Below are 56935 nucleotides of genomic sequence, written 5' to 3'. Positions count from 1 at the left end.
TGCCGTGTGGAACGTGGTGGCGGCGGGCCCCTATTCGCTCACGCTGCACCGCTGGTGCTTTCCGATCACCGGCTGCATCGGCTACCGCGGCTACTTCGACGAGCCCGGCGCACGGGCCGAGGCCGCGCGCCTGGCGGCCACCGGACTGGAGGTCAGCGTGTACGGCGTACCCGCGTATTCCACGCTGGGCTACAGCAACTGGATGGGAGGCGACCCGCTGCTGTCCACCTTCATCGGCTGGCCCGAGGGCGACTTCGTGCGGCTGCTGCTGCACGAATTGGCGCACCAGGTGGCGTATGCCGAGGGCGATACCGCGTTCAACGAATCCTACGCCACGGCAGTGGAGCGGCTGGGCGTGCAGCGCTGGCTGCAGCAGCACGCCACCCCGGCCACCCGCGCCCAGTTCGCGGCCAGCGAGGAGCGCCGCGCGCAATGGCGCGCGCTGACCCAGGCAACGCGCCAGCGGCTGGCCGAGATTTATGCATCAAATGGGGCTGCAGCGCCCGACCATCAAGCGCTATCAGCTATTAAAAAAGAAGCAATGCAGGACTTCCGCGCGGCCTATGCCACGCTGCGCGCGCGCTGGCTGGCCGCACACGTCCCCGAGGCACAGCTGGCGGCGCTGGACCGTTGGGTGCGCGATGCCAACAACGCCAGCTTCGCCGCGCAGGCGGCTTATGACGAAGGGGTGCCCGCGTTCATGGCGCTGTTCGAGCGCGAGGGGCGCGACTGGCCGCGCTTTCATGCAGCCGTGCGGGCGCTGGCCCAGGCGCCGCAGGCCGAGCGCACCGCCGCGCTGCAGGCGCTGGCGCCACAGCCGCCCCGGGTGGCCCACGGCGGAGGCTGACGCCGCGTTGCCCGCCCCCGCGTGCCTGCTGCGGCTTCGCGGCCTGGGGGACGGTTGGCCCGCACGCTGGCGGGCCCACAGCGCTCAGCCGCGCAGGGATTCGATCAAGTCGATGTACTGCTGCTTGGCCGCGTCGCCGGACGTTCCCTTGAGCTTTTCCCAGGCGTCCCACTTGGCGCGGCCCACGATGTCAGAGAAGCTCGGCTTCTTCTCGGCGTTGTCGCCGGCGGTGGCCTGCTTGTACAACGCATAGATCTTCAGCAGCGTCGGGTTGTCGGGGCGCTCGCTGAGGTTCTTGGAATTGGCCACGGCGGCCTCGAAGGTGGCGTTCAGATCGGACATGGAGTGTCTCCGGTTCAGGGTTGGTATCGCCGCACAGTGTAGTCAAAACACGAACGACCGTTCTTTTTTAAAGCCTCCCCAGGATCACGCCATGCACAGCCCATCCACGGCCTGGAACAGCACCTGCCGCGCCTGGCTGATCACCTGGCCCTTCCAGGCGTCGGTGTCGGTGTAGAAGGCCTCGCGCATCTGGGCATGGACCCGCGCGGCCAGGGCGGGCGATGCCTCGGGATGCCGGTGCAGCCAATGGTCCGCCCGCAGCGCCTGCAGCACGGCGGGCGCGGGCTGCGTGCCGAACTCCAGCGTGAGGGCCGTGACCTCCGCCTGCGGGCACTCGTCATAGGCGCTGTGGCACATCAGCCCCGTGAGCGGAGCAGAGGTGGAGGAGCCGTCTTCGGTGGACGTGACCGGCGTGGCGCCACCCCCGTCCCACCAGCGGCGCGCACGCGCCAGGGCCTGCGCCTCGTCGCGCCCCGCATGGATGCGCTCGCCATGGCCGCTCGGCCCCAGGCCCGTGTGCAGGTCCACCCAGGCGATGCGTTCGGCGCGCGCGCCCTCGCGGCGCAGCACGGCGCGCAACGTGCGGTTGCTCCAGGTGGGCGCCGTGCCGCCGAAGTACAGGCCGTCCGGGTGCTGGTACTGCCCGCGGGTGATCGCCGCCTGCAGCGCCTGCAAGCCGCGCGCATTCAGCAGATCGAGCAAGGCCTGCGTATTGGCCTCGCCGGGCGGCCATTCGGGCGGCAACAAAACGGGGTGCAGCGCACTGTAGGCGGGGTTGGCCGGCAACGGCTGGCTGAAGTCCACGAAGTTGCGATTCAGGTCCACGTTTTCGTGTGTCACGCGGCGCAGGTGGGCAAAGCCGTAAGGGTTGAGCGCATGCAGGTAGAGCACGGCCACACGCTGCGCCCGTGCCTTGGCGCGCCACTCGCCATCCTGCAGCGCGAACACCTGCACGCCACTGCCGCACAAGCCCTCCACGCCGTGGCAGCCGCTGCTCACGATGAGCAGGCGGTGCGCGTCAAGCGGCCCATCCCGCAGCACGTCCAGCGCCAGCGTCTCGCCGTTGGGGCCGCACAGCGGATGCACCTGCGGCTGCAGCGCCAGGCCGGCCACTGCCGCGGCGCCAACAAATTGGGCCCGCGCCTGTGCGTAACTTGCGGCGAACGCCTGCGGGATACCGATCATCGAAACCCCCTTTGGACATGTAAAAAAGGCCCCACCGCGCAACGGTGGAGCCTGGGCATGTCAGCCGTGTGAATGCCGCCTCACGGGGACCCGGAGCCTCTCAGGCCGTGGGCTGTGCCAGCCATTGGCGCGCCAGTTCCACCCAATAGGTGCCGCCCAGCGGAATCAGCGCGTCGTTGAAGTCGTAGCTGGGGTTGTGCAGCGTGCAGGGACCGCCGCCGTGGCCCATGGCGCGGTGGTCGCCGTCGCCGTTGGCGATGAACACATAGGCGCCCGGCTTGGCCTGCAGCATGAAGGAAAAATCCTCCGCGCCGCCGGTGGGCTCCTGCGCCAGCACCTTGTCTTCACCCACGATGCCCACCATCACCTGGCGCGCGAACTCGGCCTCGGCCGGCGAGTTGATGGTGGGGGGGTAATTGCGCACGAACTCGAATTCGCAGCGCGCCTCGAACGCGGCGCAGGTGTGCTCGGCCACCTGCCGCATGCGGCGCTCGATCATGCCCAGCAGCTCGGTGGAGAAGGTGCGCACCGTGCCCTGCAGCTCGCAGCTGTCGGGCACTACGTTGGTGGCCTCGCCGGCGTGGATCATCGTCACCGAGATCACGCCCGCCTCGATGGGCTTCTTGTTGCGGCTGATGATGTTCTGGAACGCCTGCACCATCTGGCAGGCCACGGGCACGGGGTCGATGCCCATGTGCGGCATGGCGCCGTGGCTGCCCTTGCCGCGGATGGTGATCTTGAACTCATTGCTTGACGCCATCACCGGGCCGGGGCTCACGGCAAAGCTGCCGGCCGGCATGCCCGGCCAGTTGTGCATGCCGAACACCGCCTGCATGGGGAACCGCTCAAACAGGCCGTCCTTGATCATCTCGCGTGCGCCGCCGCCGCCCTCTTCCGCCGGCTGGAAGATCAAATACACGGTGCCGTCGAAGTCGCGGTGCTTGGAGAAATACTGCGCCGCCGCCAACAGCATGGCGGTGTGGCCGTCGTGGCCGCAGGCGTGCATCCGACCCTGGTGCTTGCTCGCATGGGCGAAGGTGTTGAACTCCTGCATGGGCAGGGCGTCGATGTCTGCGCGCAGGCCCACGGCGCGGCCGCAGGCACCGCCGTCACGGCCGTGCACGATGCCCACCACACCGGTGGTGCCCAGGCCGCGGTGGATGGGGATGCCCCATTCGGTGAGCTTGGCCGCGATCACGTCGGCCGTGCGTACCTCCTGAAAGCACAGTTCGGGATGGGCATGGATGTCGCGCCGCACCTCGGCGATGGCGGCCGCTTCGCGGGCGATGGAGTCGATGATGTTCATGGGGATCGGGCCTGTCGTCCTGGGAATGCCACAGTCTAGCCGTGCTCCCCGATCCGCGCCGAAGCGGGCCCGAAGCCCCTGCGACCCGCCGATGGCGCCGGCGGGCGAGGAGCGCTCAGGTGCGCACGCGGCCGTCGCCGGTGAGCATGGACATCTCCACGAAGCGCGAGCCCTCATGGTCGGACGGGCTGAAGTTGACCGTAAAACCGCCCACCGAACCGCGCAGGGATTCCAGCCCCGCCACCAGGCTCTCGCGCGTGAGCTTGCCGCTGGCGTGCGCCTGCGCGTTGCGCAACCCCTCGATGAAGACGCGCGCGGCCAGGTAGCCCTCCATGCTGGAGTAGTTGGCCTGCACGTTGCCGCCCTTCTTGATGGCCTCTTGGAATTCACGCGTGATCTGGCGCGACTGTTGGTAGGGCGAAGGCACCACCTGCGACACCACCACGCCCGCGCCGTTGGCGCCCAGCGCATCCGCCAGCGCCTGCGTGCCCACGAAGGACACGTTGTAGAACTTGCCGCCGTATCCCGCCTTGCGCGCGGCCAGCACGAACGCCGCACTGGCGGCATAGGCACCGATCTGCACGATGGCCACGGGCTGCGCCGCCACCAGCGGCGCCACGGCAGCCGTCACGTTGGCGGAGTTGCGCGCCACCGTGCCGGTCGCCACGGGCGCCAGCTTGCGCGTGGCCAGTGCGCGGGTCACGGCGTCCAGGCCAGCCTTGCCATAGGCGTCGTCCTGGTAGAAGACGCCGATGCGGTCCAGCCCCAGGTTGGTGAGCTGGCGCACGATGAGCTCGGCCTCGTCCGCGTAGGAGGCGCGCACGTGGAAGGCCAGGCGGTTGAGCGGCTGGCGCAGGGATTCCGCGCCGGTGACGGGCGCGAAGAATGGCACCTTGGCCTGCGTGAACAGTGGTTGCGCAGCCAGGCTGGTGGGCGTGCCCACGTAGCCAAAGAGGGCCAGCACGTCCTCATTGATCAGGCGGCGCGTGTTCTCGGCGCAGCGGTCGGGTTCATAGCCGTCGTCCAGCGAACGCAGCTCGATGGTGCGCCGCCCGATGCCACCCTGGGCGTTGACCTGGTCGAACGCCAGCTTGGCACCCGCCTGGAACTGCAGGCCCAATTGGCTGGCAGCCCCGGTCAGGGCCGCGGATTGGCCCAGCACAATGCGCGTCTCGCTCTGCGCGCGCGTCAGGGATGCGCCGGTCAGCAGGGCCGCGCCCATTCCTGCCGAGAATTGCCGGCGGCTCAACCGCGATGAATGCATAGAAAACCCTCAGAGTAAACCATTATTGAAATAAATAAGGCACTGCGTTAAACGGAGTGCCCGGCGCGAAGTTTACCGAAGCCCGTTTCCCCCGGCCCACCCCTCACCAAAGTCCCCACACATGCTTCCGACACCCGTTCCTGGCGCCTCCCCCACCTTCCAGGTGCGCGGCGCCTGCCCCCACGACTGTCCCGACACCTGCGCCCTGCTCACCGCCGTGGAGAACGGCCGCGCCGTGCGCGTGCAGGGCAACCCCGCCCATGCACAGACGGGCGGCGTGCTGTGCGCCAAGGTGTCGAAGTACGCCGAGCGCACCCACCATGCCGAGCGCATCCTCACGCCCCTCAGGCGCTCGGGCCCCAAGGGCAGCGGGCAGTTCACGCCGGTGAGCTGGGACGAAGCGCTGGGGGACATCGCGGCGCGCCTTGCGCACATCGCCGCGCGCGCCCCCCAGGCCATCCAGCCTTACAGCTACGCGGGCACCATGGGACTGGTGCAGGGCGAGAGCATGGACCGGCGCTTCTTCCACCGCCTGGGCGCGTCGCTGCTGGCGCGCACCATCTGCGCCACGGCCGGCGGCGAAGGCCTGGTGCACACGCTGGGTGCCAAGGTGGGAATGAAGGTGGAGTTCTTCGCCGGGGCCCAGCTCATCCTGATCTGGGGCAGCAACTCCATCGGCAGCAACCTGCATTTCTGGCGCATCGCGCAGCAGGCCAAGCGCGACGGCGCGCGCCTGGTCTGCATCGACCCGCGCAAGAGCGAGACGGCCGAGAAATGCCATGAGCACCTGCAGCTGCGCCCGGGGACCGACGCCGCGCTGGCCCTGGCGCTGATGCACGAACTGATCGTGCACGACTGGCTGGACCACGACTACCTCGCCCGGCACACACTGGGCTGGGAGCCACTGCGCGAGCGCGCCCTGCAGTGGCCGCCCGAGCGCGCGGCCGAGGTCTGCGGCCTGCCCGTGGAGCAGATCCGCCGGCTGGCGCACGACTACGGCACCACGCGGCCCGCCGCCATCCGCCTGAACTACGGCGTGCAGCGCGCGCACGGCGGCGCCAACGCGGTGCGCGCCATCGCCAGCCTGCCGGCACTCACGGGCGCCTGGCGCCACCGCGCGGGCGGCGTGCTGCTGTCCAGCTCCGGCAGCTTCCCCGTGGACCGGGCCGCGCTGCAGCGCCCCGACCTGCTGGCGGGCCGCAGCCCGCGCACCATCAACATGGTGACCATCGGCGACGACCTGCTGCGCGACGCCTCGCCCAGCTTCGGGCCGAAGATCGAGGCGCTGGTGGTCTACAACAGCAACCCCGTGGCCGTGGCGCCCGACTCCCGCCAAGTGGTGCGCGGCTTTGCGCGCGAGGACCTGTTCACCGTGGTGCTGGAGCACTTCCAGACCGACACGGCCGACTACGCCGACTACATCCTGCCCGCGACCACGCAGTTGGAGCACTGGGACGTGCACCTGGCCTACGGCCACACCGACGTGCTGCTCAACCGGCCCGCGATTGCGCCCCAGGGCCAGGCGCGCAGCAATGCGCAGATCTTCCGCGACCTGGCAGCGCGCATGGGCTTCACCGAACCCTGCTTTGCCGACAGCGACGAGGCGCTGTGCCGCCAGGCCTATGGCGACAGGGTGGACTTCGATCTGCTGCTGGAACAAGGCTTCGCGCCCCTGCCAGTGCCCGATGCGCCATTCGCCGACGGCGGCTTTCCCACGCCCTCGGGCCAATGCGAGTTCTACAGCCAGCGGCTGGCCGACCAGGGGCTGGACCCGCTGCCCGGCTACGTGCCCAACCACGAGGGCGCGGGCACCTCGGCCGACTACCCGCTGGCCATGATCTCGCCGCCGGCGCGCAACTTCCTCAACTCCACCTTCGTGAACCTGCAGAGCCTGCGCGACATCGAAGGCCGCCCGCTGCTGGAGATCCACCCCGAAGATGCTGCGGCGCGCGGCATTGCCGACGGCGCCCTGGTGCGCGTGTTCAACGACCGCGGCAGCTACGCCTGCCACGCCGCGCTCAACGGGCGCGCCCGTCCCGGTGTGGTGAACGGCCTGGGCGTGTGGTGGCGCAAGCTGGGCCACAACGGCACCAACGTGAACGAACTGACCAGCCAGGCCCTGACCGACCTGGGCGCGGGGCCCACGTTCTACGACTGCCGGGTGCAGGTGGAGCCGCTGGCCTCTTAACTATCAAAAAGTGAGCTGATAGCGCTTGACTGTCAAGCGCTACAGCCACTTTTGGCACCAAACCTCAATCCAGCTTCACGCCCGTGGCGGCAATGACCGGCCCCCAGCGCCGCGCCTCGGCGCGGGCCAGCGCGTGGAACTGCTCGGGCGTGCCGGCCAGCGGTTCCATGCCAAAGGCCCGCATGCGCTCCACCACCTCGGGCGCGGCCAACGCCTGGTTCAGCGCGGCATTCAGCCGTGCGGTGATGGCCGTCGGCAGCCCGGCCGGGCCCAGCAGGCCCTGAAACGCATAGACCTCGGCATCGGCCACGCCCACCTCTGCCAGCGTGGGCACGTGCGGCAGCGCGGCCGCACGCCGGGCGGCGCCGATGGCCAGCGCACGCACCTTGCCCGACTGGATCACCGGCAGGCCGGCCGCAAGGTCCAGGAACATGCAGGGCACCTGGCCACCCATCACGTCCTGCACCGCCGGGGCCGCGCCGCGGTAGGGAATGTGCGTAAGGAAGGTCTGCGTGCGGTGCTTGAACAGCTCCATCGCCAGGTGGTGCGGCGAGCCGTTGCCGGGCGAGGCGTAGTTCACCTGACCGGGGCGGGCCTTCACATGGGCCAGGAAATCCTGGAAGGTCTGCGCCGCGAACGCCGGATTCACCACCAGCACCAGAGGAAAGCGCGACAGCCCGCCGATGTACGTGAAGTCCTTGTCCGGGTGGAAGGGCAGCCGGCGGTACAGGTGCTCGTTGTAGGCCAGCAGCGCGTTGTCCGCCGACATGACGGTGTAGCCGTCCGGCTTGGCGGTGGCGACGATCTGGCTGCCGATGTTGGTGGACGCGCCAGGCCGGTTGTCCACCACGATCTGCTGGCCCAGCCCGCCGCGCATGGCCTCGGCCACGGTGCGCGCCAGCACGTCGGTGCCGCCGCCCGCCGGGTAGGGCACCACCCAGCGGATGGGTTGGCTGGGATAGCCCGTGTCGGCACGCGCCCACGGCGCTGCTGCCGTGGCGGCACAGGCCGCCAGGAAGGTTCTGCGTTCCATCGGTTGTCTCCTTGCTCTTTTATTCATAGCTGCTCGCGCTTGGTGGACGAGCGCTACGGCCCAAAATGACCTCAAACTACTGCGGCGCGGCAATGGTCTGGTCAATGGCGCCGAACAGGCTCTGGCCGGCCTTGTTCTTCATCTCGATGCGGATGGTGTCGCCATAGCGCATGAACTCGGTGCTGGGCTGGCCGTCCTGGATGGTCTCGATGCAGCGCTTTTCGGCAATGCAGCTGTAGCCCTTGGCCCAGTCCTTGTTGCTCACCGTGCCGCTGCCCACGATGGAGCCGGCGCGCACGTTGCGTGTCTTGGCGATGTGCGCGATGAGCTGGCCGAAGTGGAAGGTCATCTCCGGCCCCGCGTCGCACATGCCCACCTTGCGGCCGTTCCAGGTGGACTGCAGCGTGAGGTGCACGCGCCCGCCCTGCCAGGCGTCGCCCAGCTCGTCCAGCGTCACCGCCACGGGGCTAAAGGCGGTCGCCGGCTTGGACTGGAAGAAACCGAAGCCCTTGGCCAGTTCCGCCGGGATCAGGTTGCGCAGGCTGACGTCGTTGGCCAGCATCACCAGGCGGATGCCGTCCAGGGCCTGCTCCGGGCTGGCGCCCATCTTCACGTCGCCGGTGACGACGGCGATCTCCGCCTCGAAGTCGATGCCCATGGCCTCGCTGGGCACCACCACGTCGTCGCAGGGGCCGATGAAGTCGTCGCTGCCGCCCTGGTACATGAGCGGATCGGTGTAGAAGCTGGCGGGCACCTCGGCGTTGCGCGCCTTGCGCACCAGCTCCACGTGGTTGATGTAGGCCGAGCCGTCCGCCCACTGGTAGGCGCGCGGCAGCGGCGCCATGCACTGCTGCGGATCGAAGGGGAACGGATGGCGCGCGCGGCCGGCATTGAGCTGGTCGTACAGGTCCTGCAACTGGGGCGCCATGAAGTTCCAGTCGTCCAGCACCTGCTGCAGGCGGCTGGCAATGCCGGTCGCATAATGGGCCGTGCCCAGATCGCGCGACACCACGACAAGCTGGCCGTCGCGCGATCCGTCTTTGTAGGTAGCAAGTTTCATGGGCCTGGGTCTCCGGGTGAATGCATCGCCTGCGCCGCGCGAGCCCTCTCGCCTGGCACAAATTACGATCCAGTGAATTGATTTAACTAAACAAAACTCCAAAATTCTAGTGCAGATGGACAAGGAACGCGTCGGCATTCAGTCGGTGGAGGTCGGGTTCGCGCTGCTGGACGCGCTGTCGCGCGCCCGCGGGCCGCTGATGCTCAAGGACCTGGCGCAGGAGGCCGGCATGAGCGCCGCCAAGGCCCACCGCTACCTGGTGAGCTTTCAGCGCCTGGGCCTGGTGGTGCAGGACGCCCGCAACGCCCGTTACGACCTGGGCCCTGCGGCACTCAAGTTAGGGCTTGCTTCGCTGACACGCCTTGATGCCATGCGGCTGGCGCGCGAGCGCATGGCACCACTCATGGATGCGCTGGGCCACACGCTGGCGCTGGCCGTCTGGGGCAACCATGGCCCGACCATCGTGCACTGGGAGGAGGCACCACGCGCGCTCACGGCCAACCTGCGCCTGGGCGACGTGATGCCGCTGCTCAGCTCCGCCACGGGCCGCTGCTTTGCGGCCTACCTGCCACGCGAGAAAACGGCCGCGCTGCTGGCCGAGGAACTCGCGCTCGCTACCCGCCAGGGCCGCGCCGACCTGCCGCACGACGAGGCCGGCGTGCAGGCACTGCTGCGCGAAGTGCGCGAGCGCCGCTGCGCGCGGGTGCTGGACACGCTGCTGCCGGGCATCCACGCTTTCTGCGCACCCGTGTTCGACGCCGGCGGCCACCTGGCCCTGGCCATCACCACGCTGGGCCCCGCCGCCACGTTCGATGCCGCCTGGGGCGGTGCGATAGAGGCCCCGCTGCGCGCCGCGGCCGAGCAGCTCTCGCGCGACCTGGGTCACGCCGCCACACCCGGCTGAACGCATGCCGCGCCGCGCCCTGCTGCTGCTGACCGCCGTGGTACTGGCCCTGCACTGGCTGGTACTGGTCGGGTTGCCGCTGGGCGGCACGGACCAGGGCGCGCCGCAGCGGCTGGCCTTCCATACGCGGATGGTGGAGCCCCCGCCTCCACCGCCGCCTCCCCCGGAACCCCAGGCCGCGCCAGTGCCGCCGCCGGCCCCAAGCCGCGCCCCCGTCCCGTGCGCAAGCCACCGCCGCCGCCCGTGGAGGCACCGCCTCCCACGCAGCACCCTGAGCCCGCACCAGCCATGGAGGCGCCCGCGCAAGCCGCACCCTCGCCCGCGGAGCCCCCTGCCGAGGTGCCGGCCGATTCCTCCACCCCAAACCCCGAAGTGTCGGCGGACGCCGCGGCGCCCCAGGCACCCTCCGCCCCCTCTCCCCGGCCAGCGATCCGGCCATGCCCGCAATGGCCGAAGCCTCCAGCGCGTCCGCGCCAGCCGCCGCATCGCAGCCGGCGCAGGAAGCGCCCGCGTTGACCGCGGGCGTGGAAATCCTGCCCCCTGGCGCCGCGGGTGCCGTGGCCGGCACCGAACCGCCCACGGTACGCCTGCCGCCCTCGGCGCGGCTGGCGTTCGACGTGACGGGCGAGGTGAAAAAGTTCCACTACAACGCCAGTGCCGAACTGCTGTGGCGCCAGGACGGTACGCAGTACGAGGCGCGCCAGCAGATCAAGGCCTTCCTGCTGGGAGCGCGCTCGCAAAGCAGCGTGGGCCAAATCACGCCGCAAGGACTGCGCCCCACGCGGTTCGGCGACAAGTCGCGCAGCGAGCGCGCAGCGCATTTCGACTTCGAGCGCGGCGAGGTGATCTTCAGCGCCAACGCCCCGCGCGCGGCCATCGGCAGCGGCGCCCAGGACCGGCTGAGCGTGTTCATCCAGCTGGGCGCCCTGCTGGCCGCCGCGCCCGAACGCTACCCCGCTGGCACCCGGATCACGCTGACCACCGTGGGTGCGCGCAGCGCCGAGCGCTGGACCTTCACCGTGGAAGGGCCGCAAACGCTGGAGCTGCCCGCCGGCAGCACGCCCGCGCTCAAGCTGCAGCGCCTGCCCCGCCCCGACCAGCGCTACGACCAGAAGGCCGAACTCTGGCTGGGCACGGACATGGGCTATCTGCCAGTGCGCATCCGCCTCACGCAGGCCAACGGCGACTTCGCCGACCTGTCCCTGAGCCATCACGACACGCCCTGATGCCGGCATTTGCCGCGGGCGGCGGGCGCGTTCCGGCGTGGGACAAGGCCGCGACCGCGCACGAAGGCCGCCACGGCCCCTTTTCCGTGGAATACTGGTCACAGCAGCGGGGCGCGGGGGCTTGAACTCTACCGATCCGCTGCAATCTGACAGGCATACCGATAGGGGGACACGCCATGAATATGCTCTACGACTCCGACTCCTTTGTGGTGGTCCACATGCTGGCAGACGCAACCCCCGACAGCGCCAGCGACGCCGCCACGCCCGCCGTTCCACAACTGGTGCGCCATGGCTTCGAGATCGTGGACAAGCGCTCCGGCAAGGAGGTGTACCTGGATGGCTCCTGGGCCGAGATGTTCCAGCAGCAGATCCTGGCCTGGCAGCGCAACACGCCCACCCAGGAAGAGGTGGAGGACACGCTGGATGGCTATGTCGGGCTCGCGCAGAACCCGGTGATCGTGCACTGACGCGGCACCAGAGTTTCGGGGGCCAGGCCCCCGTTGCGGTCCGCCCCCGGCGGGTCGCCCCCGGCGGGTCGCCGCCCCGTGAGGGCACAGCGCGCCGTGGCCTAGGCCACGGCGCCTTCTTTTTGGGGGCCGCCCGCTGACGAACAGCGGCGCGCAGCCGCCCGTCCGATCCAGATGAAAAATGGCTTTAGCGCTTATCCATCAAGCGGTAGCAGCTCATATTTTAATAGCGATCAACGCACGCCGCGGCGACGCGCCATCTCCTGCCCCATGGTCTGCTGTGCGGGGTCGTCCAGCAGCGCGCGCGCGGCGGGATAGATGCGGTCGTCTTCATGGCGCAGGTGATCGTCGTAGCACTGCGCAAACCGGTCCAAGGCCGTCTCGTGCTGCGGCGTGAACGCCTGCACGGCCCCGTCGGCCAGCGCCTGCAACCCCACGCGCGCGGCAGCCCAGCGTTCGGCCATCAGCACATGGTCCCGCTGCAGCTGGCGCACCAGGTCCGTCAGCGCGGCGTCGCCACCGGCCAGCAGGGGCGGGAAGACGTGGAGTTCCTCGTCCTCGTGGTGCAGCGGGGCGGCGATGTCGAAATAGCGCAGCACGTCGCGCGCCGCCTGGCGGGCGGAGTCGTCGCAGGCGTGCGTCTTGAGGTAGTCGCGCAGGCGCTGCAGCAGGTCCAGCGAGCGGCGTACGCGGTCATGGCAGGCGCCCAGCATCTCGAACGGCTCGTCAAAGCCCGCGCCTGGCGTGTGCAGACCGGGCAGGGACACACGGCTGGCCATGGCGTCAGCCCAGCCGCACGGGCTGGCCGTCGCGGTTGAAGGGCAGATAGGCGCTGAAAGCGCCCGTTTTCACGGCCTCCACCATGCGGCGCAGCACCTTGTCGGCGTCGTCGTCGGACGGCGCCTGCGCCGCCGTGCCCGACAGCGCCGCGGTGAACACCAGGCGCCAGGGCTGGCCCGGCTGCTCGAACTGCTGCGACTCGCGCACCAGCGCGTCGAACGACTCCAGCTCCTCGGGCAGCTTGTCCACGCACATCAGCGGCACCAGCACCCCGCCCTCGCCCTGCGCGAAGCGCTCGCGCTGCTCCGGCGTGGCCTCGTCGGGCAGCTCTGTGCCAGCAAACACGAACAGCAGGCGCTGGCGCTCGCGGTGGCTGCGCGCGGCGCGCAGCAGGTCGTCAAAGCTGTTGATCTCGGTTTTCACTTGCATTCATTCCCCTTGTTGCGGCCAAGGCTGCACGCCCCGGCCGGGCACCAGCGTGCCCACATACTGCGCCGGCACGGGCCGCGCGCGCACGGGCTTGCGCGACACGACCGTTCCCACGCTCACGAAACACAGCGCGCGCTCGCCCTCGCCCAGCGCGAACAGCCCGCGCAGCGCCTGCGACTGCAGCGCCTTGCCGCTGGTGAGCGCCGAGCCCAAACCCAGCGCGGTCGCCATGAGCAGCAGGTTCTGCACCGCGCAACCCGCGGACACCAGCCGCTCACTGGGTGCGATCTCGGGATCGCCCCCGCATTCGTCCACCACCACCAGCAGCAAAACGGGCGCGCGCAGGGCCTTCTCGCGCGCCTGCTCCTGCTGCTCGGGCGTGGCCTGCGCGTCGCGCTCGCGCAGCGCATCGGCAAACGCCTGGCCCAGCGCCGCGCGGGCCGCGTCGGGCACCACAACAAAACGCCAGGGCAGCAGACAGCCATGGTCCGGCGCATGCGCGGCCGCGGCCAATATGGCCTGCAGCTGCGCGGCGTCCGGCCCCGGCGCGCCCAGCCGCTTGGGCAGGATGGTCTGGCGCGCCTGCAGCAGCGCGGCGGCCAGTTCCGCCGTGGCGGATGCATTGTTCAAGGCCTGTGGAGGCACCGGTCTCTCCTGTTCCATGGCATTCACCCCGGCCGGCCATCGGCGCGCAGCCGGCCATACCAGCCGATGAGGCGCAGGCCCCACACCGCCATGATGCCAGCCCACAGCAGGGCCGCGACGGCCAACAGCACGGGCGACCAGGGCCATGGCGCGCTCGCCGCCAGCCGCACCACGGTCGCCAGTTGCAGCACCCAGAACAGCGTCCAGACCAGGCGGTCCGCCACCAGCGCGCGGCCGCCATGGCCGCAGGACACGCGCGTGACCATGGCGAGCATGAGCGCGCCCAGGCACCCCATGGTGAGCGCATGCAGCGCGCCCAGTTCCCCGGCAGCGCTGCCGTAGAGACCCTGCACCCCGTGCGCCAAGCCATGGCCCACGAAGGCCAGCCCCAGCCAGATGAAGCCGATGTGCAGCATGGCCAGCAGGCGCTGCGCCAAGCTCTGCAGCAGGCCCCAGCGGTAGGCCAGCCACAGCAGCACGGCCCCCGCCGACAACTCCAGCGCGCCACGCACCAGCAGCCCGCCCGTGTCGAGCGCGGGCGCCCAGCCAAGCCACGGCAGCCAGACGGCAAGCGCCTCGGCCACCACCGCGGCAAGCATCAGCCACAGAACCCAGAAAGGGCGCCATGCCTGCACCATGGGCAGCACGGCCGAGGTGAAGAAAGGAATCATGCGGTGCGCCACCACCACGAAGACCGCGGCCACGAACCCCCACAGCCCGGTCAGCACCCAGGCACGCGCCAGGTCGCCACGGCCGCCGGCCAGGCTCAGCCCCAGCGCCGCGATGCACACGCATCCCACCAGGCAGGCCGCGGCAATGGCGCGCGCATGCAAACGGTCCTGCAGCGTGCTGCGCTGGACCAGGCGGATGAAAAGCACCGTCATCCACGCCAACCCGAGGAACGCGGCAGCGCAGCCGGCGAGCGCCGCCAACAGCCCCCAGGAACCGCCGGCGAGCCACACCAGCCAGCCGCCGGCCTGCAGCAGCAGGGGCGGCATGACGCGGGAAACCGGCCAGGGCTCGACATGCAGCCACTTGGGTCCCGCGGTGAAAAGAAAGCCGGCGAAAAACAGCGGCATGAAGCCAAACGTCATCACCGCCGCGTGCACCAGCGACGGCGCCACACCGTATGGCAATGCCAGCGCCCCGCTCACGCGGTCGATCTGCACCAGAGCCCACCACAGGCCCGAGGCCATGAGCAGCAGCATCGCCAGGAAGAACCCCAGCCGGTGCGGCGCCAGCATGAGGTAGCGCGGCCGCCAGCGCCGGTCCAGCCGCGCCAGCGCCTCGGCCGAGGGCCGGCCCGGCGCGGCGGGCTCACTGCGCAGGGGCACGGTGCGGCGCCGCGCTTCAGTCATGGGCGTGGGCCTCGCCCAGTGTGGCCAGCGTGCACCTCAATCCACCAGCACTTGCCCATCATGTTCCACATATGGCGCATACGGGCCCGTGCCGCTGCTCTTGGCCTTGGACGCCGCCACGAAGCCGCCGGTGGCCACGTCGAACACGTGGACCTCGCCCTCCTCGATCACGTAGTGCCAGCCATGCAGCGCAATGCTGCCGTCCTCGACGCGGCGGCGCACCATGGGGTACTCCATGAGGCGTTCCAGTTGCAGCACCACGGCGCGCTGCTCGGTGCGGCGCAGGGCTTCGGGGCCGGGCTGCACGGGCAGCGCGGCCTCGCGGCCCAGGTCCAGCCAGCGCTGCAGGTTGCGCGCCTCGGGCGAGACCTCGCCATACAGCGCCTTGATGGCGCCGCAGTGGCTGTGGCCGCACACGACGATGCGGCTCACATGCAGTTCGAGCACCGCGAACTCGATGGCGGCGGCCGTGCCGTGGTGGCCGTAGGAGCCGTCGTAGGGCGGCACGAAGGCCCCCACGTTGCGCACCAGGAACAGCTCGCCCGGTCCTGCCCCCGTCAGCAGGTAGGGCAGCAGACGGGAATCCGAGCACCCGATGAACAGGGTCGTCGGGTGTTGCCCCTCGTCCACGAGCGTCTGGAATTGCTCGCGGTATTGGGGGAAGGCATCCAGATGGAAGCGGCGCAGCCGTTGCAGCAGCTCGTCGTCAGGCATGGGTGTCTCCCCTGCCTGGCGCTACTGCACCAGCGGCGTATCGGCCGCATCGAGGTGCACGCCCTCGACCTCGGCCTCGCCCGCCAGCAGCTGCAGGTACTGGCGCAGCGCGTTGACCCACGCCTGCTGGCGCAGCATGAGCGCCACGCTGGCGCGCACCTGCTCGAAGGGCAGCTCCTGGCCCGGCTGGCGCTCGCACACCTCGACCACGTGCAGGCCGAAGCGGCTGTGCACCAGGCGCGAGAGCACGCCCACTTCCTGCGTGCCGAACACCTCGCGCGCGAACTCGGGCGCGCAGTCCTCGGCCGACAGCCAGCCCAGATCGCCGCCCTCCTGCCCGCTGGGGCAGTTGGACCACTGTCCCGCCGCGGCGGCAAAGCGCGCGCCGTCATCGTCAGCGCAACGCAGATCCAGCAACACGCCTTCGGCGCGCTGGCGCAGCAGCTTCACATCCACCCCCGGGGTGACCGCGAACAGCACGTGGCGCATCCGCACGCGCTCGCCCTGCCCGCCCAGCGTCGGGTGGGCGGCGTGGTAGCGGCGGCAGGCCTCCTCGGAGGGCTCGGGCACTTGCAGGGCCTGGTCGAGCAGGCGCTCGATGGCCTGCGATGCCTCGGCGCTGGTGGCGCCGTCCAGGCCCGGCGCGTCGTCTTGCGACAACAGCCCCTCGCGCTGCGCCTGCTGGCGCAGCAGCTCGGTGCAGGCGCGCTGGCGCAGTGCATCGGGCGGCAGGATCTCGCCGTCGGCGTGCAAAGGCACGCCATTGATGCGGGCCACCGGGGCGGCGTCTTCCTGTGGGAGGTTGTCGGTGCTGCCGGCGCAGCCGCAGCCGCCCGATCCGCAGGTGGTGTTGCTCATGGGGTTCTCCTGGAGGCTGGGAGGCCGAAAGCCGATTTCAAGCGAAATTGGCCTCCAGCCCGCTACCAGCAAGCGCTGGCAGCTATTTACTTCATAGCGCGTTGCGATTGCCCGGCTGGTTGTGGCCTGCGGGCAGGTTCATGCGGCGGGCGCGCACCAGTTGGTACGGGCGCGTGATGTAGGCCAGTGTGCCAAACCCGCTCCACACGTGCACCAGGCGGGTGAACGGGAAGATCAGGAACACGGTCATGCCCAGGAACATGTGCGCCTTGAACACCCAGCCGGCATTGGCCAACAGTTCCACGGCGCCGCCGCGGAAGGTGACGATGCGTTGCGCCCATTCGGCCAGCAGCATCATCATGGAGCCGTCCAGGTGCTGCGCCGACAGCGGAATGGTCGCCAGGCCCAGGGCCAACTGCACCCACAGCACCCACAGCAGCAGGATGTCGCTGGTCTTGGAGGTGGCGCGGATACGCGCATCCGTCAGGCGGCGGTGCAGCAGCAGCGTCACGCCGATGAAGCCCAGGGTGCCGGCGACGCCGCCCACGACCATGGCCATGATCTGCTTGGCGCCTGCGCTCATGAAGGGCTCGTACAGCGCGTGCGGCGTGAGCATGCCCACGAAGTGGCCGAAGAACAGGACCAGCACGCCCACGTGGAACAGGTTGCTGCCCCAGCGCAGGCTGCCGCGGCGCAGCAGCTGCGAGGAGTCGCTCTTCCATGAGTACTGGTCGCGGTCGAAGCGCGCCCAGCTGCCGATGAAGAAAACGGCCAGACAGATGTAGGGGTACAGGCCGAACAAGAGGTTGTCGATCCAGGCGGTCATACCGAGGCTCCTTGGGACGAGTTGGCGCGTGCGTTGCGCACGAAATGCAGGGGTTGGGGCTGGTCCGGGCGGTTCTGGCCGCGGGTGGCGCAGCCGTCGAACGCTTCGGGCTCGGCCCAGGCGTCGTCCAGGCCCGGCTCGGGCGCGATGGCGACGGCCTGCACGCGCTGGCCGGCGACTTCGAGCACCGCCGCGATCACGCAGGCGTAGGGGTTGCCCTTGCTGGTCAGCGCGGTGAACAGCGCATTGAGGATGTGCGCCATCTCGCCGAGGAATTCGCGCGCCACCGCCGGCGGCTGGGTGGAGGCGAACTCCAGCACCACCGCCAGATGGTCGGGCAGTTCCTGCGCATCGAACTGCAGGCCGGCCTTCTCGTAGGTCTGCATCAGGTCGATGAGCGCGGGGCCGCGCTCGCGCGAGTCGCCGTGCACGTGCTCGAACAGGTGCAGCGAGGTCTGGCGGCCGCGGTCGAAGGTGTCGACGTAGCGCGCCTCGGCCTCGTAGGGCTCCATGGCACACAGCTGGCGGCACAGGGCTTCGATCTCCTGCATGCGCGCCTCGGGCAGGGCGCGCTCCAGCCGCAACGCGTCCAGCAGTGCCGGCGCGTTCGCACGCAGCGCGGCATCGGGATAGCCCAGCAGGTGCGCCAGCGCACGCAGCGTCAGGCGCAGGGATTCAGGCGTTTTCTGGAACATGGCAATTCTTCCTTTCGCCTCAGACCGTGGCCTTGATGGGGATGGTGCGTCGCTTCTTGCCACCGAACATGCTCACGTCCGTGGAGCCGTCGGAGCAGCCGTTGCCGAACGAGAAGCCGCAGCCGCCGCGCAGGTCGAATGCGTTCTCGGCGTACTCGCGGTGCGCCGAGGGGATGACGAAGCGGTCTTCGTAGTTGGCGATCGCCATGACCTGGTACATGTCTTCCACTTCATGCACCGTGAGCCCCACCTGCTGCAGCACGGCCAGGTTCTGCTGGCGGTCCACATGCATGCCGCGCTGGTAGGCGCGCATGGCCAGCATGCGCTCCAGCGCCCGCACCACGGGGCCGGTGTGGAGCCGTCGGAGCAGCCGTTGCCGAACGAGAAGCCGCAGCCGCCGCGCAGGTCGAATGCGTTCTCGGCGTACTCGCGGTGCGCCGAGGGGATGACGAAGCGGTCTTCGTAGTTGGCGATCGCCATGACCTGGTACATGTCTTCCACTTCATGCACCGTGAGCCCCACCTGCTGCAGCACGGCCAGGTTCTGCTGGCGGTCCACATGCATGCCGCGCTGGTAGGCGCGCATGGCCAGCATGCGCTCCAGCGCCCGCACCACGGGGCCGGTGTCGCCGGCGGTGAGCAGGTTGGCCAGGTACTGCACGGGGATGCGCAGCTGCGACACGTCGGGAATCTCGCCATTCACGCCCAGGTGGCCGGCATTGGCCGCAGCGGTGATGGGCGACAGCGGCGGCACGTACCACACCATGGGCAGTGTGCGGTACTCGGGGTGCAGCGGCAGTGCGATCTTCCAGTCCACAGCCATCTTGTAGACGGGGCTGTTCTTGGCGGCTTCCAGCCAGGCGTCGGAGATGCCGTCGGCTTTGGCCTGGCGGATCACGTCCGGGTCGTTGGGGTCCAGGAAGATGTCCAGCTGCGCCTCGTACAGGTCGCGGTCGCGCTCCACGCTGGCGGCTTCCTGGATGCGGTCGGCGTCGTACAGCAGCACACCCAGGTAGCGGATGCGGCCCACGCAGGTCTCGGAGCACACCGTGGGCTGGCCCGCCTCGATGCGCGGGTAGCAGAAGATGCACTTCTCGGCCTTGCCGGTCTGCCAGTTGTAGTAGATCTTCTTGTAGGGGCAGCCCGATACGCACATGCGCCAGCCGCGGCACTTGTCCTGGTCGATCAGCACGATGCCGTCTTCCTCGCGCTTGTAGATCGAGCCCGAGGGGCACGATGCCACGCACGCCGGGTTCAGGCAGTGCTCGCACAGGCGCGGCAGGTACATCATGAAGGTGTTCTCGAACTGGCCGTACATGTCCTTCTGGACCTGCTCGAAGTTCACGTCGGCGCTGCGCTTGGAGAACTCGCCGCCCAGGATTTCTTCCCAGTTCGGGCCCCACTCGATCTTCTCCATGCGCTGGCCGGTGATCAGGCTGCGCGGGCGTGCCGTGGGCGCAGCCTTGGTCTCAGGCGCCGACTGCAGATGGTCGTAGTCGAAGGTGAAGGGCTCGTAGTAGTCGTCGATCTGCGGCAGATTGGGGTTGGCAAAGATGCGCATGAGCAGCTTCCACTTGCCCCCTTGGCGGGGGGCGATGGAGCCGTCCGGGTTGCGCACCCAGCCACCGTTCCACTTGTCCTGGTTTTCCCATTCCTTGGGGTAACCGATGCCGGGTTTGGTCTCGACGTTGTTGAACCACGCGTATTCCATGCCAGGGCGGCTGGTCCACACGTTCTTGCAAGTGACCGAGCAGGTATGGCAGCCGATGCACTTGTCCAAGTTCAGCACCATGCCGATTTGTGCGCGAATTTTCATCGTGTCTCTCCTTGTCGCTCAGGCGTGGGCGGTGCTGGTGGATGCCTCTTCATCCAGCCAGTCGATGCGGCGCATCTTGCGCACCAGCACGAACTCGTCGCGGTTGGTGCCGATGGTCCCGTAATAGTTGAAGCCGTAGCTGTACTGCGCGTAGCCACCAATCATGTGGGTGGGCTTGAGCACGATGCGCGTGACGGAGTTGTGGATGCCGCCGCGCGTGCCCGTGATCTCCGAGCCCGGGGTGTTGATGATCTTTTCCTGCGCGTGGTACATCATGACCATGCCGGGTTTGACACGCTGGCTGACCACCGCGCGCGCCGCAATGGCGCCGTTGGCGTTGAACAGCTCGACCCAGTCGTTATCCACGATGCCGCCGCGCTTGGCGTCGTCTTCGCTGAGCCAGATCACCGGGCCGCCGCGGTTGAGCGTGAGCATGTGCAGGTTGTCGCTGTACGTGCTGTGGATGCCCCACTTCTGGTGCGGGGTGATGAAATTCAGCGCGATCTCGGGGTTGCCGTTGGGCTTTTTGCCCTCGACCTCTTCCAGCGTCTTCAGGTGCACCGGCGGGCGGTAGCTCACAAAGCCCTCGCCAAAGTCGCGCATCCAGGGGTGGTCCTGGTAGAACTGCTGGCGGCCGGTGAGGGTGCGCCAGGGGATGTACTCGTGCACGTTGGTGTAGCCGGCGTTGTAGCTGACCTTCTCGCTCTCCAGCCCGCTCCAGGTGGGCGAGCTGATGATCTTGCGCGGCTGCGCCTGGATGTCGCGGAAGCGGATTTTTTCGTCCTCGCGGTGCAGCGCCAGGTGCACGTGGTCGCGCCCGGTGATCTCGGACAGCGCCGACCAGGCCTTGCAGGCCACGTGGCCGTTGGTCTCGGGGGCCAGCATCAACACCACTTCGGTGGCGTCGATGTCGGTGACGATCTTCGGGCGGCCCTGCGTCACGCCCTCTTCGCGCACGCGGCCGTTCAGGTCGCCCAGCTGGGCCACCTCGGTCTCGGTGTTCCAGGCAATGCCCTTGCCGCCGTTGCCCACCTTGTCCATCAGGGGACCTAAGGCCGTGAAGCGCTTGTAGGTGTTGGGGTAGTCGCGCTCGACCACTGTCACCTGCGGCGCGGTGACGCCGGGGATCAGGTCGCACTCGCCGCGCTTCCAGTCTTTTACGCCGTAGGGCTGGGCCAGCTCGGCCGGGGTGTCGTGCATGATGGGTGTCAGCACCACTTCTTTTTCCACGCCCAGGTGGCCCACGCAGACTTCGCTGAAGGCCTTGGCGAAGCCCTTGTAGATCTCCCAGTCGCTGCGCGACTGCCACGCCGGGTCGACGGCTGCCGACAGCGGGTGGATGAAGGGGTGCATGTCACTGGTGTTGAGGTCGTTCTTCTCGTACCAGGTGGCCGTGGGCAGCACGATGTCGCTGTACAGGCAGGTGGTGCTCATGCGGAAGTCCAGCGTGACCAGCAAGTCCAGCTTGCCCTCGGGCGCATTGGCGTGCCACTTGACCTCCTGCGGCTTAGCCTCGTCCTTGCCGAGGTCCTTGCCCTGCACGCCGTGGGTGGTGCCCAGCAGGTGCTTGAGGAAGTACTCATGCCCCTTGCCCGAGCTGCCCAGGATGTTGGAACGCCACACGAACATGTTGCGCGGCCAGTTCATGGGGTTGTCGGGGTCTTCGCAGCTCAGCGTGAGCGAGCCGTTCTTGAGCGACTGCACCACATAGTCCTTGGGATCCACGCCCTTGGCCTGTGCGTCACGTACCACCTGCAGCGGGTTGGTCTGCAGCTGCGGCGCGCTGGGCAACCAGCCCATGCGCTCGGAGCGCACGTTGAAGTCGATCATCGAGCCCTGGTAGGCCTTGGCATCCGCCAGGGGCGATAGCACTTCCTCCACGCCCAGCTTTTCGTAGCGCCACTGGTCGGTGTGGGCATAGAAGAAGCTGGTGGAGTTTTGCTGGCGCGGCGGGCGAATCCAGTCCAGCGCAAAGGCCAGCGCCGTCCAGCCGGTCTGCGGGCGCAGCTTTTCCTGGCCCACGTAGTGCGACCAGCCGCCGCCGCTCTGGCCGATACAGCCGCACATCATCAGCATGTTGATGATGCCGCGGTAGTTCATGTCGCAGTGGTACCAGTGGTTCATGGCCGCGCCGATGATCACCATGGACTTGCCATGGGTCTTGTCGGCGTTGTCGGCAAACTGGCGCGCAATGGCGATCACCTGGTCGCGCGGCACGCCGGTGATGCGCTCTTGCCAGGCCGGGGTGTAGGGCGCGTTGGCGTTATATCCACCCTCCTCGCCGCCGTCTTTTTCTTCGCCCGGCAGGCCGCGCAGAACGCCGTAGTTGGCTGCCTGCAGGTCAAACACCGTGGCCACGGCCACGCGGCCGGATACGCCCTCGCCCTGCAGGTCCAGGTGGGTGATGGGCACGCGGCGCACGATGACGTCGCCGCCCTGGTCGTTGGACTGGAAGTTGGGCGTGTCGATACCGCCAAAGTACGGAAAGGCAACGTCCGTCACGTCATGCGCCTGCGCGCCGTCCTCCAGCACCGACAGCTTGAGCTTGACGTCGTTGCCGGTGCGCGCCTCTTTGGACTCCAGGTTCCACAGGCCCTTGTCGTCGCGCCCGTCCTTGCCCCAGCGAAAGCCGATGGAGCCGTTGGGCAGCGCCACCCGGCCGTCCACATCGTAGGCCACGGTCTTCCAGTCGGGGTGGTTGCTCTGGCCCAGCTTGTCGGCAAAGTCGCTGGCGCGCACGTAGCGGCCCGGCACCATCACCGTGCGGCCGTCGGGCAGCTGCTTTTCTTGCAGCACCACCAGCAGCGGCAGGTCGGTGTAGCGGCGGGCGTAGTCGTCGAAGTACGCCGAGCGCCCCTTGCCGCCATCCTTGAAGTAGAACTCTTTGAGGATCACATGCCCCATGGCCATGGCCACGGCGGCGTCGGTACCCTGCTTGGGGTGCAGCCACAGGTCGGCCAGCTTGGCCACCTCGGAGTAGTCGGGCGTCACGGCCACGACCTTGGCGCCCTTGTAGCGCACCTCGGTAAAAAAGTGCGCATCCGGCGTGCGCGTCTGGGGCACGTTGGAGCCCCAGGCAATGATGTAGTTGGAGTTGTACCAATCGGCCGACTCGGGCACGTCTGTCTGCTCGCCCCACACCTGCGGGCTGGACGGCGGCAGGTCACAGTACCAGTCGTAAAAGCTCATCGGCACGCCGCCGATCAGGTTCAGGTAACGGCTGCCCGCGGCGTACGAGATCATCGACATGGCCGGAATCGGCGAAAAACCAATGATGCGGTCCGGCCCGTGCTTCTTGATGGTGTAGACGTTGGCCGCAGCAATCATCTGGTTGACCTCGTCCCAGGTGCTGCGCACAAAGCCGCCCAGGCCGCGCTGCTTTTGCCATTCACGGCGCGCGCTGTCGTTTTCGACGATGGCGGCCCAGGCATCCACGGGGCTCTTGGCGATGGCCAGCGCCGCGCGCCAGTGCTTGAGCAGACGCCCGCGCACCAGCGGGTACTTCACGCGGTTGGCGCTGTACAAATACCAGCTGTAGCTGGCGCCACGGGCGCAGCCGCGGGGCTCGTGGTTGGGCAGATCGGGGCGTGTGCGCGGGTAGTCGGTCTGCTGGGTCTCCCAGGTGACGATGCCGCCCTTGACGTAGATCTTCCATGAGCAGCTGCCCGTGCAGTTCACGCCGTGGGTGGATCGCACGATCTTGTCATGCGCCCAGCGGTCGCGGTAGGCATCTTCCCAGGTACGGTCTTCGCCGTTGGTCTGGCCATGGCCCTGCGAGAAGTTTTCGCGCGGCTGCGCGAAGTACGAGAGACGGTCGAGAAAATGACTCATCGTGGGGCTCCTTGGAAATCTGGGTAGTGGCGTGGCTCAGCAAGGCATTTCTGCGTTCTTGCGGGAGTAGTACCACCAGGTAATAACGATGCACAGCACGTAGAAAAGCGCAAACATCCACAGCGCAAACTCGGGCCCGCCGGTCGCCGCGATGGAACTGCCATAGCTCTTGGGGATGAAAAACCCGCCGTATGCACCCAGCGCACCGGCAAAGCCCACGGCAGCTGCGCCTTCGGTGTTGCCGTCCTTGATGGCCTGCGCCTTGGCAGCCGGGTCGTTGCCGCGCAGCTCGCGCATCTTCTGAGTCAGAAAGATCACGGGAATCATGCGGAAGGTGGAGCCGTTACCAATGCCGGTGGTGAAAAACAGCGCCAGGAACATCAGGAAGAAACCCGTGAAGCTGCCTTCCGCCGGGCCGAAGGGCAAGGCAAAGCCGCCAGAGCCCTTGGGCAAAAAGTACAGCACCCCCACCACGGCCAGCGTCATGACGATGAAGTTCCAGAAGGTGACCACGCCACCACCCACCTTGTCCGACAGCCAGCCACCAAACGGGCGAACCACGGCACCCACCAGCGGGCCCAGCCAGGCGTAGGCCAGCGGGTTGACCTGCGGGAACAGCGCCTTGATCAGCAGCGGAAAGCCCGCAGCAAAGCCGATGAACGAGCCGAAAGTGCCCAGGTACAGCACGCACATGATCCAGTTGTGCTTGCGCTTGAAGATGGCGGCCTGCGCGGCAAAGCTGGCCTTGGCATCAGCAATGTCATGCATGCCGAACCACGCGGCAATCGATGCCAGCGCAATCCACGGCACCCAGATGAAGGCAGCGTTCTGCGCCCACACCAGCTGCTCCTGGCCGTTTTTCACAATGGTCTGCGGATCGCCGCCAAACACACCGAAGATGCCCGCAGTGATGACCAGCGGGCTCAGAAACTGCACCACCGACACACCCAGGTTGCCCAGCCCGGCGTTGACGCCCAGTGCCGAACCCTTGCGCTCCTTCGGGAAGAAGAAGCTGATGTTGGCCATGCTGGAGCTGAAATTGCCCCCGCCCAGCCCGCACAGCAGCGCCAGCACCAGCATGGTGGGATAGCTGGTGGTGTTGTCCTGCACTGCATAGCCAATGCCGATGGCCGGAATCAGCAGCGATGCGGTGGACAGCGCCGTCCAGCGCCGCCCCCCCGAAGACGGGCACCATGAACGAGTAGAAGATGCGCAGCGTGGCACCCGACAGCGCCGGCGCCGCGGCCAGCCAGAACAGCTGGTTGGTCGAGTACTTGAAGCCCAGGGCCGGTAGGTTCACCGCCACGACGCTCCACAGTTGCCAGATCGCAAAGGCCAGGAACAGCGCCGGCACCGAGATCCACAGGTTGAGCTTGGCGATGGCCTCGCCTTCGCGTTCCCAGAAGGCCTTGTCCTCCGGGGTCCAGACGGTCAGCACCCGGCCCGGACGCGAGGCCCGCGGCGCGTTGCCGGAAGTGGTGTTCATGCGATTCTCCAAGTCGGGCCGCTCAGGCCCTCGCAGGGGTGGTGCCCTAGGCCCCGTGCGGGCCCATGAGCTCGGTGCGGCGCACCTCGGTGAAATACATCCAGATGAGGGACACCCAGACCACGCCATAGAGCAGCATGAAGGCACTGGAACGGATGCCGGTGAAGTCGAGCAGGGCGCCGAACATGATGGGCAGGATGAAGCCGCCCAGGCCGCCGGCCAGGCCCACGATGCCGCTGATGGCGCCGATGTTCTTGGGGTAGTCGTCGCTGATGTACTTGAACACGCTGGCCTTGCCGAAAGCCCAAGCGATGCCCAGGACGAACAACAGCGCGGTGAACATGTATACGTTCAAGCCGACGTGCAGGGTGATGGGTCCGTTGACGGTCTGGATGGTGAAGTCGGTCTGCGGGTAGGACAGCAGGAACAGGCAGATCCAGCTCACCCACATCACCCACCAGGTCACGGAGTGCGCCCCGAACTTGTCGGACAGCACGCCGCCGATGGCGCGCAGCACGCCGCCCGGCAGCGAGAAGCAGGCTGCCAGCAGCGCCGCCACACGGATGTCAAGGCCGTACTCACCGACGTAGTACTGCACCATCCACAGGGAAAGCGCCACATAGCCACCGAACACGATGCTGTAGTACTGGCAGTACTTGAGCACCTTGGGGTCCTTCAGTGCCTTGAGCTGTTCGCCAAAGGACACGTTGCTGGGTACCAGGTGTGCCGGGTCGCTGTGGCTGAACAGCCAGAACAGCACCAGCGTACCGAGCATGATGGCGGCATACACATGCGGCACGGCGGCCCACCCGAAGGCCACCAGGATCACCGGGGCAATGAACTTGTTCACCGCCGCGCCCGAATTGCCCGCGCCGTACACGCCCATGGCCATGCCCTGGCGGTGCTTGGGGAACCACCGGGCCACGTAGGGCGTACCGACCGAGAACGAGCCGCCGGCCAAACCGACGAACAGGCCGATCACGAGGAAATGCCAGTATTCGGTGGCGTAACCCATCATCCAGATGGCGGGAACGGTGGCGGCCATGAGCAACGCCATCACGATGCGGCCGCCGTAGCGGTCGGTCCAGATGCCCAGCGGCACGCGCACCAGCGAGCCCGTGAGCACGGGCATGGCCGTGAGCAGGCCGAACTGGGTGGAGCTGAGGTTCAGCATCTTCTTGATCGGGATCCCGATGACGCCGAACATCATCCAGACCATGAAGCAGACGGTGAAGGCGAGCGTGCTGACGATGAGCACTGACCAGGCTTTGCGGGTATGGCGTGGATCTCCGCCGATGGTTGAGGCGCTCGGCGCGGCGCGCTGGGGCAGTTGAGCCATTGCAGATGTCCTCTCTTGGGTACGGTGCAATGGTCCCGCAACTGGCCGTGCCTGCACATCCTTCGCTGGGACACCGCGGGCGGTGCAAAAGGACGAGGGCGGCCTATGCCGCCCTACTCCCTAAGAACTATGCCGGGCTCTGGGGGTTATTCCGTGAGGCGGTGGCGGTCCGAGGCGTAGACCGCCGCCTGCACGCGCGAGGACAGTCCCAGCTTGCGCAGAATGTGCTGCACATGGATCTTCACGGTGGTCTCGGCAATGTCGAGCGCACGTGCGATTTCCTTGTTGCTGAGACCGCGCGCAATCTCGCGCAACACGTCTTCTTCGCGCGGCGACAGCACCGACGCGGGCTCTTCCTCTTCGGGCAGGGGCTCGGGCGTGGGCGCCCCCTGGGACTGGAACGCCGCCACCAGCTTGCCCATCATTTCGGGGCTGACCACCGGCTCGCCGCGTGCAGCCCGCCGTATCGCCTGCGCAAGCAGGTCACCGTCAATGGTCTTGAGCAAATACCCCTGCGCGCCGTTACGCAAGGCGGCCGCCAGGTCCTGCCCATCCTCGCTCACCGTGAGCATCAACACGCGGCTGCCCTGCGACGCCTCGCGCAGGCCGGCAATGGCATCCACGCCGCGCACACCGGGCAGGTGGTTGTCCAGCAGGATCACGTCGGGGCGCAGCGCAGGCAGCAGACGCAGGGCCTCCGCGGCGCAGCAAGGTGTGGTCATCGATCAGGAAAAGCGTGGTGGGAGCATTCATGCGGCGGCGGAAGAAACAAGGGAGAAGGGCAACGCAGGCTCCTCGCGGGTGGTTGGTGGCAGCTCCAGGACAACGCAGGTGCCACCGCCGCCGGGGCGCGAAACCAGCTCCAGATGCGCACCGATGCGCTGCGCGCGTTCACGCATGATGCCCAGGCCCACATGCAGCGAATCGGGTGGCACTCTGTCCGGGTCGAACCCGCGGCCATCGTCTTGCACCTCGAAGCGCCAGCGGGGGTGGCGCTGCACCCGCAGCTCCACACGGCGTGCATCGGCGTGCTTGCGCACGTTGGACAAGGCCTCCTGCAGGATGTGCAGCACCTGGATCTGCACGTCCTGCGCCAGCGGCAGGCCGTGCCCCGCCATGCTCAGCGCCGTGGTCGCGCCGGTCTGGTGTTCGAACTTCGAGAGCGTGGCGCGCAGCGCCGCTTCGATGTCCTCGTCCTGCGTGCGCGTGCGAAAGTGCACCAGCAGCTCACGCACGTCGGCATAGCATTCGCGCACACCGGTATCCAGCTCCGCCATGCTGCGGTCACGCGCCTCGGTGTTGTCCTTCGCCACCGCGTCGCGCAGCAGCTGGGTTTGGATCTTGAGAAAGGCCAGCGACTGCGCGATGGAGTCGTGCAATTCGCGCGCAATGAGGCTGCGCTCCTGCGCCACCGCTGCCTCGCGCTCCAGCGCCGAGGCGCGCAGGCTTTCCATGGAAGTGGCCAAGTGATGCGCCATGGTGGACAGCAGCTCGCGCATCTCCGCCGACAGCTCCAGCGGACTGCGATACAGCAGCGTGACCTCGCCCAACAGGCGCTGGTGCATCTGCACCGGGATACTCACCACCGTCTCGAAGCCGGCCTCGCGGCAGTGCGGCAGCTGCAGCCTTCCCGCCGGGACGATGGGGATCACGCGCATGCGCGCCCGTTCCTGCGCCTGGCCGCATTCGCAGGTGCCGGTGTTCAGGCAGTGCTCCTCCTCGGCCAGGGACTTGGGCAGGCCGTCGGCGGCCAGCAGCACGTAGCGCTGGTTGGCCTCGTCCGACCAGCGCAGCGCGGCGGCATCGCAGCCGGCCACGCTGCGGATCTGCTGCACGAAACCCTGGGCCAGGGCCTCCAGGCTGCCGGCCTCGCCCGCCAGCGCGCTCACGGCGTAGAGCGCGGACAGGCGCTGGTTGCGCACCTCGATGGTGGCGGTCTTCTCGCGCACCTTGCGCTCCAGGCCCTCGTGCGAGGCCTGCAGCGCATGCGCCATGAGGTTGAAGCCGGCCGCCAGCTGGCCGAACTCGTCCTCCGTCTCCACCTCCAGGCGCGTGCCCAGGTCGCCCTGGCGCACGCGGCCAAGCGCCTGCTGCAGCCGCGTCACGGGATTGAGCACCAGCAGATAGCTCAGCGCCATGAAGGCCACGGCCGAACCTATGGCCAGGGCCACGAGAAACAGGTGGAACAGGTGCAGCACCGCGGTCCAGCGCATGATGCGCACCTCGATGGCCTGCACGAAGCCGTCGATCTCGCTCACGAAGGCGTCGCCGCGCGCCACGGCGGCGGCGCCACTCTCCTGCGGCAGGGACATCTTCCATTCCTGCTGCAGCAAAAGCCATTGCGAGCGGATGTGCTCGTACTGCGTGCGGGTCTCGTCGTTCCAGGGCACGAACAGGGGGCGCGCGGGGTCCCCGGTGCGCAGCAGCTCCAGCCCGTCGTCGAAGCGCTGCTTCAGCCGCGCGAATTCCTGGGGCGATTCGTTCTGCTGCGCCAGGATCATGCGCAGCATGTTCATGCGCAGGCGGCCCGCCTCATTGACGGCCGCGGCGCCGCCCTCGAGCTGCCAGGTGACCCACAGCGTGAAGCCGATGGAGGCCAGGGCCACGAGCAGGAACACCGTGCCCATGGCCAGCAGCTTGGTCGACAGCGTGGGTTTCTTGCGCATGGCGCGAGTGTAGGCGTCTGGCCGCAGGGCGTCTTGACCATCATCAGGCCGCCCATGCCATCCATGCGGGCTATGCCGCCATTGGTCAAATCAGGCCTTGCGGCGCATGCAGCAAGCGCAGATAGCTACTTTTTAAATAGCATCTGCGCCTTGCCGCCGCACGGGGCCGCGCATGAGGTCAGCCGCAGCTGCCCAGGGCGCCGCACTGGGTGCAGTAGTCGCAGCCGTCCTTGCGGATCACGGCGTGGGCGCCGCATTCCTGGCATTTCTTGCCGGCCATGGCGGGCGGCATGCCGGCGGGCATGTCGGGCTCGTCCAGCGGCAGCACCTGCTGCTGCGGCGCCTCGGCGCGGCGCGCCAGGATGTTCTGCACGGCATAGGCGACGGCCGCCACCTCGGAGTCGTGCCACAGCGGCACCTGGGCGCCGTCGGCACGCTGGTAGGTGCCCAGGCGCACGGGGCCGCGGTCCCAGGCCACCTTGCGCATGTCGGACAGCGCGCGCTCCAGGAAGCCGCCGCGCGCGGCCAGCGACAGCAGGCGCATGCTGGAGGTGATCCACTGCTGCGATTCGCCGCTCTGCCCCACGGGCATGAAGAACTCGATGGCGCGGTCCACCGTGCCGCCGCGCCCGTCAGGCACGGGCAGGAAGGAGACGATCAGGTACAGCGTCTTGTGGCCTTCCTGCGTCCAGTACTCCAGCTTCTCCGCCACGGCCGACAGGCCGCCCGTGGGACGGCTCTCGATCATGGTGCGCATGGGGTCCACCACCACCGGGGCGGGCGCGGCCTCGGGTGCGGCGGCGGGGGCCGGCGCTGCGGCGGGCGTGACTTCCAGCACGGCGCCCAGGATGCTGTTGGGCCGGTAGGTGGCCAGGCCCTTCAGGCCCGAGTGCCAGGCCTGCATGTACAGGCCCTTGAAATCGGCGTAGGGGTAGTCCTCGGGCACGTTCACGGTCTTGGAGATCGCCGTGTCCACGAAGGGCTGCACGGCCTCCATCATGGCCACGTGGTCGGCGGCCGCCATGTCCATGGCGCTCACGAAGTACGCAGGCAGATGGTTCACGTCGCCGCCCAGGGTCTTGTACAGACGCCAGGCGTAGTCCTCCACCACGTACTCGCTCTTGCTGCCGTCGGCCTCGCGCTTGCGGCGCGTGTAGGTCCAGGAGAACGGCGGCTCGATGCCGTTGGAGGCATTGTCGGCAAAGGCCAGGCTCACCGTGCCCGTGGGCGCGATGGACAGCAGGTGGCTGTTGCGGATGCCGTGCTTGCGGATGGCCTTCTGGATGTCCGCGGGCAGGCGGCTGGCGAAGGTGCCCTTGGCCAGGTAGCCATCGGCGTCGAACTTGGGGAACGCGCCCTTTTCCTTCGCCAGTTCCACCGACGCGCGGTAGGCCGCGTTGCGCATGCGCTCGGCGATCTGTACCGCCATGTCGCGCCCTTCCTGGCGGTCGTAGCGCTTGCACAGCATGGCGAGAGTGTTGCCCATGCCCGTGAAGCCCACGCCGATGCGGCGCTTGGCCGCCGACTCGGCCTGTTGCTGCGGCAGGGGCCAGAAGGTCACGTCCAGCACATTGTCCAGCGCGCGCACCTGGGTGGCCACGGCCTGCTCGAAGGCATCGAAGTCGAACGAGGCCTCGCCATGCAGCCCGAACGGGTTGCGCACGAAGCGTGTGAGGATGATCGGGCCCAGGTCGCAGCAGCCGTAGGGCGGCAGCGGCTGCTCGCCACACGGGTTGGTCGCCTGGATGGTCTCCGTGTAGTGCAGGTTGTTGTCGGTGTTGATCTGGTCCAGGAACAGGATGCCGGGCTCAGCGAAGTCGTAGGCCGACTTCATGATCGTGTCCCACAATTCGCGCGCGCGCACCGTGCGGTACACCCACTGGCCGTCGGCGCGCTGGTGTGCGCCCTGGGCCTGCAGCTCCGCACCGGGCGCGGCGCCATGCACCAGCTCCCAATCACGGTCCTGCTCCACCGCTTCCATGAAGGCGTCGGGCACGCCCACGGACACATTGAAATTGTTCCAGCGGCCCGGCGTACGCTTGGCGGTGATGAAGTCCAGCACGTCCGGGTGGTCGATGCGCAGCACGCCCATCTGCGCGCCGCGGCGCGCGCCCGCACTCTCCACCGTGGAGCAGGACTGGTCGAAGACGTTGATGTAACTGCAGGGGCCCGAGGCCATGGAGGCCGTGCCCTTCACCAGCGCGCCGCGCGGGCGGATGCGCGAGAAGTCATAGCCCACGCCGCCGCCGCGGCGCATGGTCTCGGCGGCCTCGCGCAGGGCCTCGTAGATGCCGGGGTAGCCCGCATCGTCCACGCCCTGGATGCAGTCGCCCACGGGCTGCACGAAGCAGTTGATGAGGGTGGCCTGGATGTCGGTGCCGGCGGCGCTCATGATGCGCCCCGCCCCGATGGCGCCGGCACGCAGGTTGTCCAGGAAGCGCGCCTCCAGGGCCTGGCGCATGTCCTCGCGCTCGACCGAGGCCAACGCCCGCGCCACGCGGCGGAACAGATCCTCGACATCGCTCTCGCCGTCTTTGAAGTATTTCTCCTTCAGCACATCCATGCTGATGGGTTGTGTAGACAGGGCGGGGGCAAGGTCGGTGATTTCACGCTGCATGGAAGGGGCTCCGAAAGGATCTAACTGACGTGCACGCCGCGACCCAAGCGCGGCGGCAATTCTCGATTTTCACACCGCGCGGGACGCTTCGCCGCGAACCTTACATGAAGACCCTGCGAAGTCGTTGTCGCCTCGGCGGTCACGCGGCCGTGCAGCCTAGTTGCGCTCTCCGTTTCCTGTAGCACGCCAGCCGCCCGTGGCGCGGCCCGCCGCAAATTACGGCCCAAAGCGCTCCTCATGCAAGTCACATTTACGCCCGGTTGCAATGCCGCCACGTCCTACCATTGGGCATGCCAACCCTACCGCTGTACCGCTTTCTGCTCGCCACGCTGGCTCTGGCATTCGCCGCCGGCTGTACCACACTTCTGGAGCAGTCGGCACCAACCACCGCGGGCAACGCCGCCTGGGACGCCCAACTGGAGCGCTGGCCGCCCGTGGACGCCCTGCTGCTGGGCGAGCAGCATGACGCCGCCGCCCACCAGCAGTGGCAGCGGCACACGGTCCAGTGGCTCGCCGCGCGCCAGCGCCTTGCGGCCCTGGTGTTGGAGATGGCGCCCGAAGGCGCGGGCACCGATGGCCTGCCGCCGGACGCGGGCGCTGCCCAGGTGCGCGCCGCGCTGCAATGGGATGAGCAGGCCTGGCCCTGGGACCGCTATGCGCCGGTGGTGATGGCTGCCGTGGCCGCGGGCGTGCCGGTGCGCGGCGGTAACCTGCCGCGCAGCCAGATGCCGCAAGCCATGCGCGACGCGGCGCTGGACACGCACTTGCCTCCCGCCGCGCTGGCGCGCCAGCGCACCGCGATCGAGGAGGGCCACTGCGGCCTGGTGCCGGCGCAGCGGCTGATGCCCATGGTGCGCATCCAGCTGGCGCGGGACGCCCGCATGGCGCGCGCAGTGCAGGCCGCCCACCGCCCCGGCCGCACGGTATTGCTGGTGGCGGGCTTCGGCCACGTGCAGCGCAGCCTGGGCGTGCCCACGTGGCTGCCGAGTGATTTCACGTCAAAAGTGGCAATAGCCCAAGCTGGACAAGCGCGAGCAGCTATTGAAAGTGAAGCGGATTACGTCCACCGCACGCCGGCGCTGACGCCCCACGACCCGTGCGCGGAGCTGCGCGAGCGCTGGCCCGGCCCACCGCCCGCGCCGTAGCGGACGCTGGCCCCAGCCCGCGCTCGCTCAGCCCGCCATGCCGTTGTGCGCCTGCAGCAGCCGGGCGAACTCCTCCGCCGGCAGGGGGCGGCTGCACAGGCAGCCCTGGTAGGCGTCGCAGCCACGCTCGCGCAGGAACGCCAGCTGCTGCGGCGTCTCCACCCCCTCGGCCAGCACCGACAGCCCCAGGCTGTGCCCCATGGCAACGATGGCGGCGCTGATGGCCATGTCGTCGGCGCTGCGGGGAATGTCGCGGATGAAGCCCTGATCGATCTTGAGCACGTCGATGGGAAAGCGCTTGAGGTGCGCCAGGGACGAATAGCCGGTGCCGAAGTCGTCCACCGCCATGCGCACGCCCAGCTGCTGCAGCCGCTGCAGCACGGCGCGGATCTCGTCGGGCCGCTCGGCCAGCACCGACTCGGTCAGCTCCAGCTCCAGGCAGCGGGCCGGGAAGCCGCTGGCCTTGAGCGCCTCGGCGGCGCAGGCGGCCACGTCGGTCAACTGGAACTGGCGCGGCGAGAGGTTGATGGCCAGGCGGATCTCCGGCAGGCCGTCGGCGCGCCAGCGCTGGCCCTGCTCGCAGGCGGCGCGCATCACCCACTGGCCCAGCGGGCCGATCACGCCCGAGGTCTCGGCCACGGGGATGAAGCGCGCGGGCGAGATCATGCCCTCCTGCGGGTCCAGCCAGCGCACCAGCGCCTCGGCCCCCATGATCCGGCCGGTGGCGATGCATACCTGCGGCTGGTAGTACAGCCGCAGGTGCCCCTGCGCCAGAGCCACGCGCAGCCGCGCCTCGATTTCCAGGCGCTCGCGCGCGGCCTGGATCAGCGATTCGTCAAAGAAGCAATACGCGCCGCGCCCGCGGGCCTTGGCGCCGTACACCGAGGAATGCGCGCCCTGCAGCAGCGCCTCGGTGGTCCGCGCATGCGCGGGGAACATGCAGATGCCCACGCTCACGCCCACCACCACCTCGATGCCATCGGGCGTGCACCAGGGCGTGCTGGCCGCGGCGATCAGGTGCCGCGCCACGGCTGCCGCGCCGTCCGCATGGCGCAGGTGGCGGGCCAGCACGGCGATCTCGTCGCCGGCCAGCCGCCCCAGCAGATCGCCCGGGCGCAGGCTCTGCTCCACCTGGCGGGTGTGTGCCTGAGCACCTCGTCGCCCACGGCGTGGCCGTAGCTGTCGTTCACGTCCTTGAAGCGGTCCAGGTTCAGGAGCAGCAGGGCCATCTGCTCGCCGCTGTCCTGGGCCTGGCGCACGGCGCTGTCGAGCTGCTCGCCAAACCAGGCGCGGTTGGGCAGGCCGGTCAGCGGGTCGCAGTGCGCCAGAAACTCCAGGCGCTGGTGCTGGGCCTTTTCCTCGGAGATGTCGGTGAACATGCACACGTAGTGCGTCACCGCGCCGTCCGCGCCGCGCACGGCCGAGAGCGACATGCGCTCCGGGAACACCTCGCCGTTCTTGCGCCGGTTCCATATCTCCCCCTGCCAGTGGCCCGTCTGGCGCATGGTGTCCCACATGGCCTCGTAGAACGCCGGTCCGTGCCGCCCCGACTTGAACACGCGCGGGTTCTGGCCCAGCAACTCTTCCTCGGTATAGCCCATGAGCCGCGTGACGGCCGGGTTGACCGAGAGGATGCGGCCGTCGGCATCGGTGACCACCACGCCTTCGATGGTGTTGTCCACCACCGTGGCCGCCAGGCGCCAGCGCTGTTCGCTGAGCGCCTGCGCGTCGCGCGCGGCATGCACTTCACGCAGGGACTGCAGTACGCACACCAGGTGGTCGGGCTCGCTCTCCAGGGCCAGCACATGGCTCACGGTACACAGCACGGGCAGCTGCGATCCATCGCGCTGGTTGCGGCACCAGCGCTCGCCCTGGTAATGGTCGATCTCGCCGGCGCGCAGCCGCTGCAGTTGCCGCTGCGCCCAATCGCTGTCGTGCGGGCGCACCAGCGTTCGGAAGTCGACCTGCGGCAGCGGCTCGTGCGGCGCCACGCCCAGCCATTCACGCAGGCGTTCATTGGCCCACACCAGGCGTCCATCCATGCTCAGCCGCGCCATGCCGGCGGGCGCGTGGCGCAGCACCTGCTCCACCCGGCGCGCCAGGGTGCGCCGGCTCCCGCCCCGGCGCCAGCGCAGCAGGAGCCAGCCCAGCAGAGCACCCGCCAGCACGGCGTCCAGCCCGCTCTTGTACTGCAGCAGGGTCTGCAGCGCCTGCGGCTCCAGGGGCAGGTACTGCAAGGCGGCCGCACCCGCCCAGGCCCAGGCCGCACCCATGGCAACAACGGCCAGCGCCAACATCCAGCGGCCCTGCAGGGGCCTCCACGAGGGCCGGCGGCCCGCGCCTTTACTCAGCAATCCACACTCCTGAAGGGGCCTCGCGTGCTGCGACAATCGCAGCATATGACCCATTCCTACATCCTGACACTGTCCTGCCCCGACCGGCTCGGGCTGGTGCACGCCGTCTCCGGCTTCCTGCTGGACCACGGCGGCAACATCGAGGAAGCCGCTCAGTACAACGACCAGGGCACCGGCCTTTTCTTCATGCGCGTGCAATTCGCATGCGAGTCCACCGACGAAGCCACCCTCAAGGCCGAACTGGCCACCTTTGCCGAAGAGCACAGCATGCGCTGGAGCCTGCATGCCACCAGCGCGGCCATGAAGACCGTGCTGATGGTCAGCAAGGAAGGCCACTGCCTCAACGACCTGCTGTTTCGCTACAAGAGCGGTTTGCTGCCCATCGACATCCGCGCCATCATCAGCAACCACCGCGACTTCTACCAGCTCGCGGCCAGCTACAACATCCCTTTCCACCACATCCCCGTCACCGCCGCCACCAAGGCGCAGGCCGAGGCCAAGCAGTACGAGATCATCCAGGCCGAGGGGGCCGAACTGGTGGTGCTGGCGCGCTACATGCAAGTGCTGTCCAACGACCTGTGCACCAAGCTGTCGGGCCGCGCGATCAACATCCACCACAGCTTCCTGCCCAGCTTCAAGGGCGCCAAGCCCTATTACCAGGCGCATGACCGCGGGGTGAAGCTGATTGGCGCCACCGCCCACTACGTGACGGCCGACCTCGACGAGGGGCCGATTATCGAACAAGATGTTACAAGAGCGGATCACACGGATACCGTGGAAGATCTCACCGCCCGCGGGCGGGACACCGAAAGCCAGGTGTTGGCGCGCGCCGTGAAGTGGCACAGCGAGCACCGCGTGCTGCTCAACGGCCACAAGACCGTCGTCTTCCGCTGAACCCGCCCTGCCCCACACGCCGCCATGGCCACGCAATCCCTTTCCATCGCGGCCAAGGCGGCCCTGGACGCCGCCAGCCTGCGGCGCATCCCGCCGATCCAGTGCCTGCTGACCTTCGAGGCGCTGGCGCGCCTGCGCAGCGTGACGCAGACGGCCGATGAGCTGTGCGTCACCCCCAGCGCCGTAAGCCACCGCGTCAAGCAGCTGGAGCAGATCCTGGGCACGCGGCTGTTCGGGCGGGCCGACTTTTCCCTGACCACCGACGGCAGCGCCTATCTGGCCCATGTGCGCGAGGGGCTCACCGCGCTGCAGCGCTTCCCAGGCACGGCAGTGGCGCCGGGCAAGCGCCGGCTGAAGATCGCGGTCACCCCCACCTTCGCGCGCGCCTTGCTCATCCCGCGGCTGCGCCAGTTCACCGAGACCTACCCCGAGATCGACCTGGCCCTGCAGGTCTCCATCCCGCTGCTGGACGTGGTGGCGGAGGACGCGGACCTCGTCGTGCGCTACGGCCCCGGCCACTACGCCGACATGGAGCATGTGGAGATCGCACGGGACGTGCTAACGCCCCTGGCCTCGCCCGCATTCGTGCGCGAGCATGGCCCCTTCGAGCGCCCCGAGGACCTGGAAGGCCTGCCCCTGCTGCGCAGCCCGCTGGAGCCCTGGCGCAGCTGGTTCGCAGCCGTGGGCCTGGCCTGGGCCGAACCCAACGAAGGCTCGCAATTCAACGACGTGGGCCTGATGTGCGACGCCGCCGCGGCGGGCATGGGCGTGGCCCCGGTACGGCTCAAGCTCGCCGCGCCCTGGCTGGACCAGGGCACACTGGTACGCCTGTTCGACACCGACGCCCCCAGCCCCTACGCGCACTACCTGTGCTGGCGCACCGGCACCATGGACCGCTGGGAATGCGCGGCCTTCGCGGACTGGCTGCGCCGCACGCTGGGGTAACCCCGCAAGCGGCGCGGCCGTGCGCAAGCCAATTTCCATAAGCCAAATCAGGCTCTAGCGCTTATCCATCAAGCGCCAGTAGCTATTAATAACGCAGCAATTGGCGCAACACGGCTCACGCCCGCCTGCAAGAAAACTCACGCCGCGCGCGCACGCCATGGCCTACAGTCACGCCATGCCCAGCCCCACATCCACCGAACGCGCCCAGCGCCAGGCCGAGGTCGTGCAGGCCCTGTCGGCCTGCGTGCCACAGCATGCGCTGCTCTGGCAGCCCGAGGACACCACGCCTTACGAATGCGACGGCCTCACGGCCTACCGCCAGCGCCCGCTGGTCGTGTGCCTGCCCGAAACGGAAGGCGAAGTGCAGGCCGTGCTGAAGACCTGCCACCGCCTGGGCGTGCCCGTGGTGGCGCGCGGCGCTGGGACGGGCCTGTCGGGCGGCGCCATGCCGCATGCCATGGGCGTGACGCTGTCGCTGGCCAAGTTCAACCGCATCCTGGACCTGGACCCGGTCGCCCGCACGGCGCGCGTGCAGTGCGGCGTGCGCAACCTGGCCATCAGCGAGGCCGCCGCGCCCTACAACCTGTATTACGCCCCTGACCCCAGCAGCCAGATCGCCTGCACCATCGGCGGCAACGTGGCCGAGAACTCCGGCGGCGTGCACTGCCTGAAGTACGGCCTGACGGTGCACAACGTGCTGCGCGTGCGCGGCTACACCATGGAGGGCGAGCCCATCACCTTCGGAGCCGAGGCGCTGGACGCGCCCGGCTACGACCTGCTGGCCGCCGTGATCGGCAGCGAGGGCATGCTGGCCGTGGCGCTGGAGGTCACCGTCAAGCTGGTGCCCAAGCCGCAGCTGGCGCGCTGCATCATGGCCAGCTTTGACGACGTGCGCAAAGCCGGCGACGCCGTGGCCGCGGTGATCGCCGCCGGCATCATCCCGGCCGGCCTGGAGATGATGGACAAGCCCATGACCGCCGCCGTGGAGGACTTCGTCAAGGCCGGCTACGACCTGATGGCCGAGGCCATCCTGCTGTGCGAGTCCGACGGCACACCTGAGGAGGTGGAGGAAGAGATCGCGCGCATGAGCGAGGTGCTGCGCGGCTCGGGCGCCACGGCCATCTCGGTCAGCACCAGCGAGGAAGAGCGCATGCGCTTTTGGAGCGGGCGCAAGAACGCCTTCCCCGCCAGCGGCCGCATCAGTCCCGACTACATGTGCATGGACTCCACCATCCCGCGCAAGCGCCTGGCGGACATCCTGCTCGCCATCCAGGAGATGGAAAAGAAGTACCAGCTGCGCTGCTGCAACGTATTCCACGCGGGCGACGGCAACCTGCACCCGCTGATCCTGTTCGATGCCAACGACCCCGACCAGCTGCACCGCTGCGAGCTGTTCGGCGCCGACATTCTGGAAACCAGCGTGGCCATGGGCGGCACCGTGACGGGTGAGCACGGCGTGGGGGTGGAAAAGCTCAACTCCATGTGCGCGCAGTTCACCGTGGAGGAGAACGCGCAGATGTTCGCGCTCAAGGAGGCGTTCGACCCGCAGGGCCTGCTCAACCCCGGCAAGGTGATCCCGACGCTGAACCGCTGCGCCGAGTACGGCAAGATGCTGGTGCGCAACGGCAAGATGAGCCACGCCAACCTGCCGCGCTTCTGACGGCCACCACGCGCGCTCGCGCCCTGGGCTGACAGCGCGGCGCGCAACCAGGTGCCAGCATGGCGCTTTTACCCCTGACAAGGAGGTGCGCCATGCCCGTGTTGTCCCCGTTCCCGTTTCGACTTCCGCGCCGTCTGGCGCCGCTGGGTCTGTGTGCCCTGCTGACCAGCGGCGCCAGCGCCGTGCAGGCGCAGGCCGACAGCGCGCCCCGCCCGGCCGTGCTGCCGCCCGTGCAGACGGCCGGCGCGCTGCACTACCAGTGCGGCGGCATCGGCACGGACGAATCCACCGCCATGCGCGCAGCCATGAAGGACTACCCCCTGTCGCTGCTGTTCGCGCGAGCGGATGGCGCCTACGAGGCCAACGTCGACGTGCGCATCACACCGCAAGGCGGGGGCGACGCGATGCAACTGCGCGCCGGCGGCCCCGTGTGCCTGCTGCAACTGCCTGCGGGCAGCTACCGTGTGGAGGTACAGGGCGCCGGCCAGAACCACAGCCGCACCGTGCAGGTGGGCCGGGCGCCGCAAACGCTGGATTTTCGGTTCTAAGCAAAATCGGGTCTTAGCGCTTATCCAGCAAGCGCTAGCAGCTACTAATTAGATAGCATTCACAGCCCAGCCACCGCCGCCCACAACGCGCCCGCGTGCGAGACGGCGAACAGCAGCAGCCCGATGCAGCCGCCCACCACGGTGCCGTTGATGCGGATGTACTGCAGGTCGCTGCCGATGTGCAGTTCCACCAGCCGCGCCATCTCCTGCGCGTCCCAGCGCTGTACCGTGGCGCGGATGTGTTCGGCCACCGACTGCGCCACATCGGGCGCAAAGGTGGCGGCCCACAGTTCCAGGCGCACGTTCAGGCGCACGCGCAGCGCCGCATCACCCGCGAGCGACAGCCCCAGCCACTGCCCCATGTCGGCCACGCGCGCGGACAATGCCGAGTCTTCGTTCATCAGATCGTCGCGCAGCTTCTGGCGCAGGTCGCTCCACAGATCGCGCACATAGCGGCCCAGCACCTCGTCGTTCTGCAGGTAGCCGCGCACCTCGTCGCCGCGGCGCGCCCAATCGGGGTCGGTCTGCAGGCGGGCGATGAGGCGCTGCACGGCGCCGTCCAACGCCTCGCGCAGCTCGTGCTGCGGGTCCTCGGCCACCGCCTTGAGCAGGGTGTCCACGGCGTGCGTGATGGCCGAGGCGCCCTTGCCCGAGAGCCAGTCGGTGGGCAGCACCTTCTGCTTGAGCGGATGCTCACGCTTGATCCACTGCAGCAGCGTGTCGGCCACGAAGGCGCGCGTGTCCTCGGATCGCACCATGCCGCCCAGGCGCTCCAGCAGGTCGTCCAGCAGCGCCTGGTGCCGGCCCTGGTAGGTGAGCGCGCCCAGCGCCGACGCCATGGAGCGCGACAGGTCGATCTTGCCCACCAGCGTGCGCGCGGCCTGGCTCAGGAAGGCCTGGATCTTCGCGTCCTCCACCGTGTCCAGCGCGGTCAGCGCCAGCCTGGCCACCTGCCTGCCCAGCAGGCGCGCGTTGGCCGGTGCCGTGAGCCACTGCGCCAGCATGTTGGCCGGATCGTGGCGGCGGATCATGGTCACGAGCGAAGGCGCGTCCAGGAATTTGTCGCGCACGAACACCGCCAGGTTGCCGCCGATGCGGTCCTTGTTGCGCGCAATGATGTCGGTGTGGCGCTGCACCAGCGGCAGCGGGATGCGCCGAAACAGCGCCGACACCGCAAACCAGTCGGCCAGGGCGCCCACCATGGCGGCCTCCGCCACGGCGCGCACGCAGGCCACGCCCAGACTGGGTGGAAAGAAATAGGTCAGCGCAAAGACGACGACCACTGCCAGCAGCAGGCCGGTGGCCTGGCGCTTGGCCCGGGACAGCTGGGAGGCACGGCCCGCAAGCGCGGCCGGCTCGGCCGAAGCCGCGGCCTGCGCACCAGGCTCCAGGGGGGACGCATGCATGCGGGAAAGCATAGCCGCGCACCGCGGCCCACGCCACCCCGCGGTTGTAGGAGATGGGCGCTTTTGCGCCGCCGGCCAGTCAGCGCGCCGGCGCGACCTGGTCCAGCGCCGCGGCCAGGTGGCCCACCGTGCGGTCCACGTTGTGCCACTTCTCCAGGCCGAACAGGCCCAGGCGGAAGGTCTGGAAGTCCGCACCCTCGCCGCATTGCAGCGGCACGCCCGAGGCGGTCTGCAGCCCCGCCTCGGCGAACTTCTTGCCGCTCTGGATGCCGGGGTCGGTGGTGTAGCTCACCACCACGCCCGGTGCCTCGTAGCCCGCAGCCGCCACGCTGGGAAAGCCCCGCGCCTGCAGCAGCGCGCGCACCTTGGCGCCGAGTGCGATCTGCTCGTCGCGCACCTTGGCAAAGCCGTAGTCGCGCGTTTCCAGCATCACGTCGCGCAGGCGCACCAGCGCATCGGTGGGCATGGTGGTGTGGTAGGCGTGCTGGCCCTTTTCGTAGCCCTCGGCGATCTGCATCCACTTCTTGAGGTCGCACGAGAAGCTGGAGCTCTGCGTCTGCTCGATCGCCTCGCGCGCGCGGGCCGACAGCATCACCATGGCGCAGCAGGGCGAGCCGCTCCAGCCCTTTTGCGGCGCGGAGATCAGCACGTCCACACCGGTCTTTTCCATGTCCACCCACATGGCACCGGAGGCCACGCAGTCCAGCACGAACAGCGCGCCCACCTCGTGCGCGGCGTCGCTCACGGTGCGCAGGTAATCGTCGGGCAGCAGGATGCCACTGGCCGTCTCCACATGCGGGGCGAACACCACCTTCGGGCGCTCGGCGCGGATGGCGGCGGCCACCTCGCTCGCCGGGCAGGGCACCCAGGGCGCCTGTGGACCGTCGCCCTGGCGGCGCGCCTGGCAGACCACGGCACCACCGCCCAGCCCGCCGGCGTCGAAGATCTGGCTCCAGCGGTAGCTGAACCAGCCGTTGCGCACGATGAGCACCTTCTCGCGGTTGGCGAACTGGCGTGCCACGGCCTCCATGCCGAAGGTGCCGCTGCCGGGCACGAGCACCGCGGTGTGCGCGCGGTAGACCTCCTTGAGCGTCGCCAGGATGTCCTGCATCACGCCCACGAAGCGGCGCGACATGTGGTTGAGCGCACGGTCGGTATAGACCACCGAGAATTCGAGCAGGCCATCGGGATCGACGTCGGGCAGCAAACCGGGCATGAGGGAATCTCCGTCAAAACTAGAGGACGGCCAGCTTATCAGGCCGGGTAGTGGCGCGCACCGAAGATGCCGCTGCCCACGCGCACCATGGTGCTGCCGGCGCGCACCGCGGCCTCCAGGTCGCCGGTCATGCCCAGCGACAGGGTATCGACCGCCTCGAACCCCGGGCCGCCCTGCGCGCGCAGGGTGTCGAACACCTGGCGCACGCGCAGCAGCACGGCCAGTTGCGCGGCCTCGTCGGGCACCGGGTCGGGGATGCTCATGACGCCGCGCAGCGTGAGCCGCGGCAGCGCTGCCACCGCCTGGGCCAGCGCCAATGCCTCCTCGGCCGGCACACCGGCCTTGGTGGCGCCACCATCCACGTTCACCTGGATACAGACCTGCAGCGCGGGCAGGTTGTCGGGACGTTGGTCGGACAGACGCTGCGCCGTCTTGGGGCGGTCCACCGTGTGCACCCAGTCGAAGTGCTGGGCCACCAGGCGGGTCTTGTTGCTCTGCACCGGGCCGATGCAGTGCCACTCCAGCGGCTGCGGCAGCCCGAGCGCCGCCACCAGAGCCATCTTTTCCACGGCTTCCTGAATGTAGTTTTCGCCAAACCGCCGCTGGCCCGCCAACGCCGCGTCACGCACGGCCTCGGGGCCGAAGGTCTTGGAAACCGCCAGCAGCGCCACGGCATCGGGTGGCCTGCCGGCCGCCGCGCAGGCGCGCGCGATGCGCTCCCGCACATTCTGGAGGTTGCTGGCAATCGTCGTCATAATGTTCGCCCAAGCGTATCAAACGATAAGAGGGAATCCGTGGACATCACCCAATTGCTCGCCTTCAGCGTGAAGAACAAGGCGTCCGACCTGCACCTTTCCGCCGGCCTGCCGCCCATGATCCGGGTCCACGGGGACGTACGCCGCATCAACGTCGATGCACTGGACCACAAGACCGTCCACGCCATGGTGTACGACATCATGAGCGACGCCCAGCGCAAGACCTACGAAGAGTTCCTGGAAGTGGACTTTTCCTTCGAGATCGACGGCCTGGCGCGCTTTCGCGTCAACGCGTTCAACCAGAACCGCGGCGCGGCCGCGGTGTTCCGTACCATTCCGAGCAAGATCCTGACGCTGGAGCAGCTCAACGCGCCCAAGATCTTTGCCGACCTGGCGCTCAAGCCGCGCGGCCTGGTGCTGGTGACGGGCCCCACAGGCTCGGGCAAGTCCACCACCCTGGCGGCCATGGTCAACTACCTCAACGAAAGCGAGTACGGCCACATCCTCACGGTGGAAGACCCGATCGAGTTCGTGCACGAGTCCAAGAAGTGCCTGATCAACCAGCGTGAAGTCGGCCCGATGACGCTGTCGTTCGCGGCCGCGCTGAAGTCCGCCCTGCGCGAAGACCCGGACGCCATCCTGGTGGGCGAAATGCGCGACCTGGAAACCATCCGCCTGGCCATGACCGCCGCGGAAACGGGCCACCTGGTGTTCGGCACGCTGCACACGTCCAGTGCCGCCAAGACCATCGACCGGATCATCGACGTCTTCCCCGCCGAGGAAAAGGAAATGGTGCGCGCGATGTTGTCGGAGTCGCTGCAGGCGGTGATCTCGCAGACGCTGTGCAAGACCAAGGACGGTTCTGGCCGCGTGGCGGCGCACGAGATCATGCTGGGCACGAGCGCCATCCGCAATCTGATCCGCGAGGCCAAGGTGGCGCAGATGTACTCCACCATCCAGACCAGCAACAGCGTCGGCATGCAGACGCTGGACCAGAACCTCTCTGACCTGGTGCGCCGCAACATCATCAGCCCGGCCGAGGCGCGCAGCAAGGCCAAGATTCCCGAGAACTTCCCCGGCTGACCCCCCTCCAAGGCGGGCCCGCACACTTTTTCACTACCAGGCTCGTTGGTACACGAGCCCGCATCGGAGCCCCATCATGAAAGGCATTCTCGGCCTGCTCAAGTCCAAAAACCGCAAGTCCGGAGAGGAGAGCACCGACTCGGTGTTCTTCACCACCGCATTTGCCGGCCAGGGCGTGGAGCAATCACAACTGGTCCCCTGGGAGGCGCGCGCCGTCGAAGTCGATGCCAAGCGCCTGCCCCAAAGCCGTGGCGGCAGGCTGCTGCAATCGCTGTGGAGCAAGGACAAGTACATGGCGCACCTGGACCACGACGCCGTGGAACGCATGGAGCGCTTCTTCGAGTTCGCCTCCGTTGCGCCCAACCGCGACCTGATCCGCCAGGACGAATACGGCAACTTCATGGTCGTGCTGCTCACGGGCACCATCGCCGTGGACCGTGTCCAGCCCTGGGGAGAGCAACTGCGCCTGGCCGAGACGCGGCCCGGCGATATCCTGGGCGAGATGTCGCTGCTGGACAGCGGCATCCGTTTTTCGGCGTGCACCACGCTCACGGAATGCGAGATCGCGGTGCTCAGCGCCGAGGCGCTGGATGAGATGATGGCCCACGACCCGCAACTGGCCGCCAGCCTGGTGGCCCTGCTGGCGCGCAAGCTGTCGCAGCGCCTGCGCGTGGTGAGCGCGCGTCTGAGTGAAAATCAACGCTGAACAGCCCGGCACAACAACACAAGGCTGACGACCAAGGGGGTATGGGATGGAACGGGATCAGGCGAGTAAATTCATCAACGATCTGCTCAAGCTGATGGTCAGCCGTGGGGGGAGCGACCTTTTCATCACGGCGGAGTTTCCGCCGGCGATCAAGGTCGACGGCAAGGTCACCAAGGTCTCTCCCCAGCCTCTGACGCCCAACCACACGCTCACGCTGGCGCGCGCCATCATGAGCGACAAGCAGGTGGCCGACTTCGAGCGCACCAAGGAGTGCAACTTTGCCATCTCGCCTGCGGGCGTGGGCCGTTTCCGCGTGAACGCCTTCGTGCAGCAGGGCCGCGTGGGCATGGTGCTGCGGACGATTCCGCTCACGCTGCCCACCATCGACGGCCTGGGCGTTCCGCAGGTGCTCAAGGAAGTCACCATGACCAAGCGCGGATTGTGCATTTTGGTCGGCGCGACGGGCTCGGGCAAGTCCACCACGCTGGCCGCCATGCTGGACTGGCGCAACGAGAACTCCTTCGGCCACATCATCACGGTGGAAGACCCAGTGGAATTCGTGCATCCGCACAAGAACTGCGTGATCACGCAGCGCGAGGTGGGCCTGGACACCGACAGCTGGGAGGCGGCCCTCAAGAACACGCTGCGTCAGGCGCCGGACGTGATCCTGATGGGCGAAATCCGCGACCGCGAGACCATGGAGCACGCCGTGGCGTTTGCCGAAACCGGCCACCTGTGCCTGGCCACGCTGCACGCCAACAGCGCCAACCAGGCACTGGACCGGATCATCAACTTCTTCCCCGAGGAGCGGCGCGCCCAGCTGCTGATGGATCTGTCGCTGAACCTCAAGGCACTGGTCTCGCAGCGCCTGATTCCCAAGCAGGACGGCAAGGGGCGCGCGGCCGCCGTCGAGGTGATGCTGAACACGCCGCTGATCGCCGACCTCATCTTCAAGGGCGAGGTGGCCGAGATCAAGGAAATCATGAAGAAGAGCCGCAACCTGGGCATGCAGACCTTCGACCAGGCACTGTTCGACCTGTTCGAGGCCAACGTGATCAGCTATGAGGATGCCCTGCGCAACGCCGACTCGGTGAACGACCTGCGCTTGCAGATCAAGCTCAGCAGCCAGCGTGCCAAGACGACGGACCTGGCCTCGGGCACCGAGCATTTCGCCATCGTCTGATACCCACACACTCGCCCCACCCGGCCCGCCCCTGCGGGCCTCTCTTTTTGACGGAGCCCAACCCATGAGCAGCAGCATCAATCCCCGCACCTACGATCCGGTCCCCGCACGCCGCGTGGCCTTCCTGGGCTTGGGCGTCATGGGCTACCCGATGGCGGGGCACTTGGCATCGGCGGGCCATACCGTGACGGTGTACAACCGTACCGCTACGAAATCAGAAGCATGGTGCGCTGAATTCAAGGGCGTTGCAACCGTAAAACATGCCAAGACGCCGCGCGAGGCCGCACAAGGCGCGGACATCGTGTTTTGCTGCGTGGGCAATGACGACGACCTGCGCTCCGTGGTGCTCGGGGCCGACGGCGCGTTCGCCGGCATGCAGCAGGGTGCGGTCTTCGTGGACCACACCACGGCATCCGCGGCGGTGGCGCGCGAACTCTATGGCGCCGCCCGCACGCTGGGCCTGCAGTTCATCGACGCGCCGGTCTCCGGCGGGCAGGCCGGCGCGCAAAACGGGCAACTGACCGTGATGTGCGGCGGCGACGCTGCGGCCTTCGATGCCGTACGCCCCACGGCGATGGCCTTCTCGCGCGCGTTCACCCGCATTGGCGACAGCGGCGCCGGCCAACTGGCCAAGATGGTCAATCAGATCTGCATTGCCGGCCTGGTGCAAGGTCTGTCCGAGGCGATTGCCTTCGGCCAGCACGCGGGCCTGGACATGCCGCTGGTGCTCGACGTGATCGGCAAGGGCGCTGCCCAGAGCTGGCAGATGGACAACCGCGGCAAGACCATGGTGGAGGGCCGTTTTGACTTCGGCTTTGCCGTGGACTGGATGCGCAAGGACCTGGGCCTGGTGCTCGACGAAGCCAAGCGCAACGGTGCGCGCCTGCCGGTCACGGCGCTGGTGGACCAGTTCTATGCCGACGTGCAGCTTGCCGGCGGCAACCGCTGGGACACGTCCAGCCTGATCACCCGCCTGGCGCCCAAAAAAGACTGAGGCCCCAAGCGCACTGCCCGCGCAGGGCGAGCAGTGGTTCAATCGCCTGTCACAAGGCGCGGATGGTGCCGACCTGTTCGGCGCGAGCAGCCCGTGCTCAGGGCTTGACTGGCTGCGCCGCCGCGGCGGGGTCCTGCGAGACGGGCGCGGGCTGCTGGGCCGCGCCACCGCGGATCAGTTCCTCTTCGGAGATCACCTCGAACACGCGCACGACCTTGCGTACGCCATCCACGCCGCGCGCGATCTCCGCGGAGCGCTTGGCTTCGCGCTGCGTGACACGGCCCATCAGGTACACCACGTCGCGCTCGGTGACGACCTTGAACGCATTGGCAGACAGGTCCTTGGCGTCCACGAGGCTCGCACGCACCTTGGTCGAGATGAAGGCGTCGCGCGAGCGCTGCGTCAGCGAGGACGCGGGCATCACGCCCAGGTCGTTGACCACCGAGCGCACGTTGTCCACGCCTTGCGCGATCTGCTCCACCTTCTGGCCGTCGGCGGCCGTGGGCACTTCGCCCGTCAGCAGCACCTGGCGGTTGTAGCTGGTCACGTTCACGTGCACGCGGTCGCCCAGGGTCTCACGGATGCGGCTGGCGGTGCGCATCTCGATGCCTTCGTCCTCCACCTGGGTGCCGGTGGTGCGCCGGTCGGTCGCCATCAGGGTGCCGACCACGGCACCGCCGCCGATGACCAGCGGCGCGCAGCCGGCGAGGCTGCCGGCCAGGGCCGCGGCCGCGAGCGCGGCGCTAGAAATTCGCAGCAGGGGAAATGTCATAGAGGAATCTCCTGTTCTCCAAGTAACTGGGCGTCCACGCCGTCGCACAGGCAGTGCAGCACCAGCGCATGCACCTCGCGCACACGGGCGGCTCGGTCATGCGGCACGCAGATCTGGACATCGGTCTCGTGCAGCAGCGCGCCCAACGCCCCGCCGTCGCGGCCACACAGGGCGACCACGGTCATGTCCCGCTCATGGGCGGCCTGCACGGCCTGCAGCAGGGCTGGCTCGTTGCCGCCGATGGTGATGACCAGCAGCAGATCTCCTGCCTGCCCCAGGGCGCGCACCTGGCGCGCCAGCACGGCGCTGTCCGCTACGGCGCTGGTGCCGGTGGCCAGGGCATCGGGCAGCAGGGCCAGCGCCGCCAGTTCGGGCCGGTCGCGCTCGAAACCGGCCACGCAAAAGGCCGCGAACTGCAGGGCCTGCGCGGATGAAGGGCCGCTACCACAGGCCAGCACCTTGGCGCCGTTGGTCACACAGGCCCAGACCGCCTGCACGGCTGCGCTGATGGGATGGCTGAGCGCCTGGGCCGACTGGTATTTCAGGTCGGCGCTGTCGATGAAATGCTGTTGGATGCGTTGCTCAAGCATGGGCCGTGAATGATACCTGCGGGTATCGCGGCGCCTGTAGCAAACGGTAGGCCGCGCGCTACGCGGCGTCGAATGCGCCGCGCAGCCACTGCAGCCGGTCGCCCTCGATGAGCACCGCATCGAAGCGGCATGGCGGCGGTGCGGGCCAGCGCAGCAGGTAGTGCTGCGCGGCAAAGACGATGCGCCGCTGCTTGGCCACGCCGATGCTGCCGCCCGCGCCGCCGTAGGCGCTGGCGCCGCGGCTGCGCACCTCCACGAACACCAGCGTGCCGTCGCGCTCGCGCAGGATCAGGTCGATCTCTCCGCCGCCGCGCCCCGGCGTCCGATAATTGCGCTCCACCAGCGCCAGGCCCGCCGCCGTGAGATGGGCCAGCGCGCGGTCTTCCCCCGCCTGCCCCGCGGCGCGCGTGGTGCGCGCGGGCGCACTGCCATTCACCTTCTTGCCGAGGAATCCCATTGAGCGCCTCTTTTGCCTCTGCCTTGAGCGCCGCGCGCGATGCGGCGGCCGCGCAGCATTATCCGCACGGCGCCCTGTACGTGGTCGCCACGCCCATCGGCAACCTGGCCGACATCACACTGCGTGCGCTGCACGTGCTGCAACTGGCCGACACGCTGGCGTGCGAGGACACGCGCCACACCCAGTCGCTGCTGCGCGCCTACGGCATCGACAAGCCCTCCGACCGCCTGCTGGCGCTGCACCAGCACAACGAGGCGCAGGCCGCGCAGATGGTGGTGCAGCAACTGCAGGCCGGCCAGCGCGTGGCATACGTGAGCGACGCCGGCACGCCCGGGGTGAGTGATCCCGGCGCGCGCCTGGTGGCGGCCGTGCAGGCCGCGGGGCTGCGCTGCATTCCCTTGCCGGGGGCCAGCAGCGTGACGAGCGCGCTGAGCGTCGCGGGCGCGGTGGCCCCCACCGCCGACAGCGGCGGCTTCCTGTTCGCGGGCTTTTTGCCGCCCAAGGGTGCCGAGCGCACGGCCGCGGTGCAGCGCCTGGCGGCCGAGCCGCGCTGCGTGGTACTGCTGGAGGCGCCGCACCGCATCGCTGCGCTGGCCGACACGCTGGCGGACCTGGGCGAGCGACCGGTGACGCTCGCGCGCGAACTCACCAAACAGTTCGAGGAAGTCTCCACGCATCCCGCGCGGAAGCTGGCCGCCTGGCTGGCCGGCGCTCCCCAGCGGGTCAAGGGCGAGTTCGTGGTGCTGCTGCACCCGTTGGCGGCCACGCAGGGCGACGGCGCGGAGGCCGAGCGCGTGCTGCGCCTGCTGCTGGACGAGCTGCCGACCAAGACCGCTGTGAAACTGGCGGCCGACATCGCGCACGCCTCGCGCAACACGCTGTACGAGCGCGCGCTGCAGATCAAGCGGGACGCAGAGCCCGCGGGCGAACACGGCTGAATCGCGCCGGCGCCCCGGTGCCGGCAGCGCCAGCGCCCCATCCGACCGGCATGCACGGGCACGGCGCCGCTGCATGGTCGGCGCGGGCACGCCCCTCATTTCAAGCCGAATTGACCTCCAGCGCTCATCCATCAAGCGCAAGGTGCTATCAATTTGATAAAAATACACCAATGATGGCCAGGCCAGCGCCCGGGCCTACCGCCCCGCGCTGCGCGGCAGGCCGAACGCCAGCGCCCCCAGCGCGCCCTGCGCCAGGCCGTAGACGCCATAGACCACGCCCACGCCCACGGCGGCGGACGCGGCCACGCCGAAGGGGCCAGCGCGGCCACGGCGGCCGCCTCGCGCGTGCCCCAGCCGCCCACGCTCACCGGCAGCGCCGCCATCAGGAACACGGGCGCGATCGCCCAGGCCCACACGCTGGCCGGCAGCGCCACACCCAGTGCCAGCCCGCCCCCCGCCAGCGCCGCGGCCGACAGCAGCTGCACCGCCGCCGATGCCCCGGCCTGCCAGACCAGTTGACGCGGGAAGTCGGGGCGCGTTGCGGCTTCACGCAGCGGTGCGAGCCAGCCGCCCGCAAACCGGCGGCTGCGCAGCAGCGCAGGCAGGCACCAGGGCAGCGCCAGCCACAGCAGCGTGCCTGCGAGCATCAGCGCGATGAAAAGCCCCGGCGGCAACCGCAGCCAGGGCGCCAGCACGTCGGCACAGGCGGCAGCGCCCAGGCCGCCGATGGCGCACAGCATCCACAGGCCGCTCAGCCGGTCCAGCACCACCGACCAACTGGAGGCCGCCGTGTCCTGACCGCTACCACGCAGTACCACGGCGCGGTACACGTCGCCCCCCACCACGGCCCCCGGCAGCAACGCATTCAGGCCGATGGCCTGGAAGTACCAGCGGCAGGCATCGCGCGCGCTCGCGTTGGCGCCCAGCCACCGCGCCAATGCCCGCCAGCGCAGCGCCGAGACGAGGTTGGAAGCGATGCCCGCCAGCAGGCCCGCCAGCAGCCACACTGGCTGGGCCTGGCGCAGTTGGCCCCACACGCGGGACGGATCGGCCAGCGCCACCACCGCGCCCAGCAGGGCCAGGCCCACCAGGCCGCGCAGCAGGGCCTTGAACGGACGTTTCACGCTATCTTATTAGTAGCTGCTTGCGCTTGCTGGTCGCGCGCCGCAGGCATATTTACTCTTGAATCCGGCACATATTCCTGCGCATGGAACTGCGGTGCCCCGCCGGCCTTGTGGTAGATGCGCATCAGCAGCTCGCCGATCAGGCCCGCCACCACCATCTGCACGCCCATCAGCACCAGCATGACGCCGGCAAGCAGCAGCGGCCGGCCGCCGATGTCCTCGCCCAGCACTTTCTGCAGCAGCAGCCAGGCCAGGATCAGCACGCCCGGCGCAGCCAGCCACAGCCCCAGCCCGCCAAAGGCATGCAGCGGGCGCTGGCGGTAGCGCATGAAGAAGACGATGAGGATCAGGTCCAGGATGACGCGGAAGGTGCGGTCGATGCCGTACTTGGACACGCCGCGCGTGCGCGCATGGTGGCGCACCGGCACTTCAGTGATGCGCGCGCCCGCCTCCTTGGCCAGCGACGGGATGAAGCGGTGCAGCTCGCCGTAGAGGCGGATACGGTCGATGATGGGCCGGCGGTAGGCCTTGAGCGCGCAGCCGTAGTCGTGCAGGTGCACCCCCGTGGCGCTGGAGATCAGCCGGTTGGCGATGCGCGAGGGCAGCTTGCGCGACAGCTCCGCGTCCTGCCGGTCCTTGCGCCAGCCGCTGACCATGTCCACGCTGGAGTCGGTTTCCAGGCGCTCCAGCAGCAGCGGAATGTCGCCGGGTTCGTTCTGCATGTCGGCATCCAGCGTCACCACATAGCGGCCGCGCACGCGATCGAAACCCGCCTGCAGGGCGCTCGACTGGCCGTAGTTGCGTGCCAGGAACACCGGGCGCAACCAGGGGCGCGTGGCCGCCAATTCACGCAGCGTGTCGGCGCTGCCGTCGCGCGAGCCGTCGTCCACCGCCAGCAGTTCGAAGCTGAGCGGCTGCGCGGACATCGCCTGCGCGATGCGCTCCACGAGGTCGGGCAGGTTCTCGACCTCGTTGTAGATCGGCACCACGATGGAGACGTCGGGCGTTGGAGTAGGGGCGGTGTTCATCAAGGAAACAGTTGTAGCGGGATAATGGCTGCGATTGTGCCTCGCGCGCCCCGCGCGTTCGCGCCCGCCGGACGCACACAGCGCGCTACTTTCCCCTTGCCCCATGACCGCCTCCACCGCGCCCCGCGCGCTTTCGTCCCGCCTTCCCTGGACCCACCCGCTGTTCTGGTTCGCGGCCATCTCGCTGGCGCACGTGGCCATGCGCCTGCTCGCTTCGCCCGCGCTGAAGTGGGATGAGGCCGAGCAGATTCTGTGGACCCAGGAGCTGGCACTGGGCTACGGCCCGCAGCCGCCGCTGTACACCTGGCTGCAATGGGCGATGAACCAGGTGTTCGGCCCCAGCGTGCTGGCACTGTCGCTGCTCAAGCATGGGCTGCTGGCACTGACGTATTCGCTCATGTACCTGGCCGGGCGGGAACTGCTGGACGAGCGGGGGGCCTTCTGGGCGTCGGCGAGCATGGTGCTGATGCCCGCGCTGGGCTGGTATTCGGTCCGCGACCAGACCCATACCATCCTCGTCACGGCGATGGCCTGTGGCGCGTGGTGGCTGCTGCTGCGCATCGTGCGGCGCCCCCGGCCACTGGACTTTGCCTTGCTGGGGCTGGTGTGCGGCTTCGGCATGCTGGCCAAGTACAGCTTCGCGCTGGTGGCGGGCGCCATGCTGCTGGCGGCACTGTCGGTACCCGAGGCGCGCCGCGCGCTGCTGTCGCGCGGCTGGTGGTGGGCGCCCCTGGTGGGCCTGCTGGTCGTGCTGCCGCATGTGGCATGGCTGCTGTCGCACCTCACCGAGGCGACGTCCGGCACCATCAGCAAGATGAACATCCAGCCTGAAAACGGGCTGGTCAAGGGCCTGCTGAGGCTGCTGGAGGGCGTGGTCCCCAGCACGCTGCTGCTGTGGGCGCTGTTCGCGTTGTGGGCTTTCCGTTCGGCCTGGTGGCAGCGGCCGCTGGCGCCGGTGTCGCCGCCGATGCACCGCGTGTTCGTGCGCTACCTGGGCCTGGTGTTGCTGGCGCTGGCCGGCATGGTGGTGTTTGCAGGCGTGAGCAACTTCAAGGGCCGCTGGATACTTCCACTGCTGTGTATGGCACCCCTGGCCGCCTTCTCTGCGCGGCCCGAATTGCAACACCATCCCCGTGCACGGCGCTACACGATCGCCGTGGCCACGATGGCCGTCATCCTGCTGGTCGCTGCCGGCATACGCCCCTGGTTCAGCGGGCTGCGCGGCGAGGTGGATGAGCTGAACCACCCGTCCATCGAACTGGCGGACGCCCTGCGCGCCGCGGGCTATGACGGCACCAGTCCCATCGTCGCATCCGACCATATGCTGGCCGGTATGCTGCGGGTGCGCTTTCCCGACGCACTGGTGGACGCCTGTGCGCCGGGCGAAGACGAGATCCCGACCTGCGTCGCCGACCATTTGCGCCGCAGCGTGCAGCGGGGGCAAGGCCTGCTCTTGATTTCACGCACCGACTACGTTCCGTCGAGCTGGTGGGATCAGGCCCAGGCCCGCATCGCACCGCGTGCGCTGCAGTCCATCCACCTGCCCTTCCACATGGTGCGCGCGGGCACACCCCTGGCCCATTACGAATACATCTGGAGCCCACGCGGCACACAACCATGAGCGTCACCCTGGTCACCGGCTGCGCCGGCTTCATCGGCATGCATTGCGTGCAGCGGCTGCTGGAGCGCGGCGAACGGGTGGTGGGCATCGATAACCTCAATGCCTACTATGACGTCGGCCTGAAGCACGCGCGCCTGGGCCGCTTGCACGGTCAGAGCGACTTCACTTTCGAGCAGATCGATGTCGCCGACCGCGACGCCATGCATGCGCTGTTTGCGCGGGTGCGTCCCCATCGGGTGTTGCATCTGGCGGCACAGGCCGGCGTGCGCTACTCCATCGACCAACCCGACGATTACACCGACTCCAATCTCCTGGGCTTCGGCAACATCCTGCAGGGCTGCCGCGCACAGCAGGTGGAGCACCTGGTGTTTGCCAGCAGCTCCAGCGTGTACGGAGGCAACGCGAAGTTGCCGTTCTCCGAGCGCGACGCGGTGGACCATCCCGTCAGCTACTACGCGGCGACCAAGAAGGCCAATGAGGTCATGGCGCATGCCTACGCGCACCTGTACGGCATTCCGACCACGGGCCTGCGGTTTTTCACGGTGTATGGGCCATGGGGGCGGCCCGACATGGCGCTCTTCAAGTTCACCCGTGCCATGCTTGCGGGCGAGACGATCGACGTCTACGGCGAAGGTCAGTTGGTGCGTGACTTCACCTACATCGACGACATCGTCGAGGGCGTATTACGCGTACTCGACAAGCCCGCCACACCCGACGCCGCATTCGATCCACTGTCGCCGTCGCCCGGCACGGGCCTCGCGCCCTACCGTATCTTCAATATCGGCAACAGCGCTCCTACGCTGCTCATGGACTACATCCATGCACTGGAGGAGGCGCTGGGGATGGTCGCCCTCAAGCGCATGCTTCCACTACAGCCCGGCGACATGCACAGCACGGCGGCCGACATGTCGGCACTGGCTTCCTGGGTCGGCTTTGCCCCCCATACGCCCGTGCGGGACGGCGTGGCGCGCTTCGTCCACTGGTACAAGGACTTCTACCCATCATGAAAGTTACGGTTTTTGGCACCGGCTATGTCGGCCTGGTGCAGGGTGCAGTGCTGGCCGACGTCGGCCACGATGTGATCTGCGTGGACGTCGATGCCGCCAAGGTGGCCGCGCTGCAGGCGGGCCATATCCCCATCCACGAGCCGGGGCTGGAGCCCCTGGTGCGGGCCAACCAGGCGGCAGGCCGCCTGCGCTTCACTACTGACGCCGCTCAGGGCGTGGCCCATGGGGAGCTGATCTTTCTCGCCGTCGGCACCCCGCCCGATGAGGACGGCAGCGCTGATCTGCAGCATGTGTTGGCCGTCGCGCGCACCATCGCGACCCACATGACCGAGCCGAAGACCATCGTCAATAAATCCACCGTCCCCGTGGGCACGGCCGACAAGGTCGCCGATACCGTACGCAAGGTGCTGGAGACGCGGCGCGTGGCCTTGGCATTCGAGGTGGTGTCCAACCCCGAATTCCTCAAGGAAGGCGCTGCCGTCGCCGATTGCAAGCGGCCCGACCGTATCGTCATCGGTACACGCGCACCCCAGGCCGAGCGCCAATTGCGCGAGCTGTATGCGCCTTTCAATCGCAACCACGACCGCATCGTGATGATGGATGTGCGCAGCGCCGAACTGACGAAGTACGCCGCCAACGCCATGCTGGCCACCAAGATCAGCTTCATCAATGAAATGGCCAACCTGGCCGAGCAACTGGGTGCGGACATCGAAGACGTGCGCCGCGGGCTCGGAAGTGACCCGCGCATTGGCTACCACTTCATCTATCCCGGCGTGGGCTACGGCGGGAGCTGCTTTCCCAAGGACGTCAAGGCCCTTATCCACACGGCCCAGTCCATTGGCTTCACCCCCGATCTGCTGCTGGCGGTCGAAAGCCGCAATGACGCGCAGCGGCAGTTGCTGGCGCGGCGCATCATTGCGCACTACGGCGGCAGCCTGCGCGGCAAGACCATCGCGGTCTGGGGGCTGGCCTTCAAGCCGGAAACCGATGACATGCGCGAAGCGCCCAGCCGTTACCTCCTGCAGAGCCTGTGGGCGGCAGGCGCCCAGGTGCGCGCCCACGACCCGGCCGCCATGGACGAGGCCCGGCGCATTTTCGGAGAGCGTGACGACCTGGTGCTGTGCGGCAGTCCCACCGAGGCATTGGAAGGAGCGGACGCGTTGGCCATCGTGACGGAATGGAAAATCTTCCGCGTGCCCGACTTTGCGCAGATGGCCCATGCGCTCCACGACCGTATGGTCTTTGACGGACGCAACCTCTATGACCCCGAGACCATTACGCGCTTCGGCCTGGGGTACGTATCAATAGGACGCGCGCCAGTCGTCGGCATGTCCTGAAACACAACCACGTGGGGGACCTAAGACAACAGAGGGCCGTTTCCGTCCGCCCTCGGGTCCCGCGCGCCGCAGATTCAAGAAGCGGAGAAGCCTGAACAGAAACAAAATGGCCCACCGAAGTGGGCCTTTTTTTGACTGTCAGTATTTGGTTGCGCGAGAAGGATTTGAACCTCCGACCTTTGGGTTATGAGCCCAACGAGCTACCAGACTGCTCCATCGCGCGGTAGACAGAAATTATAACCTATATTTAAGCTTCCGTGGAAGAAACTTCAGGCGTCTCAGCACGATCAACCAGTTCGACGTACGCCATGGGCGCGTTGTCGCCTACCCGGAAGCCCATCTTCAGAATGCGGGTGTAGCCGCCGGGACGCGTCTTGAAACGCGGACCCAGGTCATTGAACAGCTTCGTCACGCTGTCACGATCACGCAGGCGATTGAAAGCCAGGCGGCGATTCGCAACGGAATCTTCCTTGGCCAGGGTGATCATGGGCTCGATCACGCGGCGCAGTTCCTTGGCCTTGGGCAATGTGGTCTTGATGGCCTCGTGCTCGATGAGCGAGTTCATCATGTTCTGCAGCATCGCGAGGCGGTGCGAGCTGGTGCGATTGAGTTTACGGAGACCGTGTCCGTGGCGCATGGTGCTTTCCTTTGATGTAATTAAATCGGGCAGCCGTATCAGGTACTGCCCGAGGCACTGGCTCTTTTCAGAGAGCCTAAAATTATAACTTAACGTTTGTCGAGCCCTGCCGGAGGCCAGTTCTCGAGCTTCATACCCAGGGTCAGGCCGCGCGAAGCGAGCACTTCCTTGATCTCGTTGAGCGACTTGCGACCCAGGTTCGGCGTCTTCAGCAGTTCATTCTCGGTTCGCTGAATCAGATCACCGATGTAATAGATGTTCTCTGCCTTGAGGCAGTTGGCAGAGCGAACGGTGAGTTCCAGTTCGTCCACAGGACGCAGCAGGATCGGATCGAAGGTCGCAGCGCCGCGAGAGCTTGCCGGCGCATCGAAAGCTGCCAACTCACCGCCTTCCAGCTGCGCGAATACTGCCAGTTGTTCCACCAGAATCTTGGCGGAAGCGCGGACCGCGTCCTCGGCAGTAATAGCGCCGTTGGTTTCGATCTCGACGACGAGCTTGTCCAGGTCCGTGCGCTGTTCCACACGCGCGCTCTCGACGGTATAGCTCACGCGTTTCACCGGCGAGAAGGAAGCATCCAGCACGATACGGCCAATGGACTTCGTCGCCTCGTCCGCGTAGCGGCGCAGGTTGCCGGGCACGTAGCCGCGGCCCTTC

Annotated in this window: 46 protein-coding genes, 1 tRNA gene and 5 pseudogenes (2 of these 52 cut by a window edge); 18 read left to right on the top strand and 34 right to left on the bottom strand. The window is 68.2% G+C overall.

Annotation, left to right across the window (positions count from 1 at the left end; genetic code table 11):
• On the top strand, positions 1–847 hold the 3' portion of the coding sequence (locus HND92_RS02715) for an aminopeptidase (RefSeq protein WP_172205697.1). 299 nt of this gene lie to the left of the window's left edge; only the last 847 of its 1146 coding nucleotides appear in the window; its start codon lies off the left edge, out of view; it ends in the stop codon at positions 845–847.
• Between the two features lie 84 nt (positions 848–931).
• Here HND92_RS02715 and HND92_RS02710 read toward each other — a convergent pair whose 3' ends face one another.
• From HND92_RS02710 to HND92_RS02695, 4 genes are all read right to left on the bottom strand, one after another.
• Positions 932–1189 carry an acyl-CoA-binding protein gene (locus HND92_RS02710; RefSeq protein ID WP_011803915.1) on the bottom strand — a complete coding sequence of 86 codons (258 nt, stop codon included), beginning with the start codon at positions 1187–1189 and terminating at the stop codon, positions 932–934.
• 84 nt (positions 1190–1273) lie between these two features.
• On the bottom strand, positions 1274–2374 hold the full coding sequence (locus HND92_RS02705; RefSeq protein ID WP_172205695.1) for a M14 family metallopeptidase: 1101 nt from the start codon (positions 2372–2374) through the stop codon (positions 1274–1276).
• A 100-nt stretch (positions 2375–2474) separates the two neighbouring features.
• Complete coding sequence (locus HND92_RS02700; RefSeq protein ID WP_172205693.1) at positions 2475–3680, bottom strand: M20 aminoacylase family protein; 1206 nt, start codon at positions 3678–3680, stop codon at positions 2475–2477.
• Between the two features lie 115 nt (positions 3681–3795).
• Positions 3796–4944 (bottom strand): ABC transporter substrate-binding protein, encoded by a 1149-nt coding sequence (locus HND92_RS02695; RefSeq protein WP_172205691.1) that lies wholly within the window; start codon positions 4942–4944, stop codon positions 3796–3798.
• Positions 4945–5065: 121 nt separating this feature from the next.
• On the opposite strand from HND92_RS02695, the gene HND92_RS02690 reads away from it, so the two are divergent.
• Positions 5066–7132, top strand: a complete 2067-nt coding sequence (locus tag HND92_RS02690; protein ID WP_172205689.1) for a molybdopterin-dependent oxidoreductase — start codon at positions 5066–5068, stop codon at positions 7130–7132.
• Between the two features lie 64 nt (positions 7133–7196).
• Here the strand turns inward: HND92_RS02690 and HND92_RS02685 are convergent, their stop codons facing one another.
• Both HND92_RS02685 and HND92_RS02680 read right to left on the bottom strand, forming a co-directional pair.
• Positions 7197–8165: a tripartite tricarboxylate transporter substrate binding protein gene (locus tag HND92_RS02685; protein ID WP_172205687.1), complete on the bottom strand. Its 969-nt coding sequence runs from the start codon at positions 8163–8165 to the stop codon at positions 7197–7199.
• 76 nt (positions 8166–8241) lie between these two features.
• Positions 8242–9225 carry a fumarylacetoacetate hydrolase family protein gene (locus tag HND92_RS02680; RefSeq protein WP_011803909.1) on the bottom strand — a complete coding sequence of 328 codons (984 nt, stop codon included), beginning with the start codon at positions 9223–9225 and terminating at the stop codon, positions 8242–8244.
• A 115-nt stretch (positions 9226–9340) separates the two neighbouring features.
• On the opposite strand from HND92_RS02680, the gene HND92_RS02675 reads away from it, so the two are divergent.
• The 3 genes from HND92_RS02675 to HND92_RS02665 all read left to right on the top strand — a co-directional run bounded on the left by HND92_RS02675 (position 9341) and on the right by HND92_RS02665 (position 11822).
• Positions 9341–10129: an IclR family transcriptional regulator gene (locus tag HND92_RS02675; protein WP_172205685.1), complete on the top strand. Its 789-nt coding sequence runs from the start codon at positions 9341–9343 to the stop codon at positions 10127–10129.
• Between the two features lie 446 nt (positions 10130–10575).
• Positions 10576–11355 carry a DUF3108 domain-containing protein gene (locus HND92_RS19260; protein ID WP_253940093.1) on the top strand — a complete coding sequence of 260 codons (780 nt, stop codon included), beginning with the start codon at positions 10576–10578 and terminating at the stop codon, positions 11353–11355.
• 176 nt (positions 11356–11531) lie between these two features.
• Positions 11532–11822, top strand: a complete 291-nt coding sequence (locus HND92_RS02665; RefSeq protein WP_011803906.1) for a DUF3567 domain-containing protein — start codon at positions 11532–11534, stop codon at positions 11820–11822.
• 233 nt (positions 11823–12055) lie between these two features.
• Here the strand turns inward: HND92_RS02665 and HND92_RS02660 are convergent, their stop codons facing one another.
• From HND92_RS02660 to HND92_RS02585, 16 genes and pseudogenes are all read right to left on the bottom strand, one after another.
• Entirely contained in the window at positions 12056–12601 is a 546-nt protein-coding gene (locus HND92_RS02660) for a hemerythrin domain-containing protein (protein ID WP_172205683.1), read from the bottom strand.
• Between the two features lie 4 nt (positions 12602–12605).
• Positions 12606–13031, bottom strand: a complete 426-nt coding sequence (locus tag HND92_RS02655) for a hypothetical protein (protein WP_011803904.1) — start codon at positions 13029–13031, stop codon at positions 12606–12608.
• Entirely contained in the window at positions 13032–13694 is a 663-nt protein-coding gene (locus tag HND92_RS02650; RefSeq protein WP_172205681.1) for a nitroreductase family protein, read from the bottom strand.
• Between the two features lie 5 nt (positions 13695–13699).
• Positions 13700–15034: an NnrS family protein gene (locus HND92_RS02645; RefSeq protein WP_172205679.1), complete on the bottom strand. Its 1335-nt coding sequence runs from the start codon at positions 15032–15034 to the stop codon at positions 13700–13702.
• Positions 15035–15070: 36 nt separating this feature from the next.
• A complete protein-coding gene (locus HND92_RS02640; RefSeq protein WP_011803901.1) occupies positions 15071–15748 on the bottom strand; it encodes a carbonic anhydrase in 678 nt (225 codons plus the stop codon).
• Positions 15749–15769: 21 nt separating this feature from the next.
• Entirely contained in the window at positions 15770–16606 is an 837-nt protein-coding gene (locus HND92_RS02635) for a peptidylprolyl isomerase (RefSeq protein ID WP_172205677.1), read from the bottom strand.
• Between the two features lie 91 nt (positions 16607–16697).
• Complete coding sequence (gene narI / locus HND92_RS02630; protein WP_172205673.1) at positions 16698–17432, bottom strand: respiratory nitrate reductase subunit gamma; 735 nt, start codon at positions 17430–17432, stop codon at positions 16698–16700.
• Positions 17429–18127, bottom strand: a complete 699-nt coding sequence (gene narJ, locus HND92_RS02625) for a nitrate reductase molybdenum cofactor assembly chaperone (protein ID WP_011803898.1) — start codon at positions 18125–18127, stop codon at positions 17429–17431. Before narJ ends, narI begins: the two co-directional genes overlap by 4 nt.
• A gap of 19 nt (positions 18128–18146) precedes the next feature.
• A pseudogene (narH, locus tag HND92_RS19525) lies at positions 18147–18479 on the bottom strand (nitrate reductase subunit beta); the annotation flags it as partial.
• A pseudogene (gene narH, locus HND92_RS02615) lies at positions 18461–19942 on the bottom strand (nitrate reductase subunit beta); the annotation flags it as partial. The pseudogenes narH (HND92_RS02615) and narH (HND92_RS19525), both read right to left, overlap by 19 nt.
• Positions 19943–19960: 18 nt before the next feature.
• Positions 19961–23773 (bottom strand): nitrate reductase subunit alpha, encoded by a 3813-nt coding sequence (locus HND92_RS02610; RefSeq protein ID WP_172205669.1) that lies wholly within the window; start codon positions 23771–23773, stop codon positions 19961–19963.
• 36 nt (positions 23774–23809) lie between these two features.
• Positions 23810–25259 (bottom strand): annotated as a pseudogene (locus tag HND92_RS02605) (MFS transporter).
• A gap of 46 nt (positions 25260–25305) precedes the next feature.
• Positions 25306–26598, bottom strand: coding sequence for a nitrate/nitrite transporter (locus HND92_RS02600; RefSeq protein ID WP_172205667.1), 1293 nt, complete (start codon positions 26596–26598; stop codon positions 25306–25308).
• Between the two features lie 146 nt (positions 26599–26744).
• Positions 26745–27320, bottom strand: coding sequence for a LuxR C-terminal-related transcriptional regulator (locus HND92_RS02595; RefSeq protein ID WP_371814841.1), 576 nt, complete (start codon positions 27318–27320; stop codon positions 26745–26747).
• A gap of 27 nt (positions 27321–27347) precedes the next feature.
• Entirely contained in the window at positions 27348–29264 is a 1917-nt protein-coding gene (locus HND92_RS02590; RefSeq protein WP_172205665.1) for a type IV pili methyl-accepting chemotaxis transducer N-terminal domain-containing protein, read from the bottom strand.
• Positions 29265–29442: 178 nt separating this feature from the next.
• The gene (locus HND92_RS02585; RefSeq protein WP_172205663.1) at positions 29443–31881 is read right to left on the bottom strand and encodes an adenosylcobalamin-dependent ribonucleoside-diphosphate reductase; all 2439 of its coding nucleotides are present in this window, start codon (positions 31879–31881) and stop codon (positions 29443–29445) included.
• A 290-nt stretch (positions 31882–32171) separates the two neighbouring features.
• Between HND92_RS02585 and HND92_RS02580 the strand changes: the two genes are divergently transcribed.
• On the top strand, positions 32172–33026 hold the full coding sequence (locus HND92_RS02580) for a ChaN family lipoprotein (protein WP_172205652.1): 855 nt from the start codon (positions 32172–32174) through the stop codon (positions 33024–33026).
• A gap of 27 nt (positions 33027–33053) precedes the next feature.
• Here the strand turns inward: HND92_RS02580 and HND92_RS02575 are convergent.
• Positions 33054–35425 (bottom strand): annotated as a pseudogene (locus HND92_RS02575) (putative bifunctional diguanylate cyclase/phosphodiesterase).
• Here HND92_RS02575 and purU point away from each other — a divergent pair.
• The 4 genes from purU (at position 35426) to HND92_RS02555 (ending at position 39427) form a co-directional block, all read left to right on the top strand.
• Positions 35426–36274, top strand: coding sequence for a formyltetrahydrofolate deformylase (gene purU, locus HND92_RS02570; RefSeq protein WP_011803889.1), 849 nt, complete (start codon positions 35426–35428; stop codon positions 36272–36274). It abuts the pseudogene before it with no gap.
• A 24-nt stretch (positions 36275–36298) separates the two neighbouring features.
• The gene (locus tag HND92_RS02565; RefSeq protein WP_172205650.1) at positions 36299–37219 is read left to right on the top strand and encodes a LysR substrate-binding domain-containing protein; all 921 of its coding nucleotides are present in this window, start codon (positions 36299–36301) and stop codon (positions 37217–37219) included.
• Between the two features lie 175 nt (positions 37220–37394).
• Complete coding sequence (locus tag HND92_RS02560) at positions 37395–38879, top strand: FAD-linked oxidase C-terminal domain-containing protein (protein WP_253940092.1); 1485 nt, start codon at positions 37395–37397, stop codon at positions 38877–38879.
• A 92-nt stretch (positions 38880–38971) separates the two neighbouring features.
• Positions 38972–39427 carry a carboxypeptidase regulatory-like domain-containing protein gene (locus HND92_RS02555; protein ID WP_253940091.1) on the top strand — a complete coding sequence of 152 codons (456 nt, stop codon included), beginning with the start codon at positions 38972–38974 and terminating at the stop codon, positions 39425–39427.
• Positions 39428–39486: 59 nt separating this feature from the next.
• Here HND92_RS02555 and HND92_RS02550 read toward each other — a convergent pair whose 3' ends face one another.
• From HND92_RS02550 to HND92_RS02540, 3 genes are all read right to left on the bottom strand, one after another.
• Entirely contained in the window at positions 39487–40833 is a 1347-nt protein-coding gene (locus tag HND92_RS02550; protein ID WP_371814840.1) for a DUF445 domain-containing protein, read from the bottom strand.
• A 79-nt stretch (positions 40834–40912) separates the two neighbouring features.
• A complete protein-coding gene (locus tag HND92_RS02545; RefSeq protein WP_012655458.1) occupies positions 40913–42049 on the bottom strand; it encodes an aminotransferase class V-fold PLP-dependent enzyme in 1137 nt (378 codons plus the stop codon).
• A gap of 38 nt (positions 42050–42087) precedes the next feature.
• Complete coding sequence (locus HND92_RS02540) at positions 42088–42804, bottom strand: YggS family pyridoxal phosphate-dependent enzyme (protein ID WP_047350273.1); 717 nt, start codon at positions 42802–42804, stop codon at positions 42088–42090.
• Between the two features lie 39 nt (positions 42805–42843).
• On the opposite strand from HND92_RS02540, the gene HND92_RS02535 reads away from it, so the two are divergent.
• From HND92_RS02535 to HND92_RS02520, 4 genes are all read left to right on the top strand, one after another.
• The gene (locus tag HND92_RS02535; protein ID WP_011803881.1) at positions 42844–43887 is read left to right on the top strand and encodes a type IV pilus twitching motility protein PilT; all 1044 of its coding nucleotides are present in this window, start codon (positions 42844–42846) and stop codon (positions 43885–43887) included.
• A 76-nt stretch (positions 43888–43963) separates the two neighbouring features.
• Positions 43964–44593 carry a Crp/Fnr family transcriptional regulator gene (locus HND92_RS02530; RefSeq protein WP_047350275.1) on the top strand — a complete coding sequence of 210 codons (630 nt, stop codon included), beginning with the start codon at positions 43964–43966 and terminating at the stop codon, positions 44591–44593.
• 46 nt (positions 44594–44639) lie between these two features.
• Positions 44640–45776, top strand: a complete 1137-nt coding sequence (locus HND92_RS02525; protein WP_011803879.1) for a PilT/PilU family type 4a pilus ATPase — start codon at positions 44640–44642, stop codon at positions 45774–45776.
• Positions 45777–45840: 64 nt separating this feature from the next.
• Positions 45841–46770: an NAD(P)-dependent oxidoreductase gene (locus HND92_RS02520; protein ID WP_011803878.1), complete on the top strand. Its 930-nt coding sequence runs from the start codon at positions 45841–45843 to the stop codon at positions 46768–46770.
• Positions 46771–46867: 97 nt separating this feature from the next.
• Here HND92_RS02520 and HND92_RS02515 read toward each other — a convergent pair whose 3' ends face one another.
• Genes HND92_RS02515 through HND92_RS02505 form a run of 3 tightly spaced genes read right to left on the bottom strand, consistent with a single transcriptional unit; the run spans position 46868 to position 48589 of the window.
• On the bottom strand, positions 46868–47542 hold the full coding sequence (locus tag HND92_RS02515) for a BON domain-containing protein (protein ID WP_012655453.1): 675 nt from the start codon (positions 47540–47542) through the stop codon (positions 46868–46870).
• Positions 47539–48132: an SIS domain-containing protein gene (locus HND92_RS02510; RefSeq protein ID WP_172205644.1), complete on the bottom strand. Its 594-nt coding sequence runs from the start codon at positions 48130–48132 to the stop codon at positions 47539–47541. Before HND92_RS02510 ends, HND92_RS02515 begins: the two co-directional genes overlap by 4 nt.
• 58 nt (positions 48133–48190) lie before the next feature.
• On the bottom strand, positions 48191–48589 hold the full coding sequence (locus HND92_RS02505) for a YraN family protein (protein WP_011803875.1): 399 nt from the start codon (positions 48587–48589) through the stop codon (positions 48191–48193).
• On the opposite strand from HND92_RS02505, the gene rsmI reads away from it, so the two are divergent.
• On the top strand, positions 48589–49527 hold the full coding sequence (gene rsmI / locus HND92_RS02500; RefSeq protein WP_172205642.1) for a 16S rRNA (cytidine(1402)-2'-O)-methyltransferase: 939 nt from the start codon (positions 48589–48591) through the stop codon (positions 49525–49527). The two genes, HND92_RS02505 and rsmI, sit on opposite strands and share 1 nt — an antisense overlap.
• Positions 49528–49722: 195 nt before the next feature.
• Here the strand turns inward: rsmI and HND92_RS02495 are convergent.
• A pseudogene (locus HND92_RS02495) lies at positions 49723–50651 on the bottom strand (lysylphosphatidylglycerol synthase transmembrane domain-containing protein).
• On the bottom strand, positions 50648–51679 hold the full coding sequence (locus HND92_RS02490) for a glycosyltransferase family 2 protein (protein ID WP_172205640.1): 1032 nt from the start codon (positions 51677–51679) through the stop codon (positions 50648–50650). Before HND92_RS02490 ends, HND92_RS02495 begins: the two are co-directional and overlap by 4 nt.
• A gap of 103 nt (positions 51680–51782) precedes the next feature.
• Here HND92_RS02490 and HND92_RS02485 point away from each other — a divergent pair, with 103 nt between their 5' ends.
• The 3 genes from HND92_RS02485 to HND92_RS02475 are packed head-to-tail and all read left to right on the top strand — an operon-like array spanning position 51783 to position 55644.
• Positions 51783–53300: a glycosyltransferase family 39 protein gene (locus tag HND92_RS02485; RefSeq protein WP_011803871.1), complete on the top strand. Its 1518-nt coding sequence runs from the start codon at positions 51783–51785 to the stop codon at positions 53298–53300.
• Positions 53297–54307 carry an NAD-dependent epimerase gene (locus HND92_RS02480; protein ID WP_172205638.1) on the top strand — a complete coding sequence of 337 codons (1011 nt, stop codon included), beginning with the start codon at positions 53297–53299 and terminating at the stop codon, positions 54305–54307. The genes HND92_RS02485 and HND92_RS02480 overlap by 4 nt, the downstream gene beginning before the upstream one ends.
• Positions 54304–55644, top strand: a complete 1341-nt coding sequence (locus HND92_RS02475; protein WP_172205636.1) for a UDP-glucose/GDP-mannose dehydrogenase family protein — start codon at positions 54304–54306, stop codon at positions 55642–55644. The genes HND92_RS02480 and HND92_RS02475 overlap by 4 nt, the downstream gene beginning before the upstream one ends.
• A gap of 146 nt (positions 55645–55790) precedes the next feature.
• Here the strand turns inward: HND92_RS02475 and HND92_RS02470 are convergent.
• From HND92_RS02470 to rpoA, 3 genes are all read right to left on the bottom strand, one after another.
• Positions 55791–55867 (bottom strand) — tRNA-Met (locus HND92_RS02470).
• A gap of 24 nt (positions 55868–55891) precedes the next feature.
• Positions 55892–56281: a 50S ribosomal protein L17 gene (rplQ, locus tag HND92_RS02465; protein ID WP_011803868.1), complete on the bottom strand. Its 390-nt coding sequence runs from the start codon at positions 56279–56281 to the stop codon at positions 55892–55894.
• Between the two features lie 89 nt (positions 56282–56370).
• On the bottom strand, positions 56371–56935 hold the 3' portion of the coding sequence (rpoA, locus tag HND92_RS02460) for a DNA-directed RNA polymerase subunit alpha (RefSeq protein ID WP_011803867.1). The gene runs 428 nt beyond the window's last position; only the last 565 of its 993 coding nucleotides appear in the window; its start codon lies beyond the right edge, outside the window; the stop codon is at positions 56371–56373.

It is taken from the genome of Diaphorobacter sp. JS3050, assembly GCF_013154915.1.
In the GTDB taxonomy this organism is placed as follows: domain Bacteria; phylum Pseudomonadota; class Gammaproteobacteria; order Burkholderiales; family Burkholderiaceae_C; genus Diaphorobacter; species Diaphorobacter nitroreducens.
This window is presented reverse-complemented; position numbering and strand designations above follow the sequence as displayed.

Bases quoted from the DNA above. Each gene is read 5' to 3' on its own strand.
- HND92_RS02710 (WP_011803915.1), bottom strand. From the start codon at position 1,189: ATGTCCGATCTGAACGCCACCTTCGAGGCCGCCGTGGCCAATTCCAAG.
- HND92_RS02705 (WP_172205695.1), bottom strand. From the start codon at position 2,374: ATGATCGGTATCCCGCAGGCGTTCGCCGCAAGTTACGCACAGGCGCGG.
- HND92_RS02700 (WP_172205693.1), bottom strand. From the start codon at position 3,680: ATGAACATCATCGACTCCATCGCCCGCGAAGCGGCCGCCATCGCCGAG.
- HND92_RS02695 (WP_172205691.1), bottom strand. From the start codon at position 4,944: ATGCATTCATCGCGGTTGAGCCGCCGGCAATTCTCGGCAGGAATGGGC.
- HND92_RS02690 (WP_172205689.1), top strand. From the start codon at position 5,066: ATGCTTCCGACACCCGTTCCTGGCGCCTCCCCCACCTTCCAGGTGCGC.
- HND92_RS02685 (WP_172205687.1), bottom strand. From the start codon at position 8,165: ATGGAACGCAGAACCTTCCTGGCGGCCTGTGCCGCCACGGCAGCAGCG.
- HND92_RS02680 (WP_011803909.1), bottom strand. From the start codon at position 9,225: ATGAAACTTGCTACCTACAAAGACGGATCGCGCGACGGCCAGCTTGTC.
- HND92_RS02675 (WP_172205685.1), top strand. From the start codon at position 9,341: ATGGACAAGGAACGCGTCGGCATTCAGTCGGTGGAGGTCGGGTTCGCG.
- HND92_RS19260 (WP_253940093.1), top strand. From the start codon at position 10,576: ATGGCCGAAGCCTCCAGCGCGTCCGCGCCAGCCGCCGCATCGCAGCCG.
- HND92_RS02665 (WP_011803906.1), top strand. From the start codon at position 11,532: ATGAATATGCTCTACGACTCCGACTCCTTTGTGGTGGTCCACATGCTG.
- HND92_RS02660 (WP_172205683.1), bottom strand. From the start codon at position 12,601: ATGGCCAGCCGTGTGTCCCTGCCCGGTCTGCACACGCCAGGCGCGGGC.
- HND92_RS02655 (WP_011803904.1), bottom strand. From the start codon at position 13,031: ATGCAAGTGAAAACCGAGATCAACAGCTTTGACGACCTGCTGCGCGCC.
- HND92_RS02650 (WP_172205681.1), bottom strand. From the start codon at position 13,694: ATGGAACAGGAGAGACCGGTGCCTCCACAGGCCTTGAACAATGCATCC.
- HND92_RS02645 (WP_172205679.1), bottom strand. From the start codon at position 15,034: ATGACTGAAGCGCGGCGCCGCACCGTGCCCCTGCGCAGTGAGCCCGCC.
- HND92_RS02640 (WP_011803901.1), bottom strand. From the start codon at position 15,748: ATGCCTGACGACGAGCTGCTGCAACGGCTGCGCCGCTTCCATCTGGAT.
- HND92_RS02635 (WP_172205677.1), bottom strand. From the start codon at position 16,606: ATGAGCAACACCACCTGCGGATCGGGCGGCTGCGGCTGCGCCGGCAGC.
- narI (WP_172205673.1), bottom strand. From the start codon at position 17,432: ATGACCGCCTGGATCGACAACCTCTTGTTCGGCCTGTACCCCTACATC.
- narJ (WP_011803898.1), bottom strand. From the start codon at position 18,127: ATGTTCCAGAAAACGCCTGAATCCCTGCGCCTGACGCTGCGTGCGCTG.
- HND92_RS02610 (WP_172205669.1), bottom strand. From the start codon at position 23,773: ATGAGTCATTTTCTCGACCGTCTCTCGTACTTCGCGCAGCCGCGCGAA.
- HND92_RS02600 (WP_172205667.1), bottom strand. From the start codon at position 26,598: ATGGCTCAACTGCCCCAGCGCGCCGCGCCGAGCGCCTCAACCATCGGC.
- HND92_RS02595 (WP_371814841.1), bottom strand. From the start codon at position 27,320: ATGACCACACCTTGCTGCGCCGCGGAGGCCCTGCGTCTGCTGCCTGCG.
- HND92_RS02590 (WP_172205665.1), bottom strand. From the start codon at position 29,264: ATGCGCAAGAAACCCACGCTGTCGACCAAGCTGCTGGCCATGGGCACG.
- HND92_RS02585 (WP_172205663.1), bottom strand. From the start codon at position 31,881: ATGCAGCGTGAAATCACCGACCTTGCCCCCGCCCTGTCTACACAACCC.
- HND92_RS02580 (WP_172205652.1), top strand. From the start codon at position 32,172: ATGCCAACCCTACCGCTGTACCGCTTTCTGCTCGCCACGCTGGCTCTG.
- purU (WP_011803889.1), top strand. From the start codon at position 35,426: ATGACCCATTCCTACATCCTGACACTGTCCTGCCCCGACCGGCTCGGG.
- HND92_RS02565 (WP_172205650.1), top strand. From the start codon at position 36,299: ATGGCCACGCAATCCCTTTCCATCGCGGCCAAGGCGGCCCTGGACGCC.
- HND92_RS02560 (WP_253940092.1), top strand. From the start codon at position 37,395: ATGCCCAGCCCCACATCCACCGAACGCGCCCAGCGCCAGGCCGAGGTC.
- HND92_RS02555 (WP_253940091.1), top strand. From the start codon at position 38,972: ATGCCCGTGTTGTCCCCGTTCCCGTTTCGACTTCCGCGCCGTCTGGCG.
- HND92_RS02550 (WP_371814840.1), bottom strand. From the start codon at position 40,833: ATGCATGCGTCCCCCCTGGAGCCTGGTGCGCAGGCCGCGGCTTCGGCC.
- HND92_RS02545 (WP_012655458.1), bottom strand. From the start codon at position 42,049: ATGCCCGGTTTGCTGCCCGACGTCGATCCCGATGGCCTGCTCGAATTC.
- HND92_RS02540 (WP_047350273.1), bottom strand. From the start codon at position 42,804: ATGACGACGATTGCCAGCAACCTCCAGAATGTGCGGGAGCGCATCGCG.
- HND92_RS02530 (WP_047350275.1), top strand. From the start codon at position 43,964: ATGAAAGGCATTCTCGGCCTGCTCAAGTCCAAAAACCGCAAGTCCGGA.
- HND92_RS02525 (WP_011803879.1), top strand. From the start codon at position 44,640: ATGGAACGGGATCAGGCGAGTAAATTCATCAACGATCTGCTCAAGCTG.
- HND92_RS02520 (WP_011803878.1), top strand. From the start codon at position 45,841: ATGAGCAGCAGCATCAATCCCCGCACCTACGATCCGGTCCCCGCACGC.
- HND92_RS02515 (WP_012655453.1), bottom strand. From the start codon at position 47,542: ATGACATTTCCCCTGCTGCGAATTTCTAGCGCCGCGCTCGCGGCCGCG.
- HND92_RS02510 (WP_172205644.1), bottom strand. From the start codon at position 48,132: ATGCTTGAGCAACGCATCCAACAGCATTTCATCGACAGCGCCGACCTG.
- HND92_RS02505 (WP_011803875.1), bottom strand. From the start codon at position 48,589: ATGGGATTCCTCGGCAAGAAGGTGAATGGCAGTGCGCCCGCGCGCACC.
- HND92_RS02490 (WP_172205640.1), bottom strand. From the start codon at position 51,679: ATGAACACCGCCCCTACTCCAACGCCCGACGTCTCCATCGTGGTGCCG.
- HND92_RS02485 (WP_011803871.1), top strand. From the start codon at position 51,783: ATGACCGCCTCCACCGCGCCCCGCGCGCTTTCGTCCCGCCTTCCCTGG.
- HND92_RS02480 (WP_172205638.1), top strand. From the start codon at position 53,297: ATGAGCGTCACCCTGGTCACCGGCTGCGCCGGCTTCATCGGCATGCAT.
- HND92_RS02475 (WP_172205636.1), top strand. From the start codon at position 54,304: ATGAAAGTTACGGTTTTTGGCACCGGCTATGTCGGCCTGGTGCAGGGT.
- rplQ (WP_011803868.1), bottom strand. From the start codon at position 56,281: ATGCGCCACGGACACGGTCTCCGTAAACTCAATCGCACCAGCTCGCAC.